We start from the raw sequence: 54708 nt of genomic DNA, 5'->3' as shown, positions 1-54708 counted from the left end.
TGAAGCAGGCCCAGATCCCGGCGGTCGCCCGTTGGATCGACGACGACCGGGTTCGCGGCTATTTCAAACACCAGGGCCACCGTACGAGTGAGTCGCAGCGGGCCCTGCAGGCGCACGCCGACCCGTGGCTGGGCTACACCGAGCTGGACGGGGTGGGGCAGTTGGTCGCCGAGGTCTCCCCGTACGCCGCGGATCTCGACTGGTCCGACGTGAACGAGCCGGACGAGCTGACCGGGGTGATCGCCGACCTGGGCCGTGCGGTGGCCCGGATGCACTCGGTCGCCGACGACGAGTCGAGTCACGACCTGGTCGACTTCTCCACCGAGGAGGCGATCGTCGCGGTCGTCGACAAGGACGAGGCCGGCTTCGTCCAGCACCTGGTGGACTTCGCGCACCGGTACGGTGACCAGGCCCGCGAGGACCACCAGGACTTCGTCGACGTGTTCCGCAACGGCCGCCTCCCCGGCCTGTGAGCGCTTACCGAGGCACGAACTGGACCATGAAGTCGGCCGAGGCGAACGGCTTCGACGACTCGAACGTGATCCTGTAGCGGAGATCTCCGCTGCCTCGCGCCGGTTCGAAGTCGTACCGCTTCGGCGGCCACTGACACGGCACCCGGACGGTGTCGACCACCTTGCCGGAGGCTTTCAGGATGTCGACCCGGAGCGTGCCGCGTCCGGCGCAGGCGCCGAGCACACGGAACCACCCGCCGACATGGCTGGGCAGGTCGTCCACGAGACCACGCCGGCCCGCGGTGATGCCGCCACCGGACCCGAATCCTTTGTCGGACGTCAGGTGCAGGGCGAACGTCGGGTTCGCGCGCTCGTCCTGCGCGGTCAGCGGCTCGCCGGTGTCGCTGGTGATCCGGAAGGCCAATCCGGCCGGTTTCGCCGGAGTCCCGACGTCCACGATCTTGTAGTCGACATCGGGGAAGTTCTGACCGATCTCGAAGGCGGTCTCCACCGGCTCGGGTTTCTCGGCACAGGGCACATCCAGGCGGGCCAGCTCGACCGGCTCGGTCTGCAGCATCTCACTGCCCGGGTTGCCGATGACGGCGAGAGTGAGGCTTCCGTCCCCGGCACAGGTGGCGCGCAGCGTCAGCCCGCCGAAGTAGCGGGTGCTCGACGCCACCCAGCCCGGCTTCACCTCGGTGGCCTTCTCGACGGCGGCCGGCGTGGAGGACGTGCCCAGCGCGACCTTCGCGGTCTGCGTCAGCTTCACCGGGTCGGCCGGAAGTTCCCTCTTCTCCGGAGGGGGCGGCGGCCGCATCCCCGCGATCACGCCACCGACGACCGCGAGCACCACGATCGCGGCCAGGGACACGGCCCGGCGGGTGCGGCGGATCCGCACCGTGCGGCGGGCCGCCTCGGCCCCCGGAGGGCGGATCGCCCGGATCGCCGACGGGCGGGTCCGCGCGAAGATCTCCTCGAGCTGGTCAGACATGGGTCACCCCCTCCGCGTCGGCGCCGAGTAGTCCGGCGAGGGTGCCGCGTGCCCGGTGCAGCCAGGACTTGACCGTCCCCTGGGCCACGCCCTCCCGCTCGGCGATCTCGGCGATGGTCAGGTCGCCCAGGTAGTGCAGGACCATGGCGCGCCGCTGGGCGGGCGGCAGTTCGGCGAGCGCGGCGACCAGCGCCACCCATTCGCCGCTCGGCCCGTCCAGCTGCGGTTCGTCGGCCCGCTGTTTGCGCAGGAAGTTCAGCGCGGTCCGGGCTCGGCGCCACCGGCTCACCGCCAGATTCCAGGCGGTACGGCGTACCCAGGCGGCCGGATCGTCGTACCGGCAGACCGTCGACCAGCGGGAAAGGGCGCGACAGAACGCTTCCTGTGCGATGTCCTGGGCCTCCTGACGGTCACCGAAGTACGCGTACAACTGCACGGTCAACCCCGCGTAGTGCGCGGCGTAGACCTCGTCGAACGTCGGTGGGTCGTGATGCACGGCGGCCGGTGTCTCCGATCGTTGCTCGGCGATGGCTCTCACGGCGACTACACGCGCGTGCCCGGCGGAAGGTTGCGGAAGCCGCCCGGATCATAGGATGAGCGGCATGACGCCCGAAGAGGTCGGTGAGCGCCTGGTCGCCCTGCTGGCGACAGACGATCCGGAGCAGGGCCCGGTGACGGCCGAGGTCTCCGGCGGCGGCCCCGGCCACGCCCGCGCGGTGGTCGACGTGCCGCCCGCCCGCTGGTGGTTCGCGGCCGAGGTGGCGCGCGACGCCGCCGCGCTGGGTTGTGACTTCTTCGACTGGCTCTCCGCCGTGGACGAGCTGGACGGCGGTTTCTCGGTGCTGGCCCACCTGTGGTCGACCGGCCGCCGGCACGGGGTGCTGCTGCGGACCCGGGTGTCCCGGGAGCATCCGGAGGTGGAATCCCTGGTGGAGCTCTATCCGGGAGCCGCGTGGCACGAGCGGGAGACGTTCGAGATGTTCGGCATCACGTTCGCCCGGCACCCCGATCTGCGCCCGCTGCTGCTGCCGCCGGAGTTCGAGGGGCATCCACTGCGTAAGGAGTTCGTGCTGGCCGCCCGGGTGGCGAAACCGTGGCCGGGCGCCAAGGAGCCGGGCGAGTCGGAGGGCGGCGCCGCCAAACGCGCCCCGATGCGCCCACCGGGCGTCCCGGATCCGAACGAGTGGGGCCCACTCAAAGGCAAGGTGCCGCCCCCGGAGACCCCGGCCCGCCCGGCCCGCGGCGAACGCCCTGTCCGTCCGGCCGGCGAACGCCCTGTCCGTCCGGCCGGCGAACGCCCTGTCCGTCCGGCCGGCGAACGCCCGGCCCGCCCCGCGCGCCCGGTCCGGGACACACCGCCGACCGAGGAGACCGACTGATGCCGCTCTGGCTCGACCTTCTCATCCGGGTCGCCGCCGTGATGGCCGGCTTCCTGGTGCTGCCGCTGGTCATCGGCCAGGCCGAGCACAAGGTGATGGCGCACATGCAGGGACGGGTCGGCCCGATGTACGCGGGCGCCTTCCACGGTTGGGCCCAACTGGTCGCCGACGGGGTGAAATTCGTCCAGAAAGAGGACATCGCCCCCCGTGAAGCGGACCGCACCGTCTTCCGGTTGGCCCCGATCGTCGCGCTTTTCCCGTACCTCATCGTGATTTTGACCCTGCCGCTCGGCCCGGGCCTGGTCGCGCAGAGCTTGGACATCGGGTTGTTCCTGGTCCTGGCCGTGCTCGGCATCGGTGTGGTGGCGGTGCTGATGTCGGCGTGGGCGTCGGCGAACAAGTACAGCCTGCTCGGCGGCGTCCGCGGCGCCGCCCAACTGCTCGGCTACGAGCTGCCGCTGGTGCTGGCGGCGGCGAGCGTCGCGATGGCGGCCGGCACGCTGAGCCTGCCCGGCATCGTGGAGGCGTGGCGGCCGTGGTGGCTGATCTGGCAGGCGCCGGCCGCGCTGGTGTTCTTCATCGCCGGCCTGGCCGAGATCCGGCGACCGCCGTTCGACATGCCGATCGCCGACTCGGAGCTGGTCTTCGGCTACCTGACCGAGTACACGGGTCTGCGTTTCGCGTTCTTCCTGCTCGCCGAGTACGTGGGCATCGTGGTGATCGCCGGCCTGACCACGGTCCTGTTCCTGGGCGGCTGGCACGGCCCGTTCGAGGACCAACTGGGCTGGCTGTGGACGCTGCTGAAGGTCGCCGCCCTGTCCTTCGTGATCATCTGGCTGCGGGTCACCTACCCGCGCCTGCGCGAGGATCAGCTCCAGCGCCTCTGCTGGCTGATCCTGGTCCCGGTCTCCCTGGCCCAGCTGGTCCTGACTGTAGCCGTGAAGTCCCTGCTCTAGGACATGTGCCGCGGCGTCAGTCGCTGGATCAGGATGTCGATCTCCCACGGCTGAGCGACCTGGATCCGCGTGTCGGAGACACCGGTCGCCCGGTACACCCCGGCGCTCGGGTCGAGTTCGCCCAGGTGCACTTCGATCCCGTTCTTGATCTCGATGCGCCAGTAGAACGGGATGCCGGCCTGCGCGTAGAGCGCGGGCTTGGTGATCCGGTCCATGCTCACCGACGACGGGGAGACGATCTCCACGGCGAGCACGACCTCGTGTGGCGTGTAGAACCGCCCCCGTCGCCGAGCCGCCTCGTCGGTCGCCACCAGCACGTCCGGGATGAACGCCCGGGTGGAGCTCATCCGGATCTCCACGCCCTGCGTCACCTGCAGGTCGTCGGGACAGCTCTCCTCCAGCGCGACCATCAGGCGGCCGACGATGATCTGGTGGATGTCCGTGAGGGAAGGGGACACGAGCAGCACTCCATCGAGCAACTCGCGGCGAATGCCGTCCTCGGGAAGGAGGTCAAGATCATCAGTGGTCCAGCCGGACGTGCGAGAAAGGTCGCTGATCGCCATGATCATCCGGGCCTCCGCGTGAGGGGGCATGTCACCCGACTAGCCACTCTACCGGAAGATCCCTTGCACCCGAGGTCGCGCGGGATCAGCGCACGGGGCAGGATGTTCCCTTGTGAGTGAGAACGGCGACCGCATCGTGCCCGGCAAGGGTCTGCTCGACGGGCTCGCCGTGACCTTGAAGACCCTGACGCGGCGATCCAGCACGCAGCAGTACCCGGACGTCGAACCCGATCTGCCCCCGCGTTCGCGCGGCGTGATCGCGCTGTCCGAGGAGAACTGCACGGTCTGCATGCTGTGCGCCCGCGAGTGCCCCGACTGGTGCATCTACATCGACTCGCACAAGGAGGAGGTCGTCGTCCCGGGCGCCGCGCGCGCCCGCCAGCGCAACGTGCTTGACCGGTTCGACATCGACTTCTCCCTCTGCATGTACTGCGGGATCTGCATCGAGGTGTGCCCGTTCGACGCGCTGCACTGGACGCCCGAGTTCGAGTACGCGGAGACCGACGTCCTCTCCCTGCTGCACGACAAGACCCGGCTGGGTGAGTGGATGCGCACGGTGCCTCCGCCGCCGGCTCACGACGTGCTCGGCGAGCCTTCCAAGGAGGAGGCCACGGCGGCACGCAAGGCCGCGGGCCCGGGCGCGGCGACCGCCGCCAAGACCGCAAGACCAGCCGCGGTACGCCCTCCGCGCGCCGAAACCCCGGAGAGTGAGAAGTGACCGTCGCCGACGTGCTGCTGCTGGCCCTCGGCACGGTCGCCGTCGGTTCGGGCGCGCTCGTCGTCACCAGCGACCACCTGGTCCGCTCCGGCCTCTACCTGGTCGTCAGCCTGGGCGCGATCGCCGGCCTCTACCTCGTCCTCGGCGCCGAACTGGTGGCCTGGGTGCAGATCCTGGTCTACGTCGGCGCGGTCGTCGTGCTGCTGCTGTTCGCGGTGATGCTGACCCGCGCCCCGATCGGCCCGTCCCCCGACCTGGACCGCCCGGCCCTGCCGGCCGTCCTGATCGGTGGCGGGCTCGGCGCCGGCCTGGCCGTGCTGTTCGCCGACGCGTTCCGCTGGGCCGAGTACCCGCAGCCGCAACCGGGGACCGCCGAGCGGGTCGGCGAACAGATCTTCGGCGCCTGGGTGCTGCCCTTCGAGGTGATCTCGATCCTGCTGCTGTCCGCCCTGGTCGGGGCGATCATCCTGTCCCGCCCGGACGTCGGCGCCCGCTCCACCCCGGAGGCCTGATGCACGTCGTCATCCCGTACGTGGTGGCCGCCCTGCTCTTCGGGCTGGGCGTCTACGGCGTGCTCCGCAGGCGCAACGCGATCCTGGTGCTGATGGCCGTCGAGCTGATGCTCAACGCGGTCAACCTGATCCTGGTCGCCGCCGACGTCTCGCTGCGCTCGGCGCTCACCGGAGTGGCCGTCGAGTCGTGGGCCCGCCCGGGCGCGGCCATGCCCGGCACCGGCGGCGTCCTGGCCCTGTTCGTGATCGTGCTGGCCGCCGCCGAAGTGGGCGTCGGCCTGGCGATCGTCCTGCAGTACTACCGGATGCGAAAGGCGGTCGTGGTCGACGACGTGCGGCTGGACGGCGACGAGGAGCGGGTGGCCCGGTGAGCATCGACGTTGCCGGGCCGCTGCTTCCGGTCGTACCCCTGCTGGTGGGTTTGATCGGTCTTCTCCTGGCACCGGGCGACGGCGGCCCGGCCCGCCGGCGTCTCGCCGCCGGACTCGGAGTGGCGGGCGCCGCGGTGGCCGGTCTGCTCGCGGTCCGGCTGGCGCTCGACCCGGCGCAGCCGTCGACCGACCCGTCGAGCGACCCCTGGGACACCGGCCTCACCCTGGCCGTCTTCGGTGATCTGGAGGTGCGCTTCAGCACCCTGGTCGACGCCGCGGCCGCCTACGTGGCGGTGGCCGTCACCGTCGTCGCCCTGTTCGTGCAGATCTACTCGATCACCTACCTGCACGACGACCGCCGGTACGCGCCCTACGCCGCGCAGGTCAGCCTCTTCACCGGGGCGATGCTCCTGGTCGTCACCAGCAGTGACCTGATCCTCATGCTGCTCGGCTGGGAGGTGATGGGCGCCTGCTCCTATCTGCTGATCGGCCACGACCGGCGGTTGCCGGAGGCGCCCGCCGCCGCGGTGAAGGCGTTCCTGGTCACCCGGGTGGGCGACGTCGGCTTCCTGCTCGGCATCGCCGTCCTGATCACCGAGGCGGGCAGCACCTATCTCGGCGACGTGCTCGCCCACGACCACCCGCCCGGCACGCTGACCGCCGCCCTGCTGCTGATCCTGGCCGGGGTGGCCGGCAAGAGCGCCCAGTTCCCGCTGCACACCTGGCTGCCCGACGCGATGGCCGGCCCCACCCCGATCTCCGCCCTGATCCACGCCGCCACCATGGTCGCGGCCGGCGTCTACGTGGTGTTCCGGCTCTACCCGCTCTACCGGCAGTCCCCGGCCGCCCTGGCCACCCTCGCCGTGATGGCCGCGATCACCATCCTGATCGGCGCGCTGTCGGCGATGGCCCAGGACGACCTGAAACGTGTCCTGGCCTGGTCGACCGTGTCGCAGATCGGGTACATGACCGGCGCCCTGGCCGTCGGCTCTCCCTCCGCTGCCCTGTTCCACCTGCTCACCCACGCCGCGTTCAAGGCGCTGCTGTTCCTCGCGGCGGGCGCGGTGATCCACGCGGTCGGCACCAACCTGATGTCCCGGATGGGCGGCCTGCGCACCCACATGCCGGTCACGTTCTGGTCGTTCGTCATCGGCCTGGGCGCGCTCGCCGGCCTGCCGCCGCTGTCCGGCTTCTGGTCGAAGGAGAACGTGCTGACCGCCGCCGCCCACGCCACCGAGGGCGGCGAGACGGCGCCCGCCTGGGCCGCGTGGGCGGTCTGGTCGGCCGCGCTGCTCTCGGTCGGCCTCACCGCGTGGTACGCGACACGTCTGCTCCTGCGCACCTTCTTCGGCGTCTCCCGGGCTCACGGCCCGGACGGCCCGGACTGGGAGATCGGCTTCGACGACGCCCGCTACCGGTCCCCGGCCGCCCCGCACGATCCGCCCGCGCTGATGCGCTGGCCGCTGATCCTGCTCGCGATCCCGGCGGCCCTGCTCGGGCTGGCCGCCTTCGCGCCCGGCTTCCGGACCGCCCTGGACCTGGCGGAGCCGCACTTCGGTGTCGCCGTCGCCCTGCCGATGCTGCTGCTCCTGACCGGCGCCGGAACCGCGTGGTGGATCTGGCGAGCGGCGCCCGGAGCCGACCCGGCTCTCGCCCTCGGCCGCGCCGCGCCGCTGCTGGCCGCCGGATTCCGCCTCGACGACGTCCAGAACCGTCTCGTGGTCCGCCCGGTCAAGGCGCTCGCCGGCCTGGTCACCGCGACCGACACGCACGTCGTGGACGCCGCCGTGATGGGCGCCGGAACCGGCACGTCACGCGCCGGTGACGCCCTCAAGGCGGCGCACCGGCTGCCACTGCCCGCCGCCGCGGTCGCCGTCTGCGCGGCCGCCCTGCTGCTCGGTGCCGTCGCCTGGTGGGGAGCCTGATGTACCGCTACGACGTGGAATCGGCCTGGTCGGCCCCGCAGTTCCTGCTCCTCGCCCTGCTTCTCGTCCCGGCGGTGGGGGCCGCCGTCGTCGCGCTGCTCCCGTCGGCTCGCGAGCGGCAGGCCCGGCTCGTCTCCACCGCCTTCGCCGCCGTCACCTTCGTGCTCTCGGTGCTGCTCATCGTCGTCCCACCGGACGACTTCGGCTGGTTCGCCTACACGACGGTCGACGGTGTGCCGGTGGTCCCGTGGATCGAGCTGGACCTGCCGTGGGTGCCCGCGCTCGGACTGGAGTTCCACCTCGGCGTGGACGGGATCTCGTACCCGCTGATCGTCCTGACCGGGCTGCTCACCCTGCTCTGCTGCGCGTACAACCGCAAAGGCCGCGCCCTGGCCGCGCTCCTGCTGGTTCTGGAGGTCGGTGTCCTCGGCACCTTCCTGTCGCTGGACCTGATCCTGTTCTTCCTGTTCTTCGAGGTCGTCCTCCTGCCGATGTACGCGGTGATCGCCGGCTGGGGCGGCCCGAACCGCCGGGCCGCGGCCCGCAAGTTCGTCCTCTACACGCTGGCCGGCTCGGTCCTGCTGCTGCTCGGCGTCCTGCTCGTGGTGACGTCGGCCGGCACCGGCGACCTGGTCACCCTGACCGGCGCCACCGAACTCAGCCGGAACACCCAGTACGCCGCCTTCGCCCTGCTGGCCGTCGCGTTCGCGGTGAAGGCCCCGCTCTGGCCGCTGCACACCTGGCTGCCCGACGCGCACACCGAGGCCCCCACGGTCGGCTCGGTGATCCTGGCCGGGGTGCTGCTCAAGATGGGCACGTACGGCCTGATCCGCGTCGGCGTCGGCGTGGCCCCGGACGGCGCCGCCTGGGCCGCCCCCGTCCTCGGCGTCCTCGCCGTGGTCGCGATCGTCGCCGGCGCGCTGATCTGCCTGCGCCAGACCGAACTGAAACGCCTGATCGCCTACTCCAGCGTCGGCCACATGGGTTTCGTGCTGCTCGGCATCGCCACCTGCACGGTCACCGGCATCCAGGCCGCCCTGGTCGGCAACATCGCCCACGGCCTGATCACCGGCCTGCTGTTCTTCCTGGCCGGGACGATCAAGGACCGTACCGGGACGGGCTCGCTGGACCTGCTCGGCGGGCTGCGGGAGACCGCGCCACGCCTGGCCGGGCTGCTCGGCTTCGCCGCCATCGCCTCCCTCGGACTGCCCGGCCTGGCCGGGTTCTGGGGCGAGGCGTTCGCGGTGGTCGCCGCCGTCCAGCGCGGCGGCCCGCTCTGGCTCACCCTGGCCGCGGTCGCCGCGGTCGGCGGGGCCCTGACCGCCGCCTACTTCCTGCGCCTGCTGCGCCGGGTGACGCACGGCCCGGCCACCTCCGCGGTGAGCACGGCGAACCTGGCCGTCACCCGGATCGAATGGCTGGCCTGGACCCCGCTGATCCTGCTGACCCTGGCCGTCGGCGTGGTCCCGGCCCTGGTCCTCAGCGACACCGCCCTGCCGCTCGCCAACCTGCTGGGAGTGAAGCCGTGACCAGCCAGGCCGTCGACCACATCGCCCTGCTGCCGCTGTACGCGGCGGCCGGGACCGCGATCCTGGCCCTGCTCGCCGACCTGTTCGCGGGCAAGCGCGCGGTGACGATCGCGGCCACCCTGCTGGGCACACTCGCCACCGCGGTGACCGCCCTCGCCGCCGGCGCCTGGGATCCCACGTTCTGCGGCCCGGGCGGCTGCTCCTGGGTGCCGACCTGGCCGGCCGCGGTGACCGCCGCACTGTTCGCCGGGGTGACCGCCGCCGTCCTGGCCCTGTCGGCGCCCGCACTGCGTCTCGGCACGGCGCCGGCCGGCGAGTTCTGCTTCCTGCTGGCCTGCTCGATGACCGGCGGGGTGACCGTCGCCTACGCGGGTGACCTGCTCACCCTGATCGTCGGCCTGGAGACCCTCACGCTGCCGCTGTACATCCTGGTCGGTCTGCGCCGGTTCGCTCCCGGCGAGCGGGCCACCACCACCGCGGCGTCCGCCTCCGTCACGTTCTTCCTGATCAGCGTCATCTCGACGGCGATCGCGCTGCTCGGGGTGGCGCTCAACTACGCCGCCACCGGCGCCGTCCACCTGGGCATGCTCGGTCCCGCCCCGGCACCGTTCGCCGCTCTCGCCGGGGTCGGCGCCGCGCTGCTGGTGATCGGCCTGGCGTTCAAGGTGGCCGCCGTCCCGCTGCACGCCTGGGCACCGGCCACCTACGACGGCGCCCCGGTGCCGATCGCCGCCTACCTGTCGACCGCCTCGAAGCTGGGCGGCGTGCTGGCCCTGGCCGCGGTCGTCGCCCGGCTGGACACGTCCGTGATCGTGGCCGTCCTGGCCGTGCTGACGATGACCGTCGGCAACCTGGTGGCGCTCCGCCAGACCCGGATGGTCCGGCTGCTCGCCTGGTCCTCGGTGGCGCAGGCCGGTTACATCCTGGCCGCGCTGGCGCTGGGCGGTTCCGGCGTGCCGGCGGCTCTCGCGTACGCGGTGTTCTTCGTCGTCCTGGAGCTGATCGCCTTCGGCGTGGTGGTGGCACTGCGCCCGGCCGGCGCGGACGGCGGCGCGATCGACGACTACCGTGGCGCGGCCCGCCGGCACCCCTGGCTCGGGGCCGCCTTCGTGCTGGCCCTGGCCGGTCTGGCCGGTCTCCCACCGGGGCTGGCCGGGCTGTTCGCCAAGGTGTCCGTGGTCGAGGCGCTGGTGGCCGAGAGCTGGACCTGGCTGGCCGTCGTCGTGGTCGTCAACGCGGTGATCGCCCTCGCCTACTACGTACGCGTGGGCGCCCTCGTCTACACCGATCCCGCCGTGGACGACGAACGCCGTCCGGTGAGCCGCCCGGTGAGCCGCCCGGTGACCGCCGCGCTGTTGGCCACCACGATCGTGGCCGTCGTCCTCGGATTCGCCCCGCAGGTGCTTCTCGACGCCCTCTGAAGGCGTTGACAACCGACCGCCCAGCTGGTGACGCTCGCGACACCGGCCGATGTTTCAGATGTGTGAACGGCTTTCCGGCGTTAGCCTCGAAAATCGTTTCGCTCGTTACCGTCGGCATCCGGAGGCCAGCTCGTGACCGCATTGCGTCAGTACCTTGGCGTGTGGCATCTACCGGGCGCGAAGGTCCTGTTGATCGTCGGCATCCTGGCCCGGCTCGGCATCGGCATGACCCCGCTGGCGCTGCTCCTGCTGGTCGAGCAGGCCACCGGGCGGTATGCGGCGGCCGGTCTGGCCGGCGGTGTCTACGCCCTGGCCGGCGCCGCGGTCAGCCCGATCGCCGGCCGGCTCGCCGACCGCATCGGCCCGGCCCCGATCCTGCTGGTCACCGCCGTCCTGCACCCGCTCGCCCTGGCGGGCCTGCTGCTGGCCGGCCGAGGCGGCGCGGCCGCCCTCGAGTGGATCTTCGTGGCGTCGGCCGCGGCGGGCGCCACCTACCCGCCGCTGACCGCGGCGATCCGCCGCGCGTGGACCGACATGACGTCCCCAGGCACCGGCCGGCACCAGCTGCGGTCGGCCGCGATCGCCGCCGAGACCTCACTGTTCGAATTGGTCTTCGTGCTCGGCCCGATGCTGGTGGCGGCCCTCATGGTGTTCTCCGGCCGACCGGAGACGGCGCTGATCAGCGCGGCCGTCGCCACCCTCGCCGGGACGGCGTGGATCGCCCGCCTCCCGGTGATGCGGCACCGCGGCGGCCACGACCCGGCGGCCGCCGCCAAAGGACTGGGCCCGCTACGTTCCGGCGGCTTCCCGGCGCTGCTGCTGTGCGTCGGCGCGCTCGGCATCGCGTTCGGCGCGGCCGGCGTGATCGTTCCGGCGTACGCCGCACAGCACGGCGGCGGCGAGTCCCTCGGTGGGGTGCTTCTCGGCGTCTGGGGCGTCGGCAGCGCGATCGGCGGCATCTGGTTCGGCACCCGCCGCCCGGCGATGGCCCTGTCCCGCCAGTTCGCCTGGCTGCTGACCGCCGTCTCGATGAGCTTCCTGCTGCTGGTGTTCATGCCGAGCCCACTCTGGCTGGGCGCGGCCCTGGTGTTCGGCGGCGCCACCATCGCGCCCGCCCTGACCGTGGAGAACAGCCTGGTCGGCCGGATCGCGCCGGCCGGGATGATGAACGAGGCGTACACCTGGATGGTGACCGTCTCGGTGAGCGGCAGCGCGGCCGGTGGCGCGCTGGCCGGCGTGATCGTCGACCAGCCCGGCGGCCTGCCCTGGTCGTTCGCGTTCGCGGCCGCCGTCCTGTTGGTCGCCGCCGCGGTCGCCGCGATCCCGGAGGGCTCGATGGCCCGCGCCGACCGGCACGCCGCCGAGCGGCTCGCCACCGAGTTGGTGTGAGCGCCGCGCGATAGCCTGGCGGCAGGCTTGTAGCGAGGGGGGCTGCTGTGTCCAAAGAGGTCGAGAGCATGCGCGCGGCGGATTCCGACCGTCAGCGGATCGCCGATCAGCTGAAGGCCGCGCTCGACGAGGGCCGCCTCTCCCTGCACGAGTACGACGACCGCATCGGCGCCGCCTACGCCGCCCGCACCTACGCGGAGCTGCTCGTACTGGTGCGCGACCTGCCCCGCCCCGGGCTCAGCACCGCCGAGGTGACCGCCCAGGCCCGAAAGGCGGCCCGTCGCCTCCCGACCGCCCTGCTCGTTCTCTGGACCATCTGGGGCGCGCTCGCCGCGGTCAACGTGGTGATCTACGCCCTGGTCGCGGTCACCGTCACCGACTTCGTCCATCCGTGGCCGATCTGGCTGCTGGTGCCCGGCGCGGCGCTCGGGGCGGTGACCGTCGGAGTGCAAGTGATCCGCAATCAGAAACGGGGAGATTGAGTCCCGCATGACCACACCCACCCGCGTCCCGCTCTCCGTGCTCGACCTGGCCACGGTCCGCGAGGGGTTCGGCAGCGCCGACGCGCTGCGCGGCACCATCGAGATCGCGAAGGCCGCCGACGAACTCGGCTACGCCCGGTTCTGGGTCGCCGAGCACCACAACATGCCGGCCGTCGCCTCCACCTCGCCGCCGGTGCTGATCGGCGCGGTGGCCGCGCACACCCGGCGGATCCGGGTGGGCTCCGGCGGCGTGATGCTGCCGAACCACATGCCGTTCGTGGTGGCCGAGCAGTTCGCCCTCCTGGAGGCGCTCTACCCGGACCGGATCGACCTGGGCATCGGCCGTGCGCCGGGCACCGACCAGGCGACCGCCGCGGCGCTGCGCGGCGTCTCGCCCTACCTGACCGTGGAACAGTTCCCGGAACATCTGCGGACCCTGCTGGGCCTGCTCGGCGACGAACGCGCGCCCGCTGAACGCCTCACCGCCACACCGGCGGCGGAAAGCTTCCCCGAGGTGTGGATGCTCGGCTCGTCCACCTACGGCGCGCAGGTGGCGGCCGCGCTCGGACTCCCGTTCTGTTACGCATATCACTTCGCCATGAGCTCCGACGTGGACGGCGCCCTCCGCCTGTACCGCAACGGGTTCCAGCCGTCACCGCGCCACCCCCGCCCGTGGGTGATGGTCAGCGCCTCCGTCCTGGCCGCCGACACCACCGAGGAAGCGAGATACCTGGCCGGACCGAGCCGGGTGATGGCGCTCAGCCTGCGTACCGGCCGCCTCGGCCCGATGATCTCCCCGGAGGCGGCGGCCCGGCGTGAGCTGTCCGACCTGGATCGTGCCGTGCTAGAGTCGCTGCCCGGCACCCAGTTCGCCGGCACCGTCGACGAGGTCGTCGCCGGCCTGGACACCCTGATCGCGCGGACCGGCGCCGACGAGCTCATCCTGGCCGGCGCCGTCCACGACCCGGCCACCCGCATCGACAGCCTCGCCCGGATCGCCAAAGCCTGGGGCCCGACGGCCCGATGACCTGGCATCTGACCCCCGACGTCGAGGCCTTCACCGCGGCGGCAGGCCGATTCCTTCTCACGGTGGTCGCCGAGTTGCGCTCCCGAGGCCCCCATGTGTACGGGGAAAGCGATCCGATCCTGGGCTGGTGGACCACACCGTCCGGCGAGGTGTCGGGCGCCCTGCTGCGGACCCCGCCCTACCCCCTCACCCTGACCGAGTTCCCACCCGGATCCGCCCGCCTGGCGACCACGGCCGACCGTCCCCTGCTGCTGAACTGGCTCCAGGACTTCCACGACTGCATCGGCGTACCACCGCCCGACCTGGCGGCGCTGGCCGACGACCGCCTCGCCTCCCGCGGTGTCACTCTCTGGGAATGCGACGGTGTCCCGGTGTCGACGGCCACCCGGTCCCGCCCCGAGGCCGGCATGATCCGCATCCAGTTCGTCTACACGCCTCCCGCGTGCCGAGGCCGTGGCTACGGTGGCGCCGCGACCGCCGAAGCCACCCGATATGCGCTGGACACCGGTGCTGCCGAGGTGGTCCTCTTCACCGACCTCGCGAACCCGACCAGTAACGCCCTCTACCCGAGGCTGGGTTACCAGCCGATCGAAGACCGAGCGGTGGTGGAATTCTCTTGACCAACGGCATCGTCCTCTCCCTGAACGTCGGCGGCTCCGAACCCAACCCGGCGAAGCGGGACGCCGGCGTGACCGGCATCGGCAAGCGCCCGGTGGACCACGCGGTGACGGTCCGCCGCCCCGGCCCGAAGACGACCGGACTGCACAGCGGCGTGGTCGGCGACTTCATCGGCGACACCAAACACCACGGCGGCGACGACCAGGCGATCTATGCGTACGCCGTCGAGGACTACGCCTGGTGGGCCGCCGAGCTGGGCCGTGAACTCGCCCCCGGCCTGTTCGGGGAAAACCTGACGACCGAGGGCGTCGACGTCTACAACGCGGTGATCGGCGAGCGGTGGCATGTCGGCGACACGGTGGTCCTCGAGACCACGTTCGGCCGGATCCCATGCTCGACCTTCCAGCACCGGATGGGCGAGCCCCGCTGGATCAAGCGGTTCGCCGCGTCCAACCGCACCGGCGCCTACCTGCGGATCCTCCAGGAGGGCGAGATCCGTCCCGGTGATCGGATCCGGGTCGCCGACCGTCCCGCCCACGGCCTGACGGTCTCCGAAGCGTTCGCCGTCTACATGCACGCCCCGGAGACCCTGTCCCGTCTACTGGTGGCCGACGCACTCCCGTCGTCGCTGCGCGACGAGGTGATCCGGCGTCAGGCAACCTCAGCACCCAGCGAAGCCTGATCCCGTCCACCGCACCGGCCCGCCGGGCGTCCGTCAGGACTCCCGGCGCGGACCCATCAACCAGAATCCAAAGCCCGCAGTGTCTTCGGCGACGCATTCCACGTCGCCGAGCTTTCGCGCGTACTCCCGCACTTGGAAGGCATCCACTCGGAAGATCATGGCGGCGTGATCCTGTTCGTGATGACGAGAGCAATGCTCGAAACCTGTGGATGAGCGTTGGGAGGCGTACCCTCCCGACGAGTTCCAAGCCAGGAATCGAGTAGAGCCCGCGCGCCAACGCGGGTGGGGAGGGTACGCCCGTGCTTACCGTAGTCAACCCGGACGAGCCGACGCCAGCGGCCGTGACCGAACCGGCCGTGACCAGCAGTTCCTTGATTGATGAGATCGTGCGCGACGGCGCCCGGCGGATGCTGGCCGCCGCCCTCGAAGCCGAGGTCGCCGCCTACATCGCCGCGCACGCCGGCGAGCTCGACGACAACGGCCGGCGCCTGGTGGTGCGTAATGGTCACGCCCAGCCGCGGCAGGTGCTCACCAGCGCCGGGGCGGTCGAGGTCGTGGCGCCGCGGGTCAACGACAAACGCGTCGACGAGGCCACGGGCGAACGCCGACGGTTCGCCTCGGCGATCCTGCCGGCCTGGTGCCGCAGATCGCCGCAGATCAGCGAGGTGCTGCCGCTGCTCTACCTGCACGGACTGTCGTCGTCGGATTTCGTGCCCGCCCTGCAGCAATTCCTGGGCACCAGCTCCGGGCTGTCCGCGCCCACGATCACCCGGCTCACCGCCCAGTGGCAGGACGAGGCCCGCACGTTCGCCGACCGGGACCTGTCCGGTGTCGACTACGTGTATCTGTGGGCCGACGGTGTGCACCTGAACGTGCGCCTGGACGAGGCGAAGCTGTGCCTGCTGGTGATGGTCGGCGTCCGCGTCGACGGCCGCAAGGAGCTGATCGCCCTGGCCGAGGGCTACCGCGAGTCCACCGAATCGTGGGCGGATCTGCTGCGCGACTGCAAACGCCGCGGGATGCGGGCCCCGGTCCTCGCGGTCGGTGACGGGGCGCTCGGGTTCTGGAACGCGCTGCGCGAGGTGTTCCCGACCGCTCGGGAGCAGCGCTGCTGGTTTCACAAGATCGCCAATGCCCTCGGGGCCATGCCGAAATCGGCGCATCCCGGGGCGAAGAAGGCTCTCGCGGAGATCTGGAACGCCGAGGACCGTGAGCATGCCCGCCGGGCGGTGGCCGCGTTCAAGCTGGCCTACGGCGCGAAGTTCGGCAAGGCCGTCGCGAAGGTCGTCGACGACCTCGACGAGCTCCTGGCGTTCTACGACTTCCCGGCCGAGCACTGGGTGCATCTGCGCACCACCAACCCGATCGAGTCGACCTTCGCGACCGTCCGGCACCGGACCAAGGTCACCAAGGGTCCGGGTTCGAAGGCGGCCGGGCTCGCGATGGCGTTCAAGCTGATCGAGGCCGCTCAGCAGCGGTGGCGGGCGGTCAACGCACCACACCTGGTCGCCCTCGTCCGCGCCGGCGCCCGCTTCGAACGCGGCAAACTCGTCGAACGGCCCGCGGCCGAACACGTCACGACCAAGACCGCAGCCGCCTGATCAAGATTTCTCATCCACAAGTCTTGACTATTGCTCATGACGACCGCCAGGACCATCAGGCCGGTTTCGGCGACCGCGAGGAGCAGGCTTCGCCGCCAGAGCCGCGTGGTCTCTGCGATGTCGCTGCTCCGGTGCAGTTCGACCGCGTCGATGATCGAGTAGGTGAACGCGGCCGCTGGTAGGAGCAGGATCGGCCAGCCGATGAGGGGAATGGGGCTGCCCGAGGCGGTGGAGACCACGACGCCGAACAGCACCAGCAGATAGATCCCGGCAAGGAAGATCGCCAGCTTGCCGGCGCTGCGCTGCATATCAAGTCTCGGACTGTGCACAGCGGTCCCCTCCGGTGACCGCCTGGATCCGAGGGCTGTCAACTTGGTTGGACAAGTCGGCGTCGTTCTCCTGCACCGTTCTCACCCGGTTTCGGTTCAACCGGCCGCAGCTTTGGGGGAAGAGTCGATTCTGGTGGAGACCGAGTTCAGGCAGGCAAGCGCCGTCCCGCCGGGCTTGGCCAGCCGGCGGCGTGGCCTGGCACCTGCGGCACCTGGACTCGGGTGGCCCGATCGGCCAGGAAATGCCAATCACCCCACGCAAGAGAAGACGCCGATCCAGCCGCCGGCCAGACCTTACTACCTGTACGTCGCGTGTCGAGGCCACGAGGTCGGGTGCGGGCGGTGGCCGGTCGAGGCTTAGTTGCTGCCGCGCCGCTTCGCGGCTTGCCATCGAATGGGTGGTGTCGGCGGGGCCTGGCAATGTCGGTGTCAGCGTCTCAGCGACGTACGAGGGTCCGGGTGTCGAGTTCGAACCTGAACGGGTGCTCGGAGGTCAGGCTGGCGCCGGTCTTCACGACGGTTTCCTCGACGTAGTGCTGACCGTCGAGGCGGTTGAGTCGCAGGGTCAGCGAGTCCGATGCCTCGTGCTCGACCAGGAGGTACCACCCGATGCCGGCGGCGGCGTAGAGCTGCATCGTGAGCACACGGTCCATCGCCGCGTTGCTCGGCGGAACGATCTCACCGATCAGAAGCACCCGGGAAGCGTCCGCCGTGACGTCTTTCTCGTCCACGTCCACGACGGCCAGGTCAGGAATCACGATGCGGCCGGTATGCAGCCGGACGTTGATCGCCTCATAGACGAAGAGACCGGCCGGCTCGGCGCCGTCTTCAAGTGCGTTCGCCAGGCGGCGGGAGAGGCGCTGATGGCTCATGCTCGGCGCGGGGCTCACGCCCAGGCTCCCATCGATGAGCTCGATCCGGTCCGTCGTCTCGCCGAGCGCAAAATACTCGTCCTCAGTCCATGGACCGACGTGGTCAACCACTCCCACGCTCATCGACTACGTCACCTCCAGCCGCGGCTCATAAGAAGATGCCTCCGCCCACGGTACGGCACCTCAAGCGGTACAGCGTCGCTGGAAAGCGGCACGCCGGCGTGAGAGGCACTCACCATGCCACGCGGAAGCCCCAGGGCACACCCGGATCCGACGTGCGCCCGCGCGCTTCACCTACTTAATGCAGCCCCGTCGCTTTCGCCGGTACGCAGGATGAGGTTCGCTGCCGCTCCGCGAGTCTCTGGCGGACTGTGTGAAAGACGGTCTGACCCGACCTAGCCGGGGGACAGGTGGGAGAGTGTGTTCCCGTAGAGGGTCGTAGACGGCCGGATCTTGCCGGACTCCCTAGATCACAACGAGAACGGCCCCGGACCGCGTTTCCGCTGGTACCGGGGCCGTTCTCAGAGCCTGTGGCGGGTAGAGGATTCGAACCTCTGTAGCTTTCGCGACGGATTTACAGTCCGCTCCCATTGGCCGCTCGGGCAACCCGCCTGGGCTACCGCCGCAGTTTCCCGCGGCAGCGGACACAAGAATAGCCGTACCGCGGAGCGGTTCAACAACCGGGTACGGTCGGCATGTCGCGGGCTTTCACCGGGTCCGCTGTAAGCATCGACAAGCATCCAGCAGCAGGAGTCTGATCATGGCAGCCAACCCGTCGTTCGACATCGTCAGCAAGGTCGACCGGCAGGAGGTCGACAACGCTTTCAACCAGGCGGAGAAGGAGCTCGGCACCCGGTTCGACTTCCGGGGTACGGGCACCACGCTGGCCAAGTCGGGGGAGGCGTTCACGATCACTTCCGAGACGGAGGAGCGGGCGACGGCCGCGCTCGACGTCTTCAAGGAGAAGCTGGTGAAGCGGAGCATCTCGCTGAAGAGCCTGGACGCCGGCGAGCCGCGCCAGTCCGGCAAGACTTACAAGATCGACCTGAAGGTGGTCGAGGGTATCGAGACCGACAAGGCGAAGGCGATCAGCAAGAAGATCCGGGACGAGGGTCCGAAGGGTGTGCAGGCCCAGATCCAGGGAGATCAGCTTCGGGTGACCGGCAAGAAGCGGGATGACCTGCAGGCTGTGATCGCGTTGTTGAAGCAGGAGGACTTCGGCGTAGCGCTGCAGTTCACGAATTACCGCTGACGTCGGGCGGCCCCGTGACCGGTGTCTCCGTGTCCCGGCGTGGGTTGCGGACCGAGAATCGGGGCCATGGACCTGACTGACGCTGTTCTCTCGTTCGCTCTGCTCGGCGCGCTGTTGACGATCACGCCCGGGTTGGATACGGCGCTTGTTCTGCGGGCCGCGGTCACGATGGGCCGCGGTCCGGCGTTCGCGACCGCGCTGGGCATCGGCGCGGGTGCACTGGCCTGGGGTGCGGCGGCCGCGGTGGGCGCCTCCGCTCTGCTGGCGGCGTCGAGTGTGGGTTACACGATTCTGCGGGTGGCCGGCGCCGCGTACATGATCTTCTTGGGTGTTCGGATGATCGTCGCGGCGGTGCGGCGTGGGGCCCGCGTCGAGGAGGCCGCTGCGGCGCGGGGTGTTCCGACGCTGTGGAGCACTTTCGGCCGCGGGTTTCTCACCAATCTGCTGAATCCGAAGGTGGGCGCCTTCTATCTGGCGGTCATCCCGCAGTTCGTCCCGGTGGGCGCCGACCCGCTGGCGATGGGCGTGTTGCTGGCGCTGGTTCACGACCTCGAGGGTCTGCTCTGGTTCACCGTGATCATCATGGGCGCGCAGGCGGCGCGTGGCTTCCTGGCCCGGCGCGTGGTTCGGCGTACCGTCGATGCCGGAACCGGTGCGGTCCTGCTCGGTTTCGGCGTCCGTCTGGGATTGTCGAGCCAGTAGGGCGACCGGTGAACCTGGCCAGTGGATATGGAGGCGGCTGCGTGATCGACCCGGTGGTGGACGAGTCCTGGCTGCGGGATCACCGCGTGGTCCTGGCCGATGTGCGGTGGTATCTGGACGGCCGTTCGGGCCGGGAGGCCTATGAGCGCGGTCATCTGCCCGGCGCGGTGTTCATCGATCTGGACACGGCGCTGGCCCGGCCCGCGTCGCCGGCCGAGGGCCGGCATCCGCTGCCGGATCCGGAGGTTTTCGCCGCTGCGATGGCTGCGGCCGGGATCGGCGATCAAGATCAAGTTATCGCGTACGACGATGCCGGCGGAGTGGTCGCCGCCAGGCTGGTGTGGCTGCTCCGGGCGATCGGCCATGACGCCGCGCTGTTGGACGGCGGCCTCACCGCGTACCGGGGGGATCTGAGCACGGAGGTCTCCCCGCGCCCTGCCGCGACGTTCACCGCCCGGCCGTGGCCGTCGGAGCGGCTGGCCTCGCTGGAGGAGACGGTGGCGGCGCCCGGGGTGGTGCTGGACGCGCGGGATCGTTCCCGGTTCCGTGGTGATGCCGAGCCGGTGGATCCGCGTCCCGGTCATATTCCGGGGGCCCGCAGTCTTCCGTGCCGCGACAATGTCGGCGCCGACGGCCGTTTCCTGCCGGTCGCGGAGTTGCGGGAACGGTTCGCCGCGGTCGGGGTGGACGGGTCGGGCGACGTCATCTCCTACTGCGGTTCGGGTGTGACGGCCTGCCACAACCTGATCGCCCTGGAGTACGCCGGTCTGGGCGCGGGCCGCCTGTTTCCGGGTTCCTGGTCGCAGTACGCCCACACGGATCGTCCGGCCGCCGTCGGGGACTGATTCAGTCCGGTCCGTCGGCCCACCGCTGGTGCGATTCCCAGGCGGCCTGTTTGCTGGTGCCGAGTGCGGTGCCGATGCGGGTCCAGGAGGCGCCGGCGGCCCGGGCGGAGCGGACCATGGCCTGTCGTCCGTACCCCGCCTTCCGGATGATCACCTCGCTGAGGGCGAGCATCTCGAGGGTCTCGTCGGGGGAGAGGGCGGTCTCGTTCGCCGGGTCCATGGCGGCGAGGGCGTCACGCATCCGGAGAGCGTCGTAGCGATCGGTCGCCGTGGTGAGTGTGTGCCGCCGTTCCAGTTCGTCGGGGGAGGCCATGAGCGCAGTCTTTCGTCAGGCTGTCTTGACGTCAAGTGGCCTTGACGACGAGGTGCGAGTTTGTCTCACTTCTCCGCCTAAATGGGCTATAAAGCCGTCAATTCTTCAGCAGTGGGCGGGAGGGTATGTTCAGCCGTTCGGCCAGGATTTGCCGGAGCGTCGCCACGACCCGCCGATGAACGCTGCCCGTCGCACAACTGGTGTGGCACCATCATGTGACCCCACTGATGAATCCCTGATTCGAGGAGCGAGCTATGTCTGTAAGGAAGCTGGGCGGCAGCCTCGCCGGTTTGGTTTTCGTGCTCGCGGTTGTCTTCGGTGGCATGGCCGTCGGTGACTCGACGGCCGAGGACACCAGTGCCGCCGCCGTGCAGAACACCAGCCTCGACTGGACCTGAGGCTTCATCCACGTTGACGAACCGGGGCGGTCGGTCAGCTAGAGGGGGTTCTCGGTGGTCGAGCGGTCCCCGGTTCGGAGAGCAGGCGCGCAGCGGGCGTGGTTGATCACGTACCCGCTGGTGATGTTCGCCGTCGTCTGCACCGCCGCCTTCTGGATCGCCGAGCCCCAATGGTATGAGGACTGGCCGTTAGGTCTCGCCTTCTTCGTGGCGTTCCTGTTCGCCTACCGCGTCGTCGTCAACATCGTCATCTGGCGGAGCACCTTCTCGGTCACGGTCACCGACGTCCCGCTCGTTCTCGCGCTGTTCTATCTCCCACCGGTCATGGTGATCCTGGTGGTGAGTGGCGCCAGCCTGATCCACCATCTGCGCGCGCGCTTTCCGATCACCAAATTGTCGTTCAACGTCGCCAAGTCGGCCGCCGGCAACTCCGCGGCCCTGCTGTTGCTCGCCGCTGTCTCGATGGGGGACGGCGCGGATCCGAGGACCTGGGCGGCCCTGGCCGCCGCCGTCGGGCTGACCTACCTCATCGAGCTGCTCAGCCTCGCCAGTGTGTTCAGCCTGGTGCAGAGTGTGCGCGCGGGCCGTGACGTGCTTCGCGCCGGCCTGTCCGCGGTCACCGTCACCGGCATCAACGTGGTGGTCGGCCTGATCTTCCTGGTCGCGCTGGAGGCCACCGGCTGGTCGGCGCTGCTGCTGGGCGTGCTGGTCGGCGCCCTGGTGCTGATCCTGAGGTCGTATGCGGAGTTCTTCCGCCGCCACAAGACCCTCGCCGACGTCTACGAGCTCACCCAGGCGGTGCGTGACCAGAGCGGCCGCAGCGGCCTTCCGGACGTGCTGCTCGGCCGGGTCCGCGCGCTCATGCAGTCGGAGTACGCGACGTTGTGGCTGGCCGCACAGGGCCGGCACCCCGAGGTGCTGCTCACCTCCCGGGTCGAGCACCGGGGCCTGCTGGACATCTCGCCCACTCCCGACGAGGTGCGCGACCGTGCGGTGGAGCGCCAGGCGGCGACCGCCGTCGGCCGCCGCTTCCCCGAAACCGAGGACCTGCGGCCCACACTGCGTGCGCGGAAGGTCAAGGACGTCATCGTCATCCCGCTGCGTTCCGGCCAGACCGCGATCGGCACCCTCGAGGTGGTGAACAGGCTCGGCGACGACCGGACCTTTCGGGAAGCCGACGTGCAGGTGCTCGAGACGATCGCCGCGCATGCCGCGGTCGCTGTGGAGAATTCGCGGTTGGTCGACCGGCTGCGCTATGACGCGTACCACGATCGCCTGACCGGCCTGCCCAACCGTCGCCGCGTGATCGACGCGCTCGCCGAGTCGGTCAAGGTCCGCGCCGAGGACGAGGTCGTCGCGATCATGCTGTTCGACGTCGACGGCCAGCGCAACGTCAACGAGTCGATGGGCCACGCGGCCGGCGACAAGCTGCTCGTCGAGGCCGCCGACCGGATCCGGGGCATCGCCGACCCGGGAGCCCTGGTCGGCCGGATCGGCGGGGACGAGTTCGTGGTCACCCTGCGGGCCGCGAGCATCGACGCCACGATCGAGATCGCCACCCGGATGCGGGAGCGGCTGCGCGGCCCGATGGCGGTGGGGTCGCTCACTCTGGACGTGAACACGGCGGTCGGCGTCTCGATCTACCCCGACCACGGCAGCGACCCGGAGAGCCTGCTCCAGAGAGCCGAGCTGGCGGCCAACGCGGCCAAGGTCCTGCCCTACGGTGTGCAGCCGTTCCACCCCGCTCTGGAGTCTCGCGCGGTCCGCCGCCTGGGCATCGCCGCCGACCTGCGCCGCGCGCTCGACAACGATCAGCTGGAGGTCTATTTCCAGCCGAAGGTGACGCTCGCCGACCGGCACGTGCTCGGCGTCGAGTGCTTGGCCCGCTGGGTGCATCCGGCGCACGGCGAGGTCGCCCCGGAGGATTTCGTGGCGGTCGCCGAGCACACCGGCCAGTTGGCCCGTCTCACCGAGGTCGTTCTCGTGGCCGGGCTGCGACGCTGCCGTGCGTGGACCGACGCCGAGCGGCCGCTGGCCATCGCGGTCAACCTCTCCGCCCGTACCCTTCTCGACTCGCACTTCCCGGAGCTGGTCCGGGAACTGCTGGAGGAGCACGGGGTGGATCCGGGCCGGGTCACCTTCGAGGTCTCCGAGCCGGGCATGCTGGGCGACATCGAACGGGTGCTGCCGTCGCTCTACCGGTTGCGCGATCTGGGCGTCCGCCTGAGTGTCGACGATTTCGGCACGGGAGCGTCGTCGCTGGCCTATCTACGCCAGTGGCCGGTCCACGAAGTGAAGATCGACGACAGTTTCGTGCAGGGCATGGCGACCGATTCGGGTGATCTCGCGATCGTCCGGGCGGTGATCGGCCTGTCCCGCGAGTTCGGTCTCACCGTGGTGGCCGAGGGTGTGGAGAGCGAGCTCACCCTGGAGTTGCTCGAGGAGATGGGCTGCGAGATCGGCCAGGGTTATCTGTTCAGCCGCCCCTTGCCGTACGAGCGTCTGGAGGCCTGGCTGAGCGCTCAGACGGAGCCTGAGTCCACCCCCACCGGTGAGGTCCGCCGGCTCCGAGCCGTCATCTGACCTGGCAATACTCGTGAAGGGGGGTACTGATTTCACCCCTGCCCGGCGGGCGTGTAGTCTTACTCCTGCAGCGAGCGAGTGATCGCGAGCAGCAAGCCCCCTTAGCTCAGTCGGCAGAGCGTCTCCATGGTAAGGAGAAGGTCTACGGTTCGATTCCGTAAGGGGGCTCTACCGGGTTCGTTCCGCCTCGTCAGGCGCTGAACTGATGAGCCTGGCTCGGCGGTGTAGCTCAGTCGGTAGAGCAAACGACTCATAATCGTTGTGTCGCCGGTTCAAGTCCGGCCATCGCTACTCTTCTGTGTGGAGCCCAACCGGGCCCCACTTTGCAAAGCGGCTGACCGAGCGTCTACGCTGGTTCGTCGTCCAGTAAGAATTCTCGTTAGCAGGAAGGCACCCCGCCGTGGCCAAGGCGACCGACGTCCGTCCGAAGATCACCCTGGCGTGCACGGAGTGCAAGGACCGGAACTACATCACCAAGAAGAACCGGCGTAACGACCCCGACCGCGTCGAGCTGAAGAAGTTCTGCCCGCGCGACGGGAAGCACACCCTGCACCGCGAGACCCGCTGATCTCGCTCAGCAACTGATCTTTCACTGCGCCGCCCGGAGTCACTCCGGGCGGCGCAGTGCTGTTCGTGCAGCATCCTCGATATTTTTGCACTCGTAGTGCTATTTCTCGGGGTGCTCCGGACGGTAGTTTGTGAACATGCCTCTGGACCAATCGTTCGTCGGCCGCAGCTGGCCGCCCACCGGGCCCTACCTGGTCGGTCGCGAGAAGATCCGTGAGTTCGCCCGGGCGATCGGCGCCACCGACGCGGCGTACCACGACCCCGAAGCGGCCCGCGCTCTCGGATACGCCGACGTGGTGGCCCCGCCCACCTTCCCGGTCGCGATCACCATGTCGGCCAGCCGTGAGGTCGTCGCCGACCCCGCGCTCGGCATTGACTACAGCCGGGTCGTCCACGGCGACCAGCGGTTCGCCTACAGCCGTCCGGTCGTCGCCGGTGACGCGCTGGTCTGCGTCAACACGGTGGAGGAGATCATCAGCCGGGGCGGGCACGAGTTCCTCACCACCCGCACCGACGTGACCACCGAGGCGGGCGAGCCCGTCGTGACCGTCTGGTCGAAACTCGTCGTGCGAGGAGAGGGCTGATGGCCGCGGAGCTGGCACCGCAGACCTTCCGGGTCACCCGGGCCGATCTGGTCCGCTACGCGGGCGCCTCGGGGGATTTCAACCCGATCCACTGGAGCGACCGGATCGCGACCGGCGTCGGTCTGCCCGGCGTCATCGCGCACGGCATGTTCACGATGGCGCTGGTGGGCCGCGCCGTCACGGTGTGGGCCGGCGCCCCGGACGCGGTCGTCGAGTTCGGCGTGCGGTTCAGCCGCCCCGTCCCGGTGCCCGACACCGACGAGGGGACCGAGGTCGTGGTGTCCGCCACCGTGAAGGAGGTCACCGATGAGGGGCACACTCGGCTGAGCCTGACCGCCACCTGCAACGGAGACAAGGTACTGTCCATGGCACAGGCGCTCATCAGGAAGCGGTAGAGCCCGGGTTGGGATAACGCCGGGCGTACCGGTACAGTGGTGCGCCGTGGGGCTGTGAGTCGCAAGACAGCAGTCTCGCAAAGGGGTGTAGCTCAATTGGCAGAGCAGCGGTCTCCAAAACCGCAGGCTGCAGGTTCAAGTCCTGTCACCCCTGCGCAATCCTCCTCGACGTGCCCGCCCGGTGCGCGGTTCGCACAAATTCCGCGTCCGGTCGAGCGCTGACGGGAAATCAGTACCACCGACGACGGAAGTAGGGCGAAGTGGCCGAGAAGGACCGGCCCGGTGACGACGTCCCGGGCGACGACGAGCTGCTCGCCGCCGCCGCCGGTGGCGATGTTCCGGACGACAACGCCGATGACGCACTGGTGACCGCCGGTGGTGGCACCGCGGTGGCCGAGCGGAGCGACTCGGAGAGCACCAAGGCCAAGAAGTCGGGCCGGCGTTCGGGTCTGTTCGGCCGGGTGGGCGGCTTCTTCCGTGAGGTCGTCAGCGAGCTTCGCAAGGTCATCTGGCCGACCCGCAAGGAACTCCTCACCTACACCGGCGTGGTGATCGTCTTCGTGGTGATCATGACTACCATCGTGGCCGGCCTGGACTACGGGTTCGGCAAGGTGATCCTCTGGGCGCTCGGCTGAGTCCGGCGATCTGCGAACCGAAGACTTTTTCTGGAAGTGAGCGAGCGTGCCTGAGTACGACGACGAGACCGCGCAGTTTGCTGACGAGCAGTCGTCGCTGGAGACCGAGGAGTCGGTAGAGGTGGCCGAGCCGGTCGAGGCCCAGGCGCCCGAGGCCGACGAGGACTACGACCCCGTCAAGGAGCTGCGGCAGAAGCTGCGCTACGCCCCCGGCGACTGGTACGTGGTGCACTCCTACGCGGGCTACGAGAACAAGGTCAAGACCAACCTCGAGACCCGGATCACGAGCCTCGACATGGAGGACTTCATCTTCCAGGTCGAGGTGCCGACCCGCGAAGAGGTCGAGGTCAAGAACGGCAAGCGCAACCAGGTGCAGGCCAAGGTCTTCCCCGGCTACATCCTGGTCCGGATGGATCTGACCCCCGAGTCGTATTCCTGCGTGCGCAACACGCCCGGGGTGACCGGCTTCGTGGGTGCCACCGACCGGGTCGACCGGCCGGCTCCGCTCTCGCTCGACGAGGTGCTGAAGTGGCTGGCCCCGGCCGTCCAGGCCGAGGAGAAGAAGGCGAAGCCCGAGGTCAAGGTCCTCGACTTCGAGGTGGGCGACTCGGTCACCGTCACCGACGGCGCGTTCGCCTCGCTGCCGGCGTCGATCAGCGAGATCAACGCCGACCAGCAGAAGCTCAAGGTCCTGGTGTCGATCTTCGGCCGGGAGACCCCGGTCGAGCTGAACTTCAACCAGGTCACCAAGATCTGACTCTCGGGCCTCGAGGTCAGGTCACCAAGATCTGATCGCCGGAGCCCCGGCGATGTCAGTGGGAGGGGCCGCGCGCCGCGGAAGGCGCACCAGCGGCCCCGCCATCAACCACAGGAGCATTGAGAAATGGCACAGCGCAGCAAGGCGTACCGCGCCGCCGTCGAGAAGATCGACGCCAACAAGCTCTACGAGCCGAAGGACGCGGTCGCTCTCGCCAAGGAGACCGGCTCGGCCAAGTTCGACGCCACCGTCGAGGTCGCGATGCGTCTCGGCGTCGACCCGCGTAAGGCCGACCAGATGGTCCGCGGCACCGTCAACCTGCCGCACGGCACCGGCAAGACCGCCCGCGTCATCGTGTTCGCCCAGGGCGCGAAGGCCGAGGAGGCCGTCGCGGCCGGCGCCGACGAGGTCGGCACCGACGAGCTCGTCGCCCGGATCCAGGGTGGCTGGCTGGACTTCGACGCCGCGATCGCGACGCCGGACCAGATGGCCAAGATCGGCCGGATCGCCCGGATCCTCGGCCCGCGTGGCCTCATGCCGAACCCGAAGACCGGCACCGTCACCATGGACGTGACCAAGGCCGTCAACGAGATCAAGGGCGGCAAGATCACCTTCCGGGTGGACAAGCACTCTAACCTGCACCTGATCATCGGCAAGGCGTCCTTCACGCCGGAGCAGCTGATCGACAACTACGGCGCGGTCCTCGACGAGGTCCTCCGCTCGAAGCCGTCGGCCGCCAAGGGCAAGTACCTGAAGAAGGTCACCATCACCACCACGATGGGCCCCGGCATCCAGGTCGACCCGAACGTGCAGAAGAACCTGCGCGGCTCGGACGCCAACGCCTGACGGTCGCATCCTCCGAAATCCCCCGGGACATCCCGGGGGATTTCGCGTTTCCCGGGCCTGCGTCGGATCCGGTCTCTGTGGCAGGCTTCCGCCCGTGCGTTTCGACAAAGTCTGGTTCCGGTACGCCCGACGCGCCCCCTGGACGCTCGAAGACATCGACGCCGCCGTCGAACCGGGACAGACGATAGTGGTGCTGGGCCGCAACGGCGCCGGCAAGTCGACGCTGCTGCAACTCGCCGCGGGGGTGCTGCGCCCGTCCCGGGGCACGGTCCGCGGCCGGCCTCGAGTGATCGGCTGGGTGCCCGAGCGGTTCCCGGCCGCCCAACCGTTCACCACCAGCGACTACCTGCGGTCGATGGCCCGGGTCCGTGGACTGCCCACCGGCAGCGCCGACCGGTGGATCGAGCGTCTCGGCCTGACCGCGCACACCGGGACGCCGCTGCCGGACCTCTCCAAGGGCACCGCCCAGAAGGTCGGCCTCGTCCAGGCTCTGCTGACCCCGCCCGGCCTGCTCGTCCTGGACGAACCGTGGGAGGGCCTCGACGCCCCGTCCCGTGAGCTGATCCCACAGATCGTGGCCGAGGTCACCGCGGCCGGCGGGGCGGTCCTGGTCAGCGACCATCGTGGCGAGATCGCCAACCTGCCGGGCGCGGTCCACTGGACCGTCAGCGGCCATGGGCTGCGGCACACCGTCGAGCCGGCGCCGGAAACGGCCGACGAGGTGGTGATCGAGGTGGCGGTGCGGCGGCACGAGGCCGCGTCGGCGGTGGACCGGCTCCGTGCCTCCGGTCACCGTGTCCTCGGCGTCCGGGAGCGAGACCCCGCCGGGGTACGCGAAACGGTGTCCTCGTCGGAGCCGGACGCTTCGGGCGTACCCGGAATCGAAGGCGCCGAGAGGGAGGGGCGATGATCGCGCTGGCCCGCATGCGCCTCGCCGGTTTTCTTCGCGGTGGCCGCGCCCTGGCGCCGCTGATCACCGTGCTGGCGACCCTGTCCGTGATCTACGGTGGTGGTTCGTCGCTCGCGGCGAACGCCTACGGCTACTCGGCGGTCTGCCTGTTCCCGATTCTGGCCTGGCTCACCAAGCTGCTGCTCGACACCGAACCGGACGCTCAGCGCCGCCTGGCCCGCCTCGCGGTAGGACCGTTCCGGGAGGGCGCCGCCGGCCTGCTCGCCGCCGTGATTCTCGCCTCAGTCGTCTGCGTGCTGGCGATGATCACCCCGTGGCTGTTCAACGCCATCGAGCCGCCTCGCCCCGGCAGCCCGGAGCCGTCGACGCAGACCGGCGTCCTGCTCGGCGTCCTGGCGCACCTGCTGGCGATCGCCGCCGCCGTGACGCTGGGCGCCCTGTCCGGCCGTGCCGTCACCCGGCGCATCCTGCCCGGCGTCGCGGTCCTGGTGAGCGGCTCGATCCTGGCCATCGTGCTCGGCCTGAGCGGCTCGGTTGCGCCGTGGCTGGTGCCGCCGGTGATGGCCACCGCCCGGGCGCTGAGCGGCGATCGGGCCCCGGCCGCGACGACCCTGCTGGAACTGGTCGTCTGGACGGTCCTGTGGTGTGCCGTGGCGCTGGCCGGGTATGCCCGACTACGCCGTGCGCGGTCCTGACGCGCCCCGGCGGAACCGGGCAGGAGGGGGCCGATTTGGTGTTGCGGGGCGGCGCGCGTACGCTGGCATCTCGAAGTTCCACCCATAGACCGCTGGTCGCCGCAGCGACCGTCATCTCGACGGACGTCGCGGCCGAAGGTCCCGTTGAAGGCGGGCGACCCGCGTAGGGCGAACGGTTCGTGATCGTCGACCGCGTGTGAGCGTGTGTTCGAGTCCGCCCCGTGCCCTGCGCCCGGGGCGTTTTGCTTTGTACGGACCCTCTCGACCAGTGGCTGAAGCACTGAGAGAGGAGGGACATGGCGGACAAGCCGGTCCGGGCCGACAAGGCTTCGGCCGTTGCCGAACTCACGGACCACTTCCGTGCGTCGGCGGCCACCGTGTTGACCGAATACCGCGGCCTCACCGTTAAGGAGCTCACCGAGCTCCGGCGGTCGCTGGGCGGCGAGAACAAGTACGCCGTCGCCAAGAACACGCTCGCGAAGCGTGCCGCGGCCGACGCGGGTATCGAGGGTCTCGACGCGCTGTTCACCGGTCCTACCGCGCTCGCCTTCGTTAACGGTGACGTGGTCGAGGCGGCCAAGGGCCTTCGTGCCTTCGCCAAGGCCCACCCCGTTCTCGTCATCAAGGGCGGTGTCTTCGAGGGCAAGGCCATCACGGCGGACGAGGTCAACAAGCTTGCTGACCTCGAGTCCCGTGAGGTGCTGCTGGCCAAGCTGGCCGGCGCCATGAAGGCGAACCTCAGCAAGGCCGCTGCCACGTTCCAGGCGCCCCTCACCAAGACGGTGCGCACGGTCGAGGCTCTGCGGGCGCAGCGCGAGCAGGCCGGTTCCGCCGAGGCCTGAGGCCTCGCGTGAACCGTTAAACGTCAAAGTTCTTAGGAAAGGTTGCCATCATGGCGAAGATCAGCACCGAAGACCTGCTCGAGGCCTTCAAGGAGATGACCCTCATCGAGCTCTCCGAGTTCGTGAAGGAGTTCGAGAACGTCTTCGACGTCAAGGCTGCCGCGCCGGTCGCCGTTGCTGCCGCCCCGGGTGCCGCCCCGGCCGAGGCCGAGCCCGAGAAGGACTCGTTCGACGTTGTCCTCGAGGGCGACGGTGGCAAGAAGATCCAGGTCATCAAGGTCGTGCGTGAGCTGACCGGCCTGGGCCTCAAGGAGGCCAAGGACGCCGTCGAGTCCGCCCCCAAGGCGATCCTCGAGGGTGTCAACAAGGAGAAGGCCGAGGCCGCCAAGGCCAAGCTCGAGGGCGAGGGCGCCAAGGTCACCCTCAAGTGATCTAGCGCTCCACAGTGTCATCCGTCGATGGCGGGGATCCGTTCCGGGTCTCCGCCATCGCCGTTTCCCCGGCGTCCGCGCAGCTCAGCGATGTGTCGGCGAGCCGCCTGCGCAGAAGGCGGCAAAGACTGCCAAAGCTCGCTATCCATGCGTTAGGGTCCCTTTGGTGCGCCAGGCGGATGACCGCGGCCGTCCGACCCGCGGCACAGCCCTTGACTGTGTGTCGGCGGACAGGCACGCTGGCATCAGCAAGTTTCCGCGCTTGCGACAGCCGCCCGCTGGGTAACGGATCTACTGCCGATACCTGTCGGACTGGCACCAGAGGGTTTGTTGCCGCGTTTCCGAGCGGCCCCGTCCCGGCGTTGACCGCACCTGCGCAGGTCAGCCGCGACGGCGGCTTGTTCCGCAGGCCACCTCGGGTGTGGGCTGGACAGCGGTTAGCCAAGCGGCTACACTGCTAGTTTGCGCTGCCTTCTGTCTTGATGCCTCTCGGGATATCCATGTGGATAACTTCCCGGGGGCTCATTGGAGTGCACGCAGACCAGTTGCATCAGCAACTCAGCCGCATAGCAGCACCGGTCCTCGGAAGGACGCATCTTGGCAGCTTCCCGCCCTGCGAAGACCAGCCGTACGTCGAGCGCTTACGCACCCCGCCGGGTCTCTTTCGGCCGGATCACCGAGCAGCTAGAGGTCCCCAACCTCCTCGCACTCCAGACCGAGTCCTTCGACTGGCTGGTCGGCAATGAGGCTTGGCAGGCCCGGACGACGGACGACCCGCACGCCCACTCGGGCCTCGCAGAGATCCTCGAAGAGATCAGTCCCATTGAGGACTTCTCCGGCACCATGTCGCTGTCCTTCTCGTCTCCGCGTTTCGACGAGGTCAAGGCCTCGATCGAGGAGTGCAAGGAGAAGGACCTGACCTACTGTGCCCCGCTGTTCGTGACCGCGGAGTTCACCAACAACACGACTGGTGAGATCAAGAGCCAGACCGTGTTCATGGGCGACTTCCCGATGATGACCCCCAAGGGGACGTTCGTCATCAACGGCACCGAGCGGGTCGTGGTGAGTCAGCTCGTCCGTTCGCCGGGCGTGTACTTCACCAAGGAGCCGGACAAGACCTCCGACCGCGACCTCACCAGCGTCAAGGTCATCCCGAGCCGGGGTGCCTGGCTGGAGTTCGACATCGACAAGCGCGACACGGTCGGTGTCCGTATCGACCGTAAGCGCCGGCAGGCCGTCACGGTCCTCCTCAAGGCGATCGGCTGGTCCGCCGACCAGATCCGTGAGCGCTTCGGCTGGTCCGAGCTGCTCATGACGACGCTGGAGAAGGACCACATCGCCGGGCAGGACGAGGCTCTGCTCGACATCTACCGCAAGCTGCGCCCGGGAGAGCCCCCCACCCGGGAGAACGCGCAGACCCTGCTCGACAACCTCTTCTTCAACCCGAAGAGGTACGACGTCGCCAAGGTCGGCCGGTACAAGTTCAACAAGAAGCTCGAGATCGACGTCCCGATCGTCCGGGGCACGCTGACCGAGGAAGACATCGTCCGCACCGTCGAGTACCTGTGCCGGCTGCACGCCGGTGAGGACGGTTACGAGGCCGACGACATCGACCACTTCGGCAACCGGCGTCTCCGCACCGTCGGCGAGCTCATCCAGAACCAGGTCCGCGTGGGCCTCTCCCGGATGGAGCGCGTCGTCCGTGAGCGGATGACGACCCAGGACGTCGAGGCGATCACGCCGCAGACCCTGATCAACATCCGGCCCGTCGTGGCCGCGATCAAGGAGTTCTTCGGCACCTCGCAGCTGTCGCAGTTCATGGACCAGACCAACCCGCTGGCGGGCCTGACCCACCGGCGCCGGCTGAGCGCGCTCGGCCCGGGCGGTCTGAGCCGTGAGCGGGCCGGCTTCGAGGTCCGTGACGTGCACCCGTCCCACTACGGCCGGATGTGCCCGATCGAGACCCCTGAGGGGCCGAACATCGGTCTGATCGGCGCGCTCTCGACGTTCGCGCGGGTCAACCCGTTCGGCTTCATCGAGACGCCGTACCGGAAGGTCGACAACGGTGTGGTCAGCGACGAGGTGCACTACCTCACCGCTGACGAGGAAGACCGGTTCATCAAGGCCCAGGCGAACGCCGTGCTGTCGAGCGACGGCACCTTCGCCGAGGACCGCGTCCTGGTCCGCCGTAAGGGCGGTGAGGTCGACTACGTGCCCGGCACGGAGGTCGACTACATGGACGTCTCGCCGCGGCAGATGACCTCCGTCGCGACCGCGATGATCCCCTTCCTCGAGCACGACGACGCCAACCGTGCCCTCATGGGCGCGAACATGCAGCGTCAGGCCGTGCCGCTGGTCAAGGCCGAGTCGCCGCTGGTCGGCACGGGTATGGAGTACCGCGCCGCGGTCGACGCCGGTGACGTGGTCGTCGCCGAGGTCGCCGGTGTGGTCGAGGACCTGTGCGCCGACTACGTGACGGTGCACCAGGACGACGGCCACCGGCGTACCTACCTGCTGCACAAGTTCCGTCGCTCGAACGCCGGCTCCTGCGTCAACCAGAAGCCGGTCGTCTTCGAGGGGGACCGGGTCGAGGCCGGCCAGGTCATCGCCGACGGCCCCTGCACCGACGAGGGCGAGATGGCGCTCGGGCGCAACCTGCTCGTCGCCTTCATGTGCTGGGAAGGCCACAACTACGAGGACGCGATCATCCTGTCGCAGCGCCTCGTGCAGCAGGACGTCCTCACCTCGATCCACATCGAGGAGCACGAGGTCGACGCCCGCGACACCAAGCTGGGCCCGGAGGAGATCACCCGCGACATCCCCAACGTCAGCGAGGAGATGCTCGCTGACCTGGACGAGCGCGGCATCATCCGGATCGGCGCCGAGGTCGTTCCGGGCGACATCCTGGTCGGCAAGGTCACGCCCAAGGGCGAGACCGAGCTGACCCCCGAGGAGCGCCTGCTCCGCGCCATCTTCGGTGAGAAGGCCCGGGAGGTCCGGGACACCTCGCTGAAGGTTCCGCACGGCGAGACCGGCACGGTCATCGGCGTCCGGACGTTCTCCCGCGAGGACGGCGACGAGCTGCCCCCGGGTGTCAACGAGCTGGTCCGGGTCTACGTCGCGCAGAAGCGGAAGATCCAGGACGGTGACAAGCTCGCCGGCCGGCACGGCAACAAGGGCGTCATCTCCAAGATCCTGCCGGTCGAGGACATGCCGTTCCTGGAGGACGGCACCCCGGTCGACATCGTGCTCAACCCGCTGGGCGTGCCCTCGCGTATGAACATCGGCCAGGTCCTGGAGACCCACCTCGGGTGGATCGCCAAGACCGGTTGGTCGGTGGAGGGCGAGGACGAGGAGTGGAAGCGTCAGCTTCGCTCGATCGAGGCCCACGAGTCTCCCGCCGACAGCAACGTCGCGACCCCGGTCTTCGACGGCGCCCAGGAGGAGGAGATCAAGGGTCTGCTCGAGTCGACGCTGGTCAACCGCGACGGCAAGCGGCTGGTCAACGGCGACGGCAAGGCGCAGCTGTTCGACGGCCGCTCCGGCGAGCCGCTGCCGGACCCGATCTCGGTCGGGTACGTCTACATCCTCAAGCTGAACCACCTGGTCGACGACAAGATCCACGCTCGGTCGACCGGCCCGTACTCGATGATCACGCAGCAGCCGCTGGGTGGTAAGGCGCAGTTCGGTGGCCAGCGGTTCGGCGAGATGGAGTGCTGGGCCATGCAGGCCTACGGGGCGGCGTACGCCCTGCAGGAACTGCTCACCATCAAGTCCGACGACGTCCTGGGCCGAGTGAAGGTCTACGAGGCCATCGTCAAGGGCGAGAACATCCCGGAGCCGGGAATCCCGGAGTCGTTCAAGGTGCTTCTCAAGGAGCTTCAGTCGCTGTGCCTGAACGTTGAGGTGCTCTCCAGCGACGGTGTGGCCCTGGAGATGCGCGAGACCGACGACGAGGTCTTCCGGGCCGCGGAGGAACTCGGTATCGACCTGTCCCGTCGCCCGAACGAGGGCGTCAGCAGCGTCGAAGAGATCTGACGGAAGCGGCCCCGGGTCTCCGTCAGGAGAACCGGGGCCGCCACCCGCCGGCCTTGAATTCACCCGAGCAACGAAACACGAGGGATAGTCCAAGTGCTCGACGTCAACTTCTTCGACGAGTTGCGTATCGGCCTGGCGACTGCTGACGACATCCGGCAGTGGTCGCACGGCGAGGTCAAGAAGCCCGAGACGATCAACTACCGCACCCTCAAGCCGGAGAAGGACGGACTCTTCTGCGAGAAGATCTTCGGTCCGCAGCGGGACTGGGAGTGCTACTGCGGTAAGTACAAGCGTGTCCGGTTCAAGGGCATCATCTGTGAGCGCTGCGGCGTCGAGGTGACCCGGTCCAAGGTCCGCCGTGAGCGGATGGGCCACATCGAGCTGGCCGCCTCCGTCACCCACATCTGGTACTTCAAGGGTGTCCCCAGCCGGCTCGGCTACCTGCTCGACCTGGCTCCCAAGGACCTCGAGAAGATCATCTACTTCGCCTCGTACGTGGTCACGAGCGTGGACGCCGAGGCGCGTCACCGCGACATGTCCACCATCGAGAACGAGATCTTCGCCGAGAAGCGCCAGTCCGAGAACGGCCGCGACTCCGAGATCGAGAAGCGTGCCGCCAAGCTGGAGCAGGACCTCGCCGAGCTCGAGGCCGAGGGTGCCAAGGCCGATGTGCGCCGCAAGGTCAAGGAAGCCGGCGAGCGCGAGATGCGCCAGATCCGGGACAAGGCGCAGCGCGAGATCGACCGCCTCGACGAGGTGCTCGACACCTTCCGCAAGCTCGACTCCAAGCAGCTGGTCACCGACGAGCTGCTCTACCGCGAGCTGCGTGACCGCTTCGGTGAGTACTTCACCGGTGGCATGGGCGCCGAGGCCATCAAGGCCCTGCTCGAGAACATGGACCTGGACGCCGAGGCGGAGAACCTCCGGGAGATCATCCGCACCGGCAAGGGCCAGCGGAAGATCCGGGCGCTCAAGCGGCTCAAGGTCGTGGCGGCGTTCCTGAACACGCGCAACTCGCCGCTCGGCATGGTCCTGGACTGCGTCCCGGTCATCCCGCCGGACCTGCGCCCGATGGTGCAGCTCGACGGTGGCCGCTTCGCGACCTCCGACCTGAACGACCTGTACCGCCGGGTCATCAACCGGAACAACCGCCTCAAGCGACTGATCGACCTGGGCGCGCCCGAGATCATCGTGAACAACGAGAAGCGGATGCTCCAGGAGGCCGTCGACGCGCTGTTCGACAACGGCCGTCGTGGCCGGCCGGTCACCGGTCCGGGTAACCGCCCGCTGAAGTCGCTCTCCGACATGCTCAAGGGCAAGCAGGGCCGGTTCCGTCAGAACCTGCTCGGCAAGCGGGTCGACTACTCCGGTCGTTCCGTCATCGTCGTCGGCCCCCGGCTCAAGCTGCACCAGTGCGGCCTGCCGAAGCAGATGGCGCTGGAGCTGTTCAAGCCGTTCGTGATGAAGCGCCTGGTGGACCTCAACCACGCGCAGAACATCAAGTCCGCCAAGCGGATGGTCGAGCGGCAGCGCCCGGTCGTGTGGGACGTCCTCGAAGAGGTCATCTCCGAGCACCCGGTTCTGCTGAACCGTGCTCCGACCCTGCACCGCCTGGGCATCCAGGCCTTCGAGCCGCAGCTGGTCGAGGGCAAGGCGATCCAGATCCACCCGCTCGTCTGCACCGCGTTCAACGCGGACTTCGACGGTGACCAGATGGCGGTCCACGTGCCGCTGTCGGCCGAGGCGCAGGCCGAGGCGCGGATCCTGATGCTGTCGTCGAACAACATCCTCAAGCCGGCCGACGGCAAGCCGGTCACCATGCCCACCCAGGACATGGTCATCGGCCTGTACCACCTGACCCACCTGACGGCGGGCGCGAAGGGCGAGGGCCGGGTGTTCAGCTCGGACGCCGAGGCCCGGATGGCGTACGACAACGGTGAGCTGCACCTGCAGGCGCCCGTGAAGATCCGGCTCCGGAACGTCATCGGGGTGGACAACGGCGCCAAGGGCGCGGCCTGGGTCGCGCCGGAGGAGTGGGTCGAGGGTGACCCGGTGCTGGTCGAGACCACGCTGGGCCGCGTCATCTTCAACGAGACGCTGCCCCCGGGCTACCGGTACGTGAACTACGAGATCCGCAAGGGTCAGCTGTCGGCGATCGTCAACGACCTCGCCGAGCGCTTCCCCAAGGTCGCCCTGGCCGCGACCCTGGACGCGCTCAAGGAGGCCGGCTTCCACTGGGCCACCTGGTCCGGCGTGACGATCGGCATGGGCGACGTCATCGGTCCCCCGCGCAAGCCGGAGATCCTCGCTCGGTACCAGGTCGAGGCGGACCGCATCGACAAGCAGTACCAGCGTGGTCTGATGACCGGTGAGGAGCGCCGCGGCGAGCTCATCGAGATCTGGACCAAGGCGACCAACGAGATCTCCAAGGAGATGGAGACCGCGCTGCCGCAGGAGAACCCGCTCTGGGTCATGATCAACTCCGGCGCTCGCGGTAACCTCCTCCAGCTCCGGCAGATCGCCGCGATCCGTGGTCTGGTGGCCAACCCCAAGGGCGAGATCATCCCGCGCCCGATCACCTCGTCGTACCGTGAGGGTCTGACCGTTCTGGAGTACTTCATCTCCACGCACGGCGCCCGTAAGGGTCTGGCGGACACCGCCCTGCGTACCGCCGACTCGGGTTACCTGACCCGTCGTCTGGTGGACGTCTCGCAGGACGTGATCATCCGCGAGGAGGACTGCGGCACCGAGCGCGCGATCCCGATGCAGGTGGGCGAGCGCGAAGCGGACGGCACCCTGGTCGTGCACGTGCACGCCGAGACCGGTGTGCACGCCCGTACGCTGGCCGACGACATCGACGACGCCAACGGCAACCGCGTGGTGTCGCGTGGTGACGACCTCAACTCGATCCTGGTCGACAAGCTGGTCGCGGCCGGCGTCGAGACGGTCCGGGTGCGCAGCGTCCTCACCTGTGAGTCGAAGCTCGGCGTGTGCGCGGCCTGCTACGGCCGTTCGCTGCCGACCGGCAAGGCGGTCGACATCGGCGAGGCCGTCGGCATCATCGCGGCCCAGTCCATCGGTGAGCCCGGCACGCAGCTGACGATGCGTACCTTCCACACCGGTGGTGTCGCGGGTGAGGACATCACCCAGGGTCTGCCGCGTGTGCAGGAGATCTTCGAGGCTCGTGTGCCCAAGGGCAAGGCGCCCATCGCCGACACCCCGGGACGCGTCCGCATCGAGGACGGCGAGCGCTCGCGGAAGATCATCGTGGTGCCGGACGACGGCAGCGACGAGATCGTCTACGACAAGATCTCGAAGCGGGTCAAGCTCCGCGCCCACGACGGCGAGCACGTCGACGTCGGCGAGAAGCTCACCGAGGGCACCATCGACCCGCACGAGCTGCTGCGCATCATGGGCCCGCGCGCGGTCCAGGTCCACCTGACCAGTGAGGTCCAGGAGGTCTACCGCTCGCAGGGTGTGCTCATCCACGACAAGCACATCGAGATCATCATCCGCCAGATGCTCAAGCGGGTGACGGTCATCGACTCCGGCGCGACCGAGTTCCTGCCGGGTGTGCTGGTCGACCGGGCGCTCTTCGAGTCGGAGAACCGCCGGCTCGTGGGCGAGGGTGGCGAGCCCGCCGCCGGCCGTCCGGTGCTGATGGGTATCACCAAGGCTTCGCTGGCGACCGACTCCTGGCTCTCGGCGGCCTCCTTCCAGGAGACCACCCGGGTGCTCACCGACGCTGCGATCAACTCGCGCAGCGACTCGCTGGTGGGCCTCAAGGAGAACGTCATCATCGGTAAGCTCATCCCGGCCGGTACCGGTATCTCCAAGTACCGCAACATCCGGGTCGAGCCGACCGAGGAGGCCAAGGCCAAGGTGTACTCGATGACCGGGTACCCGGAGACCGACTACGGCTTCGGGCCGGCCAGCGGGCAGGCTGTGCCGCTGGACGACTTCGACTTCGGGTCGTACCGCTAAGGGTTTCTCCACATGGGGCGGTCGCGTGATGCGCGGCCGCCCCATGGGCGTTTCTAGGATGGTGGCGTGACGCTTCCCGTAGTGCCCACCCGCCATCCGATGGACCCGGAGCCGGTGCCGATGACGAAGGCCCGTGCGGTCTTCGCGCTGGGCCTGGTGGGGCTGCTCACCGGTCCGCTGGTGGGTGGGGTGATCCCGGCCACGCTGGCGTTGCTCCTGGCCCGTCAGTCGGCGCGTCAGGCGTACGCCGCGGGGGGTTATCTGACCGGCTCGGCCTGGATCCGGCGAGGCCGGCAGCTCGCCTGGACCGGTCTCGTGCTGGCCGCCACCGCCCTGGTGGTGGCGCTGATCGCGGGCCTGCTGCACCTGGCCGCGGCGCCGGGCGGCCAGGATTTCGCGCCCGGCACCGACTGATCCTCCGGGCCCGGCGGCGCTCGGCCGGGCTGCACACCCGCTCGTACGGGTGACATGCTTGGCGATATGACGCAGCCCCCCGGGACCGCCGCCTATCCGCCGCAGCAGCCGGGTCAGCCCTATCAGCCGTCGTACGGGCCTTCCTACGGCCCTCCGCCGGGTTATGGGGCGCCGTCGCCGTACGGATCGCCCTATGGGTTCGCGCCGCCTCCGCCGCCGGTCTCAGCGGGCTGGCAGCCGGAGCGGCTGGAGCAGGTGACCGGGACCGAATTCGGTCTCGTCCATCTTCAAGTGGCGCCGATCACCTCCGGGCCGGCCATCGGCTCGCTGGCCGCCGGCGTCGCCGCGATCCTGGTGTCGTTCGCGGCGCTGTGTTTCGGGGTCACCGGCGCCGAGGCGGGCTGGGGTGGCTGGGTCGCCGGAGCGTTCACGCTGCTCAGCGTTCTGGCGTGTGGTGGGGCGGTGGGAGCCGCGGTGATCGCGAGGCGGCAGATCGCCGGCACCGGTGAGCCGGGACGGGTGCGTTTCACCGGCCGTGGCCTGGCCACGGGCGGAATCGTGTGCGGGGCGATCGGTGCTCTGCTGGCGTTGCTGGCGCTGGCTCTGGGGCTGACGTTGCAGTTGTCGTGAGCGGACAGCGGCCCTCAGCGCCGTGGCGGCGGCCGGATCCGGCACCGCGACGATGGCGTGCTGGGCGACCCGGTACACTGGTATACGGAGATGTCCATCGTGGGAGCCCAGGCCATTAATGAAGCATGGCCTTATTTTGACCTGGGTGCGCAGGGTGGGTAGTCTTTCCCCTCGTGCCCGGGCTCGCCCGGGCAACTCGTGCGTGCACCCGTTTCGGAACGTGCGACGGGTTACAGCACCACGACGGGCAGGGCTCAGCGAAGGGCTCTGTTCACACAGACAACATCCGGAGCGCGTGAACCTTCACGCGTGATGGGACCGTGAGCCGGACGACACGCCCGACCGCGGGTGCGGGACACTCCCCACCGGGGAGAGCCGGCACACAGAGGCAGAAATACACGGTGCGGCCGCAAACAGGAAGCGGCCGAAGGGAGCGGAGAAACCCGGTGCCCACGATCCAGCAGCTGGTCCGCAAGGGCCGCCAGGCGAAGACGAGCAAGACGAAGACGCCGGCGCTGAAGGGAAGTCCTCAGCGGCGCGGCGTGTGCACGCGCGTGTACACCACTACCCCCAAGAAGCCGAACTCTGCGCTGCGCAAGGTCGCTCGTGTGAAGCTCAGCAGCCAGATCGAGGTCACGGCGTACATCCCGGGCGTCGGCCACAACCTGCAGGAGCACTCGATCGTGCTCGTGCGCGGCGGTCGTGTGAAGGACCTTCCGGGCGTTCGCTACAAGATCGTCCGTGGTTCGCTGGACACCCAGGGTGTCCGGAACCGCAAGCAGGCCCGCAGCCGTTACGGCGCGAAGAAGGAGAAGAGCTGACATGCCGCGTAAGGGACCCGCTCCGCGCCACCCTGTGGTCGCTGACCCGGTGTACAACTCCCCGCTGGTGACGCAGCTGGTCAACAAGATCCTCATCGGCGGAAAGCGTCAGCTCGCCGAGCGCATCGTGTACGGAGCTCTCGAGGGCTGCCGTGAGAAGAGCGGTGGCACCGACCCGGTGGTCATCCTCAAGCGCGCCATGGACAACGTGAAGCCGACCCTCGAGGTCCGCAGCCGCCGTGTCGGTGGCGCGACCTACCAGGTTCCGGTCGAGGTCCGCACCCCGCGTCAGACCACTCTGGGTCTGCGCTGGCTGGTCCAGTACTCCAAGGCCCGCCGTGAGAAGACCATGATCGAGCGCCTGCAGAACGAGCTGCTCGACGCCAGCAATGGCCTGGGTGCCGCGGTCAAGCGTCGCGAGGACACTCACAAGATGGCGGAGTCCAACAAGGCCTTCGCGCACTACCGCTGGTAAGACCCTGCTGCGGGCCCGGCTTCCGGCCGGGCCACGGCAGTCGTACCGGTCCTAGAGACGACGACGAAGAAAAGTAGGGATGGAAGTGGCCGCCGCAGACGCGCTCGCCAAGGTACGCAACATCGGCATCATGGCGCACATCGACGCTGGTAAGACCACGACGACCGAGCGAATCCTGTTCTACACCGGCATCACGTACAAGATCGGTGAGGTCCACGAGGGCGCCGCCGTCATGGACTGGATGGAGCAGGAGCAGGAGCGCGGTATCACCATCACTTCCGCCGCCACCAAGTGCGAGTGGAAGGGTCACACGATCCAGATCATCGACACGCCCGGCCACGTCGACTTCACGGTCGAGGTCGAGCGGTCGCTGCGGGTGCTCGACGGCGCGGTGGCGGTCTACGACGGCGTTGCCGGCGTGGAGCCGCAGACCGAGAATGTCTGGCGACAGGCGGACAAGTACGACGTCCCCCGGATGTGCTTCGTCAACAAGCTTGACCGGACCGGCGCGGACTTCTTCCGCTGTGTGCAGATGATGATCGACCGGCTCAACGCCACTCCGCTGGTGCTCCAGATCCCGATCGGGCTCGAGGGCGACCACATCGGTGTCGTGGACCTGATCGAGATGCGTGCCCTCACCTGGCGTGGTGAGACCCAGAAGGGTGAGGACTACGCGATCGAGGAGGTCCCGGCGGACCTCGCCGACCAGGCCGCCGAGTGGCGCGAGAAGCTCATCGAGACGCTCGCCGACGTCGACGACGCGGTGATGGAGAAGTACCTCGAAGGCGAAGAGGTCACCGTCGCGGAGATCAAGGCGGCCATCCGGCGCGCCACGATCGCCAGCAAGGCCAACCCCGTTCTGTGCGGCTCGGCCTTCAAGAACAAGGGTGTTCAGCCGATGCTGGACGCCGTCGTCGAGTTCCTGCCGTCGCCGCTGGACATTCCGGCCATCGAGGGCACCGCGACCGACGGTGAGACCCCGTTGCTGCGGAAGCCGTCGAACGACGAGCCCTTCTCGGCGCTGGCCTTCAAGATCCAGACCGACAAGCACCTCGGCAAGCTGACGTACGTCCGGGTCTACTCCGGAACGCTCGAGACCGGTACCCAGGTGATCAACTCCACCAAGGACCGCAAGGAGCGCATCGGCAAGATCTACCAGATGCACGCGAACAAGCGTGAGGAGCGCAACACCGCGCAGGCCGGCGACATCATCGCCGTCCAGGGTCTGAAGCAGACCACCACCGGTGACACGCTCTGCGACCCGGCGAAGCCGGTCATCCTCGAGTCGATGACCTTCCCGGAGCCGGTCATCCAGGTCGCCATCGAGCCGAAGACCAAGTCGGACCAGGAGAAGCTGGGCACCGCGATCCAGCGTCTGGCCGAGGAGGACCCGACCTTCCGCGTCTTCAACGACGAGGAGACCGGGCAGACCATCATCGCCGGCATGGGCGAGCTCCACCTCGACATCCTCGTCGACCGCATGCGTCGCGAGTTCAGCGTCGAGGCGAACATCGGCAAGCCGCAGGTGGCGTACCGCGAGACCATCCGCGGCACGGTGGACAAGATCGACTACGTCCACAAGAAGCAGACCGGTGGCTCCGGTCAGTACGCGAAGGTCATCGTCAAGGTCGAGCCGCTTCCGCTCGACGCCGACGGCCCGACCTACGAGTTCGTCAACGCCGTCACCGGTGGCCGTATCCCCAAGGAGTTCATCCCCTCGGTGGACGCGGGTGCGCAGGACTCCCTCCAGTACGGCGTGCTCGCCGGCTACCCGCTGGTCGGTGTCAAGTTCACGCTGCTGGACGGCCAGTACCACGAGGTCGACTCGTCCGAGATGGCCTTCAAGATCGCAGGCTCCATGGCGATGAAGGAAGCGGCCCGCAAGGCCGACCCCGCTCTCCTGGAGCCGATGATGGCCGTCGAGGTCACCACCCCTGAGGACAACATGGGTGACGTCATCGGCGACCTCAACTCCCGGCGTGGCATGATCCAGTCGATGGAGGAGCGCCACGGCGCCCGCGTCGTCAAGGCTCTGGTCCCGCTTTCGGAGATGTTCGGCTACGTCGGCGACCTCCGGTCCAAGACTGCGGGCCGGGCGAGCTACAGCATGCAGTTCGACTCCTACGCCGAGGTTCCCGCGAACGTGGCGAAGGAGATCATCGCTAAGGCCACCGGCGCCTGACGCGTTGAGGCACGTGCGGCCTGTCGAGGGCCGCACGTGCACGAGCAGTCGACAGAGTCCTGAGCGCCTTATCGGCGTGCCGGGCGAAAAGAAATGATCAGTCCACAGGAGGACACCAGTGGCGAAGGCGAAGTTCGAGCGGACTAAGCCGCACGTCAACATCGGCACCATTGGTCACATCGACCACGGTAAGACGACGCTGACTGCGGCCATCACGAAGGTCCTGCACGACGAGTTCCCGGACCTGAACCCGTACACCCCGTTCGACGAGATCGACAAGGCGCCGGAGGAGAAGGCCCGCGGCATCACGATCTCGATCGCGCACGTCGAGTACCAGACCGCGGCGCGCCACTACGCGCACGTGGACTGCCCCGGTCACGCCGACTACATCAAGAACATGATCACCGGTGCGGCGCAGATGGACGGCGCCATCCTGGTGGTCGCCGCGACCGACGGCCCGATGCCGCAGACCAAGGAGCACGTGCTCCTGGCCCGCCAGGTCGGCGTTCCGTACATCGTCGTCGCCCTGAACAAGAGCGACATGGTCGAGGACGAGGAGCTCCTGGAGCTCGTCGAGCTCGAGGTCCGCGAGCTGCTGAGCACCTACGAGTTCCCGGGCGACGACCTGCCGGTCGTGCGCGTGTCGGCGCTCAAGGCGCTCGAGGGCGACCCGGAGTGGACCGGCAAGCTCATGGAGCTGATGAACGCGGTCGACACCGCGATCCCGCAGCCCGAGCGTGAGACCGAGAAGCCGTTCCTCATGCCGATCGAGGACGTCTTCACGATCACCGGCCGTGGCACCGTGGTGACCGGTCGCGCCGAGCGTGGCATCCTCAAGCCGAACGAGGAGGTCGAGATCGTCGGTATCCGCGAGAAGTCGACCAAGACCGTCTGCACCGGCATCGAGATGTTCCGCAAGCTGCTCGACGAGGCCCGCGCGGGTGAGAACGTCGGCCTGCTGCTCCGCGGCATCAAGCGCGAGGACGTCGAGCGCGGCATGGTCGTCGTGAAGCCGGGCACCACGACTCCGCACACGGAGTTCGAGGGCCAGGTCTACATCCTCTCGAAGGAGGAGGGCGGCCGGCACACCCCGTTCTTCCAGAACTACCGCCCGCAGTTCTACTTCCGCACCACGGACGTCACCGGCGTCGTCACGCTGCCCGAGGGCACCGAGATGGTCATGCCCGGCGACTCCACCTCCATGTCCGTGAAGCTGATCCAGCCGATCGCCATGGAGCAGGGCCTGAAGTTCGCGATCCGTGAGGGTGGCCGCACCGTCGGCGCCGGAACGGTCACGAAGATCATCAAGTGATTCAGAGGGTTGTTCACGACGCCTTTTGTCGTGAGCAACCCTCAATGGTGACCCCGATTAGCAATGTCGGATTCGATCCGGCATACTAGTCAGGTTGCGTCCGCGCGGGGTGGGTTCCTGTCGGCAGGTTGTACTGCTAGATCAGGCGCCCACCCTCGCCGGGTGTCCGGGTGTGTTCCTCTGCCACCCAGGGACACCTCAGATCCCCGTGATCGACTGGAGTGCCCAGCACTCTGCGTGGGTTCCTTATGCCAAGGGGCGCGACACGCCCGACCGCGGGGGTCGGACAACGCAGGATCAACCGTCCTGCGGGCATGCGGAGGTCAACCCGCTTCCGCAGGTAGCGGCATCGAGAGAAGGAAACAGAAGCCACCATGGCGGGACAGAAGATCCGCATCCGGCTCAAGGCCTATGACCACGAGGTCGTCGACTCCTCGGCGCGGAAGATCGTCGAGACGGTGACGCGTACCGGGGCGCAGGTCGCGGGCCCGGTGCCGCTGCCCACGGAGATCAACCGTTTCTGCGTGATCCGTTCGCCGCACAAGTACAAGGACTCGCGCGAGCACTTCGAGATGCGCACGCACAAGCGTCTGATCGACATCATCGACCCGACTCCGAAGACGGTCGACTCGCTCATGCGCCTCGACCTGCCGGCTGGCGTCGACATCGAGATCAAGCTGTAGGGATCGCGACTAATGGACAGGCAAGTTAAGGGGATCCTGGGCGCCAAGCTCGGCATGACCCAGGTCTGGGACAACAACAAGGTCGTCCCGGTGACCGTGGTTCAGGCCGGCCCGTGCGTCGTGACTCAGGTCCGCACCGATGAGAAGGACGGCTACTCGGCTGTCCAGTTGGCGTACGGCGCCATCGACCCGCGCAAGGTCAACAAGCCGGAGAGCGGCCACTTCGAGAAGGCGGGCGTCTCGCCGCGCCGTCACGTCGTGGAGCTGCGCACCGTCGACGCCGGCGAGTACGAGCTCGGCCAGGAGGTCACCGTCGAGGCGTTCGCGGTCGGCCAGCCGATCGACGTCACCGGCAAGACCAAGGGCAAGGGCTACGCCGGTGTCATGAAGCGGCACGGCTTCCACGGTCTGCGCGCGAGCCACGGTGTCGAGCGTAAGCACCGCTCGCCCGGCTCGATCGGCGCCTGCGCCACGCCCGGCCGCGTCTTCAAGGGCGTCAAGATGGCCGGCCGGATGGGTGGCAAGCGCTTCACGGTGCAGAACCTGGTCATCCAGGCGGTCGACACCGAGCGCAACCTCATCCTGGTCCGGGGCGCTGTTCCCGGCCCCAAGGGCGCGCTCATCCTGGTCCGTAGCGCGGCGAAGAAGGGCGGTGCCAAGTGAGCTCGGTTGACGTGATCAACGCCGAGGGCGCGAAGTCCGGCTCGGTCGAGCTTCCCGCCGGCGTCTTCGACGTGCAGGCGAACATTCCGCTGATGCACCAGGTCGTCGTGGCGCAGCTGGCCGCGGCCCGGCAGGGCACGCACAAGGCCAAGACGCGCGGCGAGGTCGCCGGCGGCGGCAAGAAGCCGTACAAGCAGAAGGGCACCGGCCGCGCCCGTCAGGGCTCGATCCGGGCGCCGCAGTTCACCGGTGGTGGCGTCGTGCACGGTCCCGTGCCGCGCGACTACAGCCAGCGGACCCCCAAGAAGATGAAGGCCGCCGCTCTGCGTGGCGCCCTCTCGGACCGGGCACGTGAGAACCGCGTACACGTGGTCGAGTCGTTCGTCAGCGGCGAGAAGCCGTCGACGAAGACCGCGATCGCGACGCTGCGCAAGGTCGCCCAGACCACCAAGGTGCTGGTCGTTCTGGACAGCCAGGACGAGCTGAACTGGGTGTCGCTGCGCAACGAGCCGACCGTCCACCTCATCGAGGCCGGCCAGCTCAACACCTACGACGTGCTGGTCGCCGACGAGGTGGTCTTCACGAAGACCGCGCTCGACGAGTTCCTGGGCGGGTCCGAGAAGTCCGAGGAGGGCGACAAGTGAGCACGATCGCCGACCCGCGCGACATCATCGTCGCCCCGGTGGTCTCCGAGAAGAGCTACAGCGTTCTCGACCAGAACTGGTACACGTTCGAGGTCCGTCCGGACGCGAACAAGACCCAGATCAAGATCGCGATCCAGCAGATCTTCAACGTCCGCGTGCTGACCGTGAACACCGCGAACCGCGAGGGCAAGCGCAAGCGCACCCGCAGCGGGTGGGGGCAGCGTAAGGCCACCAAGCGCGCGATGGTGAAGCTGGCTGACGGTGACCGTATCGAGGCCTTCGGCGGCCCGGTCAGCTAAGGGGTTTGTGAATCATGGCAATCCGTAAGTACAAGCCGACCACGCCGGGCCGTCGCGGCTCCAGCGTCGCCGACTTCGCCGAGATCACCCGGTCCACCCCGGAGAAGTCTCTGCTGGTTCCGCTGCCCAAGAAGGGTGGTCGCAACGTCCACGGCCGCATCACCACGCGGCACCAGGGCGGTGGCCACAAGCGGCAGTACCGGCTCATCGACTTCAAGCGGAACGACAAGGACGGCGTGCCGGCCAAGGTCGCTCACATCGAGTACGACCCGAACCGCACCTCCCGTATCGCTCTGCTGCACTACGCCGACGGCGAGAAGCGCTACATCCTCGCGCCGAAGGACCTCAAGCAGGGCGACCGCGTCGAGTCCGGCGTGGGCGCGGACATCAAGCCGGGCAACAACCTGCCCCTGCGCAACATCCCGGTCGGTACGACGGTCCACGGTGTGGAGCTTCGTCCCGGCGGCGGCGCCAAGCTGGCCCGTTCGGCCGGCGTCGGCATTCAGCTGCTCGGCCGTGAGGGCGCGTACGCCACGCTGCGTATGCCCTCCGGTGAGATTCGTCGTGTCGACATCCGCTGCCGCGCGACGGTCGGCGAGATCGGCAACGCCGAGCAGTCGAACATCAACTGGGGTAAGGCCGGCCGTATGCGGTGGAAGGGCAAGCGCCCGACCGTCCGTGGTGTCGCCATGAACCCGATCGACCACCCGCACGGTGGTGGTGAGGGTAAGACCTCCGGTGGCCGCCACCCGGTCAACCCGGCTGGTAAGCCGGAGGGCCGTACCCGCCGCAAGGGCCAGGAGAGCGACAAGCTGATCGTTCGCCGCCGCTACGCCACCCGCAAGCGCGGGTAACGGGAGTTAAAGATGCCTCGCAGCCTCAAAAAGGGCCCGTTCGTCGACGACCACCTGCTCAAGAAGGTGGAAGTCCAGAACGAGAAGAACTCGAAGAACGTCATCAAGACCTGGTCGCGGCGCTCGACGATCATCCCCGACATGCTCGGGCACACGATCGCTGTGCACGACGGGCGCAAGCACGTCCCGGTCTTCGTCACCGAGGCGATGGTCGGGCACAAGCTCGGCGAGTTCGCTCTGACCCGTACGTTCAAGGGTCACGAGAAGGACGACCGCAAGAGCCGTCGTCGCTAAGCAGATACACGGATCTGAGGAATTAGGAGCTACAGCGATGCCAGTCAAGGGCGACGCTCCGGTGCTTCCGGGCGCGCGGGCGGTTGCGCGGCACGTGCGCATCTCGCCGAACAAGGCGCGCCGGGTGGTCAACCTCGTCCGCGGTCTGCCCGCGAAGGAGGCGCTCACCGTCCTGCAGTTCGCGCCGCAGGCCGCTAGCGAGCAGGTCTACAAGGTCCTCGCCAGCGCCGTCGCGAACGCGGAGAACAACGAGCGGCTCGACCCCGACGCTCTCCTCGTGAGCGAGGCGTTCGTCGACGAGGGTCCGACCCTCAAGCGGTTCCGTCCGCGGGCGCAGGGCCGGGCGTACCGGATCCGCAAGCGCACGTGTCACATCACCATCGCGGTCGAGGCGGTCCAGGTGGCCCGCCCGGCGAAGAAGGCAGCGGCCAAGAAGGCCGCGCCGAAGGCCGAGTCCCAGAGCACGGAGGGTGCCGAGTAATGGGTCAGAAGGTTCACCCCACCGGGTTCCGCCTCGGCATTTCCACCGACTGGAGAAGCCGCTGGTTCGCGGACAAGCTCTACAAGGACTACATCGGCGAGGATGTCAAGATCCGCCGCATGATGTCCCAGGGGCTTGAGCGTGCCGGCATCTCCAAGGTGGACATCGAGCGCACCCGGGACCGGGTCCGCGTCGACATCCACACCGCCCGGCCGGGCATCGTCATCGGCCGTAAGGGTGCGGAGGCCGACAAGATCCGCGGGAAGCTCGAGAAGCTCACCGGCAAGCAGGTCCAGCTGAACATCCTCGAGGTCAAGAACCCCGAGTCGGATGCCCAGCTGGTCGCGCAGGGTGTCGCCGAGCAGCTGTCCTCCCGGGTCAGCTTCCGTCGCGCGATGCGCAAGGCGATGCAGTCCGCCATGAAGAACCCGATCTGCAAGGGCATCCGGGTGCAGGTCTCCGGCCGCCTCGGCGGCGCGGAGATGAGCCGCACGGAGTTCTACCGTGAGGGTCGCGTTCCGCTGCACACGCTGCGGGCCAACATCGAGTACGGCTTCTTCGAGGCCCGTACCACGTTCGGCCGCATCGGCGTGAAGGTCTGGATCTACAAGGGCGACGCCGTTCCGGGTCGCGAGGTCGTCGCCGAGGCGCCGGCTCGCCCGCGCCGGGACCGTGCCGACCGCGCCGAGCGTCCGCGTCGTGGCCGTTCCGGCTCGTCCGGCACGACCGCGGGTGGCACCGAGGCCGGCCGGGCCGCGCAGGCCCAGGCGTCCGCCGACAACACCGCCGCTGCTCCGGCTGCGGCTGAAACGCAGCAGGAGGGCTGAGCCATGCTGATGCCGCGTAAGCCCCCGAAGGGCTTCCGCAAGCCGCACCACCCGGACCGCCACGGCGCGTCCAAGGGCGGCAACCGGGTCGTCTTCGGCGAGTTCGGTATCCAGGCGCTGGAGCCCGCGTACGTGACCAACCGGCAGATCGAGTCGGCGCGTATCGCGATGACCCGTCACATCAAGCGTGGCGGCAAGGTCTGGATCTCGATCTTCCCGGACCAGGCCCTGACCAAGAAGCCGGCTGAGACCCGGATGGGTTCCGGCAAGGGTTCTCCGGAGTGGTGGGTGGCGAACGTCAAGCCGGGACGCATTCTCTTCGAGATGTCCTTCCCGAACGAGACGGTCGCGCGTGAGGCGATGCGCCGCGCGATCCACAAGCTCCCGATGAAGTGCCGCATCGTGACGCGCGAAGTGGGTGAAAGCTGATGGCAGCGGGCGTTAAGGCAGCCGAGCTCCGCGAGCTTCCTGAAGAGGAGCTGGTCGCGAAGCTGCGGGAGGCCAAGGCGGAGCTGTTCAACCTTCGTGTGCAGCGCGCGACCGGGCAGCTCGACAATCACCGTCGACTGCAGGTCGTCCGCAAGGACATCGCGAAGATCTACACGATCATGCGTGAGCGTGAGCTGGGGCTCTCGGTCGCGCCGGATGAGGTGACGGCATGAGTGAGAACACCACCGCCGCTCCGCGCGCTCAGCGCAAGGTGCGTGAGGGTCTCGTGGTCAGCGACAAGATGGACAAGACCGTTGTCGTCGAGGTCGAGGACCGGGTCAAGCACGCCCTGTACGGCAAGGTCATCCGCCGTACGCGGAAGCTGAAGGTGCACGACGAGCAGAACTCGGCCGGCGTTGGCGACCGGGTTTCGATCATGGAGACTCGTCCGCTCTCCGCCACCAAGCGGTGGCGCATCGTGGAGATCCTCGAAAAGGCCAAGTGAGTGCGCTGGGCCGGCTCCGGTCGGCCCAGCGGCCCGTCAACCACCCCGCCACCCGCCCGAAAGGCGGACTGACGGCAGGGTGAACGTTCCGCCAAGCTTCGGGCCTGTTTGCCCGGAGAACTGGCAGACATAGGAGACAGACGTGATCCAGCAGGAGTCGCGACTGCGCGTCGCCGACAACACGGGTGCCCGGGAGATCCTGTGCATCCGCGTACTCGGCGGTTCCGGTCGCCGTTACGCGAGCATCGGCGACGTCATCGTGGCCACGGTCAAGGACGCCATCCCGGGTGCCGGTGTGAAGAAGGGTGACGTCGTCAAGGCTGTCGTCGTTCGCACCGCCAAGGAGAAGCGGCGCCCGGACGGCTCGTACATCCGTTTCGACGAGAACGCCGCCGTCATCATCAAGGACGGCGGGGACCCCCGCGGCACCCGCATCTTCGGCCCGGTCGGGCGCGAGCTGCGCGACAAGCGGTTCATGAAGATCATCAGCCTGGCGCCGGAGGTGCTCTGACCGTGAAGATCAAGAAGGGCGACACGGTCGTCGTCATCGCCGGCAAGGACAAGGGTGCCAAGGGCAAGGTCATCGCGGCCTTCCCGAGGCAGGACAAGGTCCTGGTCGAGGGCGTCAACCGAGTCAAGAAGCACGAGCGCATCCGCACGAACCAGCGCGGTTCGAAGACCGGCGGCATCGTCACTCAGGAAGCCCCCATCCACATCTCGAACGTGCAGGTGCTGGACGGCGACGGCAAGCCGACCCGCATCGGCTACAGGATCGACGAGAACGGCAACAAGGTCCGGATCGCGCGTACGACCGGTAAGGAACTCTGATGACTGCCGCCACCCAGACTGAAGTAACGCAGCCCAAGTCGCTGCCGCGCCTCAAGCAGAAGTACCGCGCAGAGGTCGTGCCGGCCATCAACGAGCAGTTCAAGTACGGCAACCCCATGCAGATCCCCGGCCTGGTCAAGGTCGTCGTGAACATGGGTGTCGGCGAGGCTGCCCGGGACTCCAAGCTGATCGACGGCGCGGTCCGCGACCTGACCACCATCACCGGCCAGAAGCCGCTGGTGCGCCGGGCGACCAAGTCCATCGCGCAGTTCAAGCTGCGTGAGGGCATGCCGATCGGTGCGAAGGTCACCCTCCGCGGCGACCGGATGTGGGAGTTCCTGGACCGGCTGCTGTCGATCGCGCTGCCGCGTATCCGTGACTTCCGCGGACTGGACGGCCGGAAGCTGGACGGGCACGGTAACTACACGTTCGGCCTGACCGAGCAGTCGGTGTTCCACGAGATCGACCAGGACAAGATCGATCGGCCGCGGGGCATGGACATCACGGTGGTCACCACCGCCACGACCGACGACGAGGGCCGGGCGCTGCTCAAGCTCCTGGGCTTCCCGTTCAAGGAGAACTGAGCATGGCGAAGAAGGCGCTGATCCTGAAGGCTGCCGCGAAGCCCAAGTTCGCTGTGCGCGCCTACACCCGCTGCCAGAAGTGCGGTCGTCCGCACTCGGTGTACCGCAAATTCGGCCTGTGCCGGGTCTGCGTGCGGGACATGGCCCACCGCGGTGAGCTCCCCGGCGTGTCCAAGGCCTCCTGGTAACTTCCGCCCCTTGCGGCCCGCCGTTCGCCGGCGGGCCACCAGGCGGACCCGAATGTAATGCCGCTTCGCCGTAGGCCTGAGCCCGGCTCGGGAACCCCGGCGAGAAAGGTTGACGAATACCCATGACGATGACGGACCCGATCGCAGACATGCTGACGCGTCTGCGTAACGCCAACCAGGCGTACCACGACAAGGTGACGATGCCCTACTCGAAGATCAAGGCGAACATCGCCGAGGTCCTCAAGGCCGAGGGTTACATCGCCTCGTGGACGTCTGAGGAGCCCGAGGAGGGCGCGGTCGGCAAGCGTCTGGTCGTTGAGCTCAAGTACGGCCAGAACCGCGAGCGCAGCCTCGCCGGCATCAAGCGCGTCTCGAAGCCCGGCCTGCGGGTTTACGCCAAGTCCGACGAGCTGCCCCGCGTGCTCGGTGGCCTCGGTGTCGCGATCATTTCGACGTCCCAGGGACTGCTGACCGACAAGCAGGCCCGCAAGCGGAGCGTTGGCGGGGAAGTCCTCGCCTTCGTCTGGTAACTGGAGACTTTGACATGTCGCGAATCGGACGTAAGTCGATCCCGGTCCCGGCCGGCGTCGACGTCACCATCACGGGGCAGACCGTCAAGGTCAAGGGCCCCAAGGGCGAGCTCTCGCACACCGTGGCCGAGCCGATCACGGTCTCGCAGGAGGGTGGCGAGCTGGTCGTCAACCGCCCCAACGACGAGCGCAAGGCCAAGGAACTGCACGGCCTCTCTCGTACCCTGGTCGCCAACATGATCATCGGCGTCACCGAGGGTTACAAGAAGACGCTCGAGATCAACGGCACCGGTTACCGCGTGACCGCCAAGGGCAAGGACCTCGAGTTCGCCCTCGGCTTCTCGCACCCGGTCCTGGTCCCGGCGCCGGCCGGCATCACCTTCTCGGTCGAGAAGCCGACCCAGTTCACCGTCGCCGGTATCGACAAGCAGCTGGTGGGTGAGATCTCCGCGAACATTCGCAAGATCCGTCCGCCGGAGCCCTACAAGGGCAAGGGCGTCAAGTACCAGGGCGAGGTCATCCGCCGCAAGGCTGGAAAGGCAGGTAAGAAGTGACCGCCACGCTGCTCAAGCGCCGCAACGGCGGCGGGACCGCCGCCAAGCGTGCCGTTGGCAAGGCGCGTCGGCACTTCCGGGTCCGCAAGAACGTCCGCGGCACCGCCGAGCGTCCTCGCCTGGTCGTCACCCGGTCCGCGCGGCACATCACCGCGCAGATCATCGACGACCTCAAGGGTCACACCCTGGCGTCGGCCTCCACCCTCGACGCCTCGATCCGGGGCACCGAGGGCGACAAGACCGCGCTGTCCGGCAAGGTCGGTGCTCTGCTCGCGGAGCGGGCCAAGGCCGCGGGAATTTCCAAGGTCGTCTTCGACCGGGGTGGCAACAAGTACGCGGGCCGCATCGCCAAGCTCGCGGACGCCGCTCGCGAAGCCGGACTCGAGTTCTAGGAGGAATTGACCAATGCCTGGTCAGCAGCGCCGAGGCGGCGGGTCCGGCGGTAACACCGAGGGTGGCAACCGCAGGGACAACCGCCGTGAGGGCGGTCGCGGCAACGCGCCCGTCGAGAAGACCCCGCACCTGGAGCGGGTCGTCGCGATCAACCGTGTCGCGAAGGTCGTCAAGGGTGGTCGTCGCTTCAGCTTCACCGCCCTGGTGATCGTCGGCGACGGTGACGGCACCGTCGGCATCGGCTACGGAAAGGCCAAGGAGGTGCCCGCGGCCATCGCCAAGGGCGTCGAGGAGGCCAAGAAGCACTTCTTCAAGGTTCCGCGGATCGGCGCGACCATCCCTCACCCGATCACGGGTGAGGCGGCGGCCGGCGTCGTGCTGCTCAAGCCGGCCTCCGCCGGTACCGGTGTCATCGCCGGTGGCCCGGTGCGCGCCGTGCTCGAGTGCGCGGGCATTCACGACATCCTGTCGAAGAGCCTCGGCTCGTCGAACCCGATCAACATCGTGCACGCGACCGTGGCCGCTCTGAAGGGCCTCGAGTCGCCGGAGATGGTCGCGAAGCGTCGTGGCCTCCCGGTCGAGGACGTGGCGCCGGCGGCCATGCTGGCAGCGCGTGCGGAAGCGGCGGTGCACTGATGGCGCGCTTGAAGGTCACCCAGATCCGGTCCGGTATCGGCCGTAAGCAGAACCAGCGGGAGTCCCTGCGGTCGCTCGGCCTGAAGCGGATCAACGATGTGGTGGTCAAGGAGGACCGTCCCGAGATTCGGGGCATGATCTTCGCCGTGAACCACCTCGTCACTGTCGAGGAGGTCGAGTAATGGGGATCAAGGTCCACCACCTTCGCCCGGCGCCCGGTGCGAAGACCGCCAAGACCCGCGTGGGTCGTGGTGAGGGTTCCAAGGGCAAGACCGCGGGCCGCGGTACCAAGGGAACCGGTGCCCGGAAGAACACTCCGGCGTCGTTCGAGGGTGGGCAGATGCCTATCCACATGCGGCTCCCGAAGGTCAAGGGTCTGGGCAACGGGCCCCGCAACAAGGTCGTCTTCCAGGTGGTCAACCTGGACCGGCTGGCCGAGCTGTTCCCGAACGGCGGCGAGGTCGGCCCGGCCGAGCTCGTCCAGGCCGGCGCGGTCCGCAAGGGCCGGCCGGTGAAGGTTCTCGGCTCGGGCGAGCTGGGCGGCGTGTCGCTGACCATCTCGGCGCACGCGTTCAGCGAGTCGGCCAAGGAGAAGATCGCCGCAGCCGGTGGTTCCGTCACCGAGCTGTAGGGCGTGAAACGGTGAGAGGCCGCGGCGCCGGGGCAACCCGGATCCGCGGCCTCTTCCGTTGCCCTGATGTGGCGTAAACGGCCCTGTGCGGCGCGTGAGGCCGCGATCGCGCCGCCGCCGGATCGCCTATCGGGTGAGCGGCCAAAGCGCCGTGACGGCCGTCTCAGGGCCTTTTGGTGGCTCCGCATCGCAAAGAGAGTGATTGTCTTCGATGGATCGGGGACACGTTCCGGCTCGTACCGTAGGGTGGAGCGGGC

Annotated in this window: 64 protein-coding genes and 4 tRNA genes (1 of these 68 cut by a window edge); 62 read left to right on the top strand and 6 right to left on the bottom strand. The window is 68.7% G+C overall.

What is annotated here, in order from left to right:
• Nucleotides 1–473: the 3' portion of a DUF2252 domain-containing protein gene (locus AB0I88_RS06525; RefSeq protein ID WP_361019196.1), read on the top strand. Its footprint begins 817 nt before the window's first position; only the last 473 of its 1290 coding nucleotides appear in the window; the start codon falls outside the window, past its left edge; it ends in the stop codon at nt 471–473.
• Between the two features lie 4 nt (nt 474–477).
• Here AB0I88_RS06525 and AB0I88_RS06520 read toward each other — a convergent pair whose 3' ends face one another.
• Together AB0I88_RS06520 and AB0I88_RS06515 are read right to left on the bottom strand one after the other, a co-directional pair.
• Nucleotides 478–1443, bottom strand: coding sequence for a hypothetical protein (locus AB0I88_RS06520; RefSeq protein WP_361019193.1), 966 nt, complete (start codon nt 1441–1443; stop codon nt 478–480).
• The gene (locus AB0I88_RS06515; RefSeq protein WP_361019453.1) at nt 1436–1972 is read right to left on the bottom strand and encodes a SigE family RNA polymerase sigma factor; all 537 of its coding nucleotides are present in this window, start codon (nt 1970–1972) and stop codon (nt 1436–1438) included. Before AB0I88_RS06515 ends, AB0I88_RS06520 begins: the two co-directional genes overlap by 8 nt.
• 73 nt (nt 1973–2045) lie before the next feature.
• Here AB0I88_RS06515 and AB0I88_RS06510 point away from each other — a divergent pair, with 73 nt between their 5' ends.
• Nucleotides 2046–2822, top strand: a complete 777-nt coding sequence (locus AB0I88_RS06510; RefSeq protein ID WP_361019190.1) for an NADH-quinone oxidoreductase subunit C — start codon at nt 2046–2048, stop codon at nt 2820–2822.
• Complete coding sequence (nuoH, locus tag AB0I88_RS06505) at nt 2822–3778, top strand: NADH-quinone oxidoreductase subunit NuoH (RefSeq protein ID WP_361019187.1); 957 nt, start codon at nt 2822–2824, stop codon at nt 3776–3778. Before AB0I88_RS06510 ends, nuoH begins: the two co-directional genes overlap by 1 nt.
• Here nuoH and AB0I88_RS06500 read toward each other — a convergent pair.
• Nucleotides 3775–4347: a Uma2 family endonuclease gene (locus AB0I88_RS06500; RefSeq protein WP_361019184.1), complete on the bottom strand. Its 573-nt coding sequence runs from the start codon at nt 4345–4347 to the stop codon at nt 3775–3777. The genes nuoH and AB0I88_RS06500 overlap by 4 nt on opposite strands.
• 106 nt (nt 4348–4453) lie before the next feature.
• Between AB0I88_RS06500 and AB0I88_RS06495 the strand changes: the two genes are divergently transcribed.
• The 12 genes from AB0I88_RS06495 to AB0I88_RS06440 all read left to right on the top strand — a co-directional run bounded on the left by AB0I88_RS06495 (nt 4454) and on the right by AB0I88_RS06440 (nt 16616).
• Complete coding sequence (locus AB0I88_RS06495) at nt 4454–5059, top strand: NADH-quinone oxidoreductase subunit I (RefSeq protein ID WP_361019181.1); 606 nt, start codon at nt 4454–4456, stop codon at nt 5057–5059.
• Entirely contained in the window at nt 5056–5571 is a 516-nt protein-coding gene (locus AB0I88_RS06490) for an NADH-quinone oxidoreductase subunit J (protein ID WP_361019178.1), read from the top strand. Before AB0I88_RS06495 ends, AB0I88_RS06490 begins: the two co-directional genes overlap by 4 nt.
• Complete coding sequence (nuoK, locus tag AB0I88_RS06485; RefSeq protein WP_361019175.1) at nt 5571–5942, top strand: NADH-quinone oxidoreductase subunit NuoK; 372 nt, start codon at nt 5571–5573, stop codon at nt 5940–5942. Before AB0I88_RS06490 ends, nuoK begins: the two co-directional genes overlap by 1 nt.
• On the top strand, nt 5939–7867 hold the full coding sequence (locus AB0I88_RS06480) for an NADH-quinone oxidoreductase subunit L (protein WP_361019171.1): 1929 nt from the start codon (nt 5939–5941) through the stop codon (nt 7865–7867). The genes nuoK and AB0I88_RS06480 overlap by 4 nt, the downstream gene beginning before the upstream one ends.
• Nucleotides 7867–9396, top strand: a complete 1530-nt coding sequence (locus tag AB0I88_RS06475; RefSeq protein WP_361019450.1) for an NADH-quinone oxidoreductase subunit M — start codon at nt 7867–7869, stop codon at nt 9394–9396. The genes AB0I88_RS06480 and AB0I88_RS06475 overlap by 1 nt, the downstream gene beginning before the upstream one ends.
• Nucleotides 9393–10817, top strand: coding sequence for a proton-conducting transporter membrane subunit (locus AB0I88_RS06470; protein WP_361019168.1), 1425 nt, complete (start codon nt 9393–9395; stop codon nt 10815–10817). Before AB0I88_RS06475 ends, AB0I88_RS06470 begins: the two co-directional genes overlap by 4 nt.
• 132 nt (nt 10818–10949) lie before the next feature.
• Entirely contained in the window at nt 10950–12206 is a 1257-nt protein-coding gene (locus tag AB0I88_RS06465; protein ID WP_361019165.1) for an MFS transporter, read from the top strand.
• A 47-nt stretch (nt 12207–12253) separates the two neighbouring features.
• Nucleotides 12254–12688 (top strand): DUF1707 domain-containing protein, encoded by a 435-nt coding sequence (locus AB0I88_RS06460; RefSeq protein WP_361019162.1) that lies wholly within the window; start codon nt 12254–12256, stop codon nt 12686–12688.
• Between the two features lie 7 nt (nt 12689–12695).
• A complete protein-coding gene (locus AB0I88_RS06455) occupies nt 12696–13715 on the top strand; it encodes an LLM class flavin-dependent oxidoreductase (protein WP_361019159.1) in 1020 nt (339 codons plus the stop codon).
• Entirely contained in the window at nt 13712–14335 is a 624-nt protein-coding gene (locus tag AB0I88_RS06450; protein WP_361019156.1) for a GNAT family N-acetyltransferase, read from the top strand. The genes AB0I88_RS06455 and AB0I88_RS06450 overlap by 4 nt, the downstream gene beginning before the upstream one ends.
• Nucleotides 14332–15015, top strand: a complete 684-nt coding sequence (locus tag AB0I88_RS06445) for an MOSC domain-containing protein (RefSeq protein ID WP_361019153.1) — start codon at nt 14332–14334, stop codon at nt 15013–15015. The genes AB0I88_RS06450 and AB0I88_RS06445 overlap by 4 nt, the downstream gene beginning before the upstream one ends.
• A gap of 341 nt (nt 15016–15356) precedes the next feature.
• Nucleotides 15357–16616, top strand: a complete 1260-nt coding sequence (locus AB0I88_RS06440; RefSeq protein WP_361019447.1) for an IS256 family transposase — start codon at nt 15357–15359, stop codon at nt 16614–16616.
• 766 nt (nt 16617–17382) lie between these two features.
• Here the strand turns inward: AB0I88_RS06440 and AB0I88_RS06435 are convergent.
• Both AB0I88_RS06435 and AB0I88_RS06430 read right to left on the bottom strand, forming a co-directional pair.
• Nucleotides 17383–17940 (bottom strand): Uma2 family endonuclease, encoded by a 558-nt coding sequence (locus tag AB0I88_RS06435; RefSeq protein ID WP_361019150.1) that lies wholly within the window; start codon nt 17938–17940, stop codon nt 17383–17385.
• Between the two features lie 408 nt (nt 17941–18348).
• Nucleotides 18349–18429, bottom strand: a tRNA-Tyr gene (locus AB0I88_RS06430).
• A 148-nt stretch (nt 18430–18577) separates the two neighbouring features.
• Here AB0I88_RS06430 and AB0I88_RS06425 point away from each other — a divergent pair.
• The 3 genes from AB0I88_RS06425 to AB0I88_RS06415 all read left to right on the top strand — a co-directional run bounded on the left by AB0I88_RS06425 (nt 18578) and on the right by AB0I88_RS06415 (nt 20616).
• Nucleotides 18578–19069 (top strand): YajQ family cyclic di-GMP-binding protein, encoded by a 492-nt coding sequence (locus AB0I88_RS06425; protein WP_361019147.1) that lies wholly within the window; start codon nt 18578–18580, stop codon nt 19067–19069.
• Between the two features lie 114 nt (nt 19070–19183).
• Complete coding sequence (locus tag AB0I88_RS06420) at nt 19184–19771, top strand: LysE family translocator (RefSeq protein ID WP_361019145.1); 588 nt, start codon at nt 19184–19186, stop codon at nt 19769–19771.
• 41 nt (nt 19772–19812) lie between these two features.
• Nucleotides 19813–20616: a sulfurtransferase gene (locus AB0I88_RS06415; protein WP_361019143.1), complete on the top strand. Its 804-nt coding sequence runs from the start codon at nt 19813–19815 to the stop codon at nt 20614–20616.
• A 1-nt stretch (nt 20617) separates the two neighbouring features.
• Here AB0I88_RS06415 and AB0I88_RS06410 read toward each other — a convergent pair whose 3' ends face one another.
• Nucleotides 20618–20929, bottom strand: a complete 312-nt coding sequence (locus AB0I88_RS06410; RefSeq protein WP_361019140.1) for a hypothetical protein — start codon at nt 20927–20929, stop codon at nt 20618–20620.
• Nucleotides 20930–21183: 254 nt separating this feature from the next.
• On the opposite strand from AB0I88_RS06410, the gene AB0I88_RS06405 reads away from it, so the two are divergent.
• The 44 genes from AB0I88_RS06405 to rplO all read left to right on the top strand — a co-directional run bounded on the left by AB0I88_RS06405 (nt 21184) and on the right by rplO (nt 54451).
• On the top strand, nt 21184–21327 hold the full coding sequence (locus AB0I88_RS06405) for a hypothetical protein (protein ID WP_361019137.1): 144 nt from the start codon (nt 21184–21186) through the stop codon (nt 21325–21327).
• Nucleotides 21328–21450: 123 nt separating this feature from the next.
• Nucleotides 21451–23910, top strand: coding sequence for a bifunctional diguanylate cyclase/phosphodiesterase (locus AB0I88_RS06400; RefSeq protein WP_361019444.1), 2460 nt, complete (start codon nt 21451–21453; stop codon nt 23908–23910).
• Nucleotides 23911–24005: 95 nt separating this feature from the next.
• Nucleotides 24006–24078: transfer RNA gene (locus AB0I88_RS06395), tRNA-Thr, on the top strand.
• A gap of 50 nt (nt 24079–24128) precedes the next feature.
• Nucleotides 24129–24201: transfer RNA gene (locus AB0I88_RS06390), tRNA-Met, on the top strand.
• Nucleotides 24202–24310: 109 nt separating this feature from the next.
• Nucleotides 24311–24478, top strand: a complete 168-nt coding sequence (gene rpmG, locus AB0I88_RS06385; protein ID WP_014687739.1) for a 50S ribosomal protein L33 — start codon at nt 24311–24313, stop codon at nt 24476–24478.
• A 136-nt stretch (nt 24479–24614) separates the two neighbouring features.
• Nucleotides 24615–25061 carry a MaoC family dehydratase N-terminal domain-containing protein gene (locus AB0I88_RS06380; RefSeq protein ID WP_361019135.1) on the top strand — a complete coding sequence of 149 codons (447 nt, stop codon included), beginning with the start codon at nt 24615–24617 and terminating at the stop codon, nt 25059–25061.
• A complete protein-coding gene (locus AB0I88_RS06375) occupies nt 25061–25456 on the top strand; it encodes a MaoC family dehydratase (RefSeq protein ID WP_361019132.1) in 396 nt (131 codons plus the stop codon). Before AB0I88_RS06380 ends, AB0I88_RS06375 begins: the two co-directional genes overlap by 1 nt.
• Before the next feature lie 81 nt (nt 25457–25537).
• Nucleotides 25538–25610 (top strand) — tRNA-Trp (locus AB0I88_RS06370).
• A 154-nt stretch (nt 25611–25764) separates the two neighbouring features.
• Entirely contained in the window at nt 25765–26091 is a 327-nt protein-coding gene (gene secE, locus AB0I88_RS06365) for a preprotein translocase subunit SecE (protein ID WP_361019441.1), read from the top strand.
• Between the two features lie 46 nt (nt 26092–26137).
• The gene (nusG, locus tag AB0I88_RS06360; RefSeq protein ID WP_361019129.1) at nt 26138–26848 is read left to right on the top strand and encodes a transcription termination/antitermination protein NusG; all 711 of its coding nucleotides are present in this window, start codon (nt 26138–26140) and stop codon (nt 26846–26848) included.
• A 126-nt stretch (nt 26849–26974) separates the two neighbouring features.
• Nucleotides 26975–27694, top strand: a complete 720-nt coding sequence (gene rplA, locus AB0I88_RS06355) for a 50S ribosomal protein L1 (RefSeq protein ID WP_361019126.1) — start codon at nt 26975–26977, stop codon at nt 27692–27694.
• 94 nt (nt 27695–27788) lie between these two features.
• The gene (locus tag AB0I88_RS06350) at nt 27789–28604 is read left to right on the top strand and encodes an ATP-binding cassette domain-containing protein (protein ID WP_361019123.1); all 816 of its coding nucleotides are present in this window, start codon (nt 27789–27791) and stop codon (nt 28602–28604) included.
• Nucleotides 28601–29299, top strand: coding sequence for a hypothetical protein (locus AB0I88_RS06345; RefSeq protein ID WP_361019120.1), 699 nt, complete (start codon nt 28601–28603; stop codon nt 29297–29299). The genes AB0I88_RS06350 and AB0I88_RS06345 overlap by 4 nt, the downstream gene beginning before the upstream one ends.
• 296 nt (nt 29300–29595) lie before the next feature.
• Entirely contained in the window at nt 29596–30141 is a 546-nt protein-coding gene (gene rplJ / locus AB0I88_RS06340; protein WP_361019117.1) for a 50S ribosomal protein L10, read from the top strand.
• A 50-nt stretch (nt 30142–30191) separates the two neighbouring features.
• Nucleotides 30192–30572 carry a 50S ribosomal protein L7/L12 gene (rplL, locus tag AB0I88_RS06335; RefSeq protein ID WP_361019114.1) on the top strand — a complete coding sequence of 127 codons (381 nt, stop codon included), beginning with the start codon at nt 30192–30194 and terminating at the stop codon, nt 30570–30572.
• Between the two features lie 597 nt (nt 30573–31169).
• Nucleotides 31170–34610, top strand: a complete 3441-nt coding sequence (locus tag AB0I88_RS06330) for a DNA-directed RNA polymerase subunit beta (protein ID WP_361019111.1) — start codon at nt 31170–31172, stop codon at nt 34608–34610.
• Between the two features lie 93 nt (nt 34611–34703).
• Complete coding sequence (locus tag AB0I88_RS06325; RefSeq protein WP_361019108.1) at nt 34704–38594, top strand: DNA-directed RNA polymerase subunit beta'; 3891 nt, start codon at nt 34704–34706, stop codon at nt 38592–38594.
• A gap of 99 nt (nt 38595–38693) precedes the next feature.
• Complete coding sequence (locus AB0I88_RS06320) at nt 38694–39008, top strand: hypothetical protein (RefSeq protein WP_361019438.1); 315 nt, start codon at nt 38694–38696, stop codon at nt 39006–39008.
• Between the two features lie 66 nt (nt 39009–39074).
• The gene (locus tag AB0I88_RS06315) at nt 39075–39638 is read left to right on the top strand and encodes a hypothetical protein (RefSeq protein WP_361019105.1); all 564 of its coding nucleotides are present in this window, start codon (nt 39075–39077) and stop codon (nt 39636–39638) included.
• Nucleotides 39639–40084: 446 nt separating this feature from the next.
• Nucleotides 40085–40459 (top strand): 30S ribosomal protein S12, encoded by a 375-nt coding sequence (rpsL, locus tag AB0I88_RS06310; RefSeq protein ID WP_014440718.1) that lies wholly within the window; start codon nt 40085–40087, stop codon nt 40457–40459.
• A 1-nt stretch (nt 40460) separates the two neighbouring features.
• Nucleotides 40461–40934: a 30S ribosomal protein S7 gene (gene rpsG, locus AB0I88_RS06305; protein ID WP_208469103.1), complete on the top strand. Its 474-nt coding sequence runs from the start codon at nt 40461–40463 to the stop codon at nt 40932–40934.
• An 85-nt stretch (nt 40935–41019) separates the two neighbouring features.
• Complete coding sequence (fusA, locus tag AB0I88_RS06300) at nt 41020–43116, top strand: elongation factor G (protein WP_361019102.1); 2097 nt, start codon at nt 41020–41022, stop codon at nt 43114–43116.
• 118 nt (nt 43117–43234) lie between these two features.
• A complete protein-coding gene (tuf, locus tag AB0I88_RS06295; protein ID WP_361019099.1) occupies nt 43235–44428 on the top strand; it encodes an elongation factor Tu in 1194 nt (397 codons plus the stop codon).
• Nucleotides 44429–44802: 374 nt separating this feature from the next.
• Nucleotides 44803–45111, top strand: a complete 309-nt coding sequence (rpsJ, locus tag AB0I88_RS06290; RefSeq protein ID WP_007073037.1) for a 30S ribosomal protein S10 — start codon at nt 44803–44805, stop codon at nt 45109–45111.
• A gap of 12 nt (nt 45112–45123) precedes the next feature.
• A complete protein-coding gene (gene rplC, locus AB0I88_RS06285; protein WP_361019096.1) occupies nt 45124–45774 on the top strand; it encodes a 50S ribosomal protein L3 in 651 nt (216 codons plus the stop codon).
• Nucleotides 45771–46418: a 50S ribosomal protein L4 gene (gene rplD, locus AB0I88_RS06280; RefSeq protein WP_361019093.1), complete on the top strand. Its 648-nt coding sequence runs from the start codon at nt 45771–45773 to the stop codon at nt 46416–46418. Before rplC ends, rplD begins: the two co-directional genes overlap by 4 nt.
• Entirely contained in the window at nt 46415–46717 is a 303-nt protein-coding gene (gene rplW, locus AB0I88_RS06275) for a 50S ribosomal protein L23 (protein WP_106315557.1), read from the top strand. The genes rplD and rplW overlap by 4 nt, the downstream gene beginning before the upstream one ends.
• Before the next feature lie 14 nt (nt 46718–46731).
• On the top strand, nt 46732–47571 hold the full coding sequence (rplB, locus tag AB0I88_RS06270; protein ID WP_361019090.1) for a 50S ribosomal protein L2: 840 nt from the start codon (nt 46732–46734) through the stop codon (nt 47569–47571).
• 12 nt (nt 47572–47583) lie between these two features.
• The gene (gene rpsS / locus AB0I88_RS06265; RefSeq protein ID WP_014687760.1) at nt 47584–47865 is read left to right on the top strand and encodes a 30S ribosomal protein S19; all 282 of its coding nucleotides are present in this window, start codon (nt 47584–47586) and stop codon (nt 47863–47865) included.
• A 37-nt stretch (nt 47866–47902) separates the two neighbouring features.
• Nucleotides 47903–48346: a 50S ribosomal protein L22 gene (gene rplV / locus AB0I88_RS06260; RefSeq protein ID WP_361019087.1), complete on the top strand. Its 444-nt coding sequence runs from the start codon at nt 47903–47905 to the stop codon at nt 48344–48346.
• Nucleotides 48346–49173, top strand: a complete 828-nt coding sequence (rpsC, locus tag AB0I88_RS06255) for a 30S ribosomal protein S3 (protein ID WP_188120959.1) — start codon at nt 48346–48348, stop codon at nt 49171–49173. Before rplV ends, rpsC begins: the two co-directional genes overlap by 1 nt.
• A gap of 3 nt (nt 49174–49176) precedes the next feature.
• On the top strand, nt 49177–49602 hold the full coding sequence (gene rplP, locus AB0I88_RS06250) for a 50S ribosomal protein L16 (RefSeq protein ID WP_014687763.1): 426 nt from the start codon (nt 49177–49179) through the stop codon (nt 49600–49602).
• Entirely contained in the window at nt 49602–49835 is a 234-nt protein-coding gene (gene rpmC / locus AB0I88_RS06245) for a 50S ribosomal protein L29 (RefSeq protein ID WP_183222837.1), read from the top strand. The genes rplP and rpmC overlap by 1 nt, the downstream gene beginning before the upstream one ends.
• A complete protein-coding gene (gene rpsQ, locus AB0I88_RS06240; RefSeq protein ID WP_361019083.1) occupies nt 49832–50107 on the top strand; it encodes a 30S ribosomal protein S17 in 276 nt (91 codons plus the stop codon). The genes rpmC and rpsQ overlap by 4 nt, the downstream gene beginning before the upstream one ends.
• A gap of 142 nt (nt 50108–50249) precedes the next feature.
• The gene (gene rplN, locus AB0I88_RS06235; protein ID WP_007073026.1) at nt 50250–50618 is read left to right on the top strand and encodes a 50S ribosomal protein L14; all 369 of its coding nucleotides are present in this window, start codon (nt 50250–50252) and stop codon (nt 50616–50618) included.
• Entirely contained in the window at nt 50615–50935 is a 321-nt protein-coding gene (rplX, locus tag AB0I88_RS06230) for a 50S ribosomal protein L24 (RefSeq protein ID WP_361019435.1), read from the top strand. The genes rplN and rplX overlap by 4 nt, the downstream gene beginning before the upstream one ends.
• The gene (gene rplE, locus AB0I88_RS06225; protein ID WP_361019080.1) at nt 50935–51519 is read left to right on the top strand and encodes a 50S ribosomal protein L5; all 585 of its coding nucleotides are present in this window, start codon (nt 50935–50937) and stop codon (nt 51517–51519) included. The genes rplX and rplE overlap by 1 nt, the downstream gene beginning before the upstream one ends.
• A gap of 2 nt (nt 51520–51521) precedes the next feature.
• Entirely contained in the window at nt 51522–51707 is a 186-nt protein-coding gene (locus tag AB0I88_RS06220; protein WP_020513598.1) for a type Z 30S ribosomal protein S14, read from the top strand.
• 122 nt (nt 51708–51829) lie between these two features.
• Nucleotides 51830–52237 (top strand): 30S ribosomal protein S8, encoded by a 408-nt coding sequence (gene rpsH, locus AB0I88_RS06215; protein ID WP_014440735.1) that lies wholly within the window; start codon nt 51830–51832, stop codon nt 52235–52237.
• Nucleotides 52238–52251: 14 nt separating this feature from the next.
• Nucleotides 52252–52791 carry a 50S ribosomal protein L6 gene (rplF, locus tag AB0I88_RS06210; RefSeq protein WP_361019077.1) on the top strand — a complete coding sequence of 180 codons (540 nt, stop codon included), beginning with the start codon at nt 52252–52254 and terminating at the stop codon, nt 52789–52791.
• An 8-nt stretch (nt 52792–52799) separates the two neighbouring features.
• Nucleotides 52800–53183, top strand: a complete 384-nt coding sequence (rplR, locus tag AB0I88_RS06205; protein ID WP_361019431.1) for a 50S ribosomal protein L18 — start codon at nt 52800–52802, stop codon at nt 53181–53183.
• A 13-nt stretch (nt 53184–53196) separates the two neighbouring features.
• Entirely contained in the window at nt 53197–53820 is a 624-nt protein-coding gene (gene rpsE, locus AB0I88_RS06200; protein WP_106315548.1) for a 30S ribosomal protein S5, read from the top strand.
• The gene (rpmD, locus tag AB0I88_RS06195) at nt 53820–54002 is read left to right on the top strand and encodes a 50S ribosomal protein L30 (RefSeq protein ID WP_183222841.1); all 183 of its coding nucleotides are present in this window, start codon (nt 53820–53822) and stop codon (nt 54000–54002) included. Before rpsE ends, rpmD begins: the two co-directional genes overlap by 1 nt.
• Nucleotides 54002–54451, top strand: coding sequence for a 50S ribosomal protein L15 (gene rplO, locus AB0I88_RS06190; RefSeq protein WP_361019072.1), 450 nt, complete (start codon nt 54002–54004; stop codon nt 54449–54451). Before rpmD ends, rplO begins: the two co-directional genes overlap by 1 nt.
• Nucleotides 54452–54708: the final 257 nt, after the last annotated feature.

The sequence above is a fragment of the Actinoplanes sp. NPDC049802 genome (assembly GCF_040656595.1).
Classification (GTDB): domain Bacteria; phylum Actinomycetota; class Actinomycetes; order Mycobacteriales; family Micromonosporaceae; genus Actinoplanes.
The sequence above is the reverse complement of the archived record's forward strand: the minus strand, read 5'-3'. Positions and strand labels throughout refer to the sequence as shown.

Coding starts and splice junctions, on each gene's coding strand:
- AB0I88_RS06500 (WP_361019184.1), bottom strand. CDS start 4,347: ATGATCATGGCGATCAGCGACCTTTCTCGCACGTCCGGCTGGACCACT.
- rplB (WP_361019090.1), top strand. CDS start 46,732: ATGGCAATCCGTAAGTACAAGCCGACCACGCCGGGCCGTCGCGGCTCC.
- AB0I88_RS06220 (WP_020513598.1), top strand. CDS start 51,522: ATGGCGAAGAAGGCGCTGATCCTGAAGGCTGCCGCGAAGCCCAAGTTC.
- rplC (WP_361019096.1), top strand. CDS start 45,124: ATGGACAGGCAAGTTAAGGGGATCCTGGGCGCCAAGCTCGGCATGACC.
- AB0I88_RS06410 (WP_361019140.1), bottom strand. CDS start 20,929: ATGGCCTCCCCCGACGAACTGGAACGGCGGCACACACTCACCACGGCG.
- rplF (WP_361019077.1), top strand. CDS start 52,252: ATGTCGCGAATCGGACGTAAGTCGATCCCGGTCCCGGCCGGCGTCGAC.
- rplL (WP_361019114.1), top strand. CDS start 30,192: ATGGCGAAGATCAGCACCGAAGACCTGCTCGAGGCCTTCAAGGAGATG.
- AB0I88_RS06315 (WP_361019105.1), top strand. CDS start 39,075: ATGACGCAGCCCCCCGGGACCGCCGCCTATCCGCCGCAGCAGCCGGGT.
- rpmD (WP_183222841.1), top strand. CDS start 53,820: ATGGCGCGCTTGAAGGTCACCCAGATCCGGTCCGGTATCGGCCGTAAG.
- rpmC (WP_183222837.1), top strand. CDS start 49,602: ATGGCAGCGGGCGTTAAGGCAGCCGAGCTCCGCGAGCTTCCTGAAGAG.
- rpsC (WP_188120959.1), top strand. CDS start 48,346: ATGGGTCAGAAGGTTCACCCCACCGGGTTCCGCCTCGGCATTTCCACC.
- nuoK (WP_361019175.1), top strand. CDS start 5,571: ATGCACGTCGTCATCCCGTACGTGGTGGCCGCCCTGCTCTTCGGGCTG.
- rpsS (WP_014687760.1), top strand. CDS start 47,584: ATGCCTCGCAGCCTCAAAAAGGGCCCGTTCGTCGACGACCACCTGCTC.
- AB0I88_RS06425 (WP_361019147.1), top strand. CDS start 18,578: ATGGCAGCCAACCCGTCGTTCGACATCGTCAGCAAGGTCGACCGGCAG.
- AB0I88_RS06405 (WP_361019137.1), top strand. CDS start 21,184: ATGTCTGTAAGGAAGCTGGGCGGCAGCCTCGCCGGTTTGGTTTTCGTG.
- AB0I88_RS06520 (WP_361019193.1), bottom strand. CDS start 1,443: ATGTCTGACCAGCTCGAGGAGATCTTCGCGCGGACCCGCCCGTCGGCG.
- rplJ (WP_361019117.1), top strand. CDS start 29,596: ATGGCGGACAAGCCGGTCCGGGCCGACAAGGCTTCGGCCGTTGCCGAA.
- rpsG (WP_208469103.1), top strand. CDS start 40,461: ATGCCGCGTAAGGGACCCGCTCCGCGCCACCCTGTGGTCGCTGACCCG.
- rpsE (WP_106315548.1), top strand. CDS start 53,197: ATGCCTGGTCAGCAGCGCCGAGGCGGCGGGTCCGGCGGTAACACCGAG.
- AB0I88_RS06380 (WP_361019135.1), top strand. CDS start 24,615: ATGCCTCTGGACCAATCGTTCGTCGGCCGCAGCTGGCCGCCCACCGGG.
- nuoH (WP_361019187.1), top strand. CDS start 2,822: ATGCCGCTCTGGCTCGACCTTCTCATCCGGGTCGCCGCCGTGATGGCC.
- AB0I88_RS06400 (WP_361019444.1), top strand. CDS start 21,451: ATGTTCGCCGTCGTCTGCACCGCCGCCTTCTGGATCGCCGAGCCCCAA.
- AB0I88_RS06450 (WP_361019156.1), top strand. CDS start 13,712: ATGACCTGGCATCTGACCCCCGACGTCGAGGCCTTCACCGCGGCGGCA.
- rplA (WP_361019126.1), top strand. CDS start 26,975: ATGGCACAGCGCAGCAAGGCGTACCGCGCCGCCGTCGAGAAGATCGAC.
- rplO (WP_361019072.1), top strand. CDS start 54,002: ATGGGGATCAAGGTCCACCACCTTCGCCCGGCGCCCGGTGCGAAGACC.
- rpsH (WP_014440735.1), top strand. CDS start 51,830: ATGACGATGACGGACCCGATCGCAGACATGCTGACGCGTCTGCGTAAC.
- rplE (WP_361019080.1), top strand. CDS start 50,935: ATGACTGCCGCCACCCAGACTGAAGTAACGCAGCCCAAGTCGCTGCCG.
- rplP (WP_014687763.1), top strand. CDS start 49,177: ATGCTGATGCCGCGTAAGCCCCCGAAGGGCTTCCGCAAGCCGCACCAC.
- AB0I88_RS06375 (WP_361019132.1), top strand. CDS start 25,061: ATGGCCGCGGAGCTGGCACCGCAGACCTTCCGGGTCACCCGGGCCGAT.
- rplV (WP_361019087.1), top strand. CDS start 47,903: ATGCCAGTCAAGGGCGACGCTCCGGTGCTTCCGGGCGCGCGGGCGGTT.
- AB0I88_RS06320 (WP_361019438.1), top strand. CDS start 38,694: ATGGACCCGGAGCCGGTGCCGATGACGAAGGCCCGTGCGGTCTTCGCG.
- rpsJ (WP_007073037.1), top strand. CDS start 44,803: ATGGCGGGACAGAAGATCCGCATCCGGCTCAAGGCCTATGACCACGAG.
- rpsQ (WP_361019083.1), top strand. CDS start 49,832: ATGAGTGAGAACACCACCGCCGCTCCGCGCGCTCAGCGCAAGGTGCGT.
- AB0I88_RS06345 (WP_361019120.1), top strand. CDS start 28,601: ATGATCGCGCTGGCCCGCATGCGCCTCGCCGGTTTTCTTCGCGGTGGC.
- AB0I88_RS06510 (WP_361019190.1), top strand. CDS start 2,046: ATGACGCCCGAAGAGGTCGGTGAGCGCCTGGTCGCCCTGCTGGCGACA.
- AB0I88_RS06435 (WP_361019150.1), bottom strand. CDS start 17,940: ATGAGCGTGGGAGTGGTTGACCACGTCGGTCCATGGACTGAGGACGAG.
- AB0I88_RS06455 (WP_361019159.1), top strand. CDS start 12,696: ATGACCACACCCACCCGCGTCCCGCTCTCCGTGCTCGACCTGGCCACG.
- AB0I88_RS06475 (WP_361019450.1), top strand. CDS start 7,867: ATGTACCGCTACGACGTGGAATCGGCCTGGTCGGCCCCGCAGTTCCTG.